Source organism: Bacillus sp. ISL-4 (genome assembly GCF_018613275.1).
GTDB classification, from domain to species: Bacteria; Bacillota; Bacilli; order Bacillales; family DSM-1321; genus Peribacillus; species Peribacillus simplex_E.
Map to the genome: position 1 here is coordinate 1 of NZ_JAGGQN010000042.1, position 57107 is coordinate 57107.

The 57107-nt window shown below is 41.1% G+C and carries 58 protein-coding genes and 2 tRNA genes; 3 read left to right on the forward strand and 57 right to left on the reverse strand.

All coding sequences use genetic code 11. From position 1 onward, the window contains the following. Nucleotides 1-456 precede the first annotated feature (456 nt). The 16 genes from lysS to spoIIE form a co-directional block, all read right to left on the reverse strand. Nucleotides 457-1956: a lysine--tRNA ligase gene (lysS, locus tag J7J00_RS22325; protein ID WP_214794772.1), complete on the reverse strand. Its 1500-nt coding sequence runs from the start codon at nucleotides 1954-1956 to the stop codon at nucleotides 457-459. 188 nt (nucleotides 1957-2144) lie between these two features. Next, a complete protein-coding gene (dusB, locus tag J7J00_RS22330; RefSeq protein WP_214794701.1) occupies nucleotides 2145-3143 on the reverse strand; it encodes a tRNA dihydrouridine synthase DusB in 999 nt (332 codons plus the stop codon). A 23-nt stretch (nucleotides 3144-3166) separates the two neighbouring features. Continuing rightward, the gene (locus J7J00_RS22335) at nucleotides 3167-3379 is read right to left on the reverse strand and encodes a helix-turn-helix domain-containing protein (protein ID WP_214794703.1); all 213 of its coding nucleotides are present in this window, start codon (nucleotides 3377-3379) and stop codon (nucleotides 3167-3169) included. Then, nucleotides 3331-3858, reverse strand: a complete 528-nt coding sequence (gene folK, locus J7J00_RS22340) for a 2-amino-4-hydroxy-6-hydroxymethyldihydropteridine diphosphokinase (protein ID WP_214794705.1) — start codon at nucleotides 3856-3858, stop codon at nucleotides 3331-3333. The genes J7J00_RS22335 and folK overlap by 49 nt, the downstream gene beginning before the upstream one ends. 2 nt (nucleotides 3859-3860) lie before the next feature. Beyond that, nucleotides 3861-4220 carry a dihydroneopterin aldolase gene (gene folB / locus J7J00_RS22345; RefSeq protein WP_214794707.1) on the reverse strand — a complete coding sequence of 120 codons (360 nt, stop codon included), beginning with the start codon at nucleotides 4218-4220 and terminating at the stop codon, nucleotides 3861-3863. 1 nt (nucleotide 4221) lies between these two features. After that, nucleotides 4222-5058 (reverse strand): dihydropteroate synthase, encoded by an 837-nt coding sequence (gene folP, locus J7J00_RS22350; protein ID WP_214794709.1) that lies wholly within the window; start codon nucleotides 5056-5058, stop codon nucleotides 4222-4224. A 163-nt stretch (nucleotides 5059-5221) separates the two neighbouring features. Further along, on the reverse strand, nucleotides 5222-6148 hold the full coding sequence (gene cysK / locus J7J00_RS22355) for a cysteine synthase A (protein WP_214794711.1): 927 nt from the start codon (nucleotides 6146-6148) through the stop codon (nucleotides 5222-5224). A 130-nt stretch (nucleotides 6149-6278) separates the two neighbouring features. Next, a complete protein-coding gene (locus J7J00_RS22360; RefSeq protein WP_214794713.1) occupies nucleotides 6279-7175 on the reverse strand; it encodes a peptidyl-prolyl cis-trans isomerase in 897 nt (298 codons plus the stop codon). A gap of 18 nt (nucleotides 7176-7193) precedes the next feature. Continuing rightward, entirely contained in the window at nucleotides 7194-8075 is an 882-nt protein-coding gene (hslO, locus tag J7J00_RS22365; RefSeq protein WP_214794715.1) for an Hsp33 family molecular chaperone HslO, read from the reverse strand. Between the two features lie 26 nt (nucleotides 8076-8101). Continuing rightward, entirely contained in the window at nucleotides 8102-8881 is a 780-nt protein-coding gene (locus J7J00_RS22370; protein ID WP_098372673.1) for a type III pantothenate kinase, read from the reverse strand. A 168-nt stretch (nucleotides 8882-9049) separates the two neighbouring features. Further along, nucleotides 9050-11110 (reverse strand): ATP-dependent zinc metalloprotease FtsH, encoded by a 2061-nt coding sequence (gene ftsH, locus J7J00_RS22375; RefSeq protein ID WP_214794717.1) that lies wholly within the window; start codon nucleotides 11108-11110, stop codon nucleotides 9050-9052. A gap of 117 nt (nucleotides 11111-11227) precedes the next feature. Continuing rightward, nucleotides 11228-11767: a hypoxanthine phosphoribosyltransferase gene (hpt, locus tag J7J00_RS22380; RefSeq protein WP_076373001.1), complete on the reverse strand. Its 540-nt coding sequence runs from the start codon at nucleotides 11765-11767 to the stop codon at nucleotides 11228-11230. Between the two features lie 32 nt (nucleotides 11768-11799). Then, nucleotides 11800-13194 carry a tRNA lysidine(34) synthetase TilS gene (tilS, locus tag J7J00_RS22385; protein WP_214794719.1) on the reverse strand — a complete coding sequence of 465 codons (1395 nt, stop codon included), beginning with the start codon at nucleotides 13192-13194 and terminating at the stop codon, nucleotides 11800-11802. Nucleotides 13195-13287: 93 nt separating this feature from the next. Next, entirely contained in the window at nucleotides 13288-14283 is a 996-nt protein-coding gene (locus tag J7J00_RS22390; protein ID WP_214794774.1) for a protein kinase domain-containing protein, read from the reverse strand. Beyond that, nucleotides 14252-14989 carry a VWA domain-containing protein gene (locus J7J00_RS22395; RefSeq protein WP_063235926.1) on the reverse strand — a complete coding sequence of 246 codons (738 nt, stop codon included), beginning with the start codon at nucleotides 14987-14989 and terminating at the stop codon, nucleotides 14252-14254. The genes J7J00_RS22390 and J7J00_RS22395 overlap by 32 nt, the downstream gene beginning before the upstream one ends. Before the next feature lie 191 nt (nucleotides 14990-15180). Continuing rightward, nucleotides 15181-17655, reverse strand: coding sequence for a stage II sporulation protein E (gene spoIIE, locus J7J00_RS22400; protein ID WP_214794721.1), 2475 nt, complete (start codon nucleotides 17653-17655; stop codon nucleotides 15181-15183). Between the two features lie 327 nt (nucleotides 17656-17982). Here spoIIE and J7J00_RS22405 point away from each other — a divergent pair. Next, nucleotides 17983-18056, forward strand: a tRNA-Met gene (locus J7J00_RS22405). 20 nt (nucleotides 18057-18076) lie between these two features. Next, nucleotides 18077-18148: transfer RNA gene (locus J7J00_RS22410), tRNA-Glu, on the forward strand. 166 nt (nucleotides 18149-18314) lie between these two features. Here the strand turns inward: J7J00_RS22410 and J7J00_RS22415 are convergent. The 30 genes from J7J00_RS22415 to metG form a co-directional block, all read right to left on the reverse strand. Beyond that, complete coding sequence (locus J7J00_RS22415) at nucleotides 18315-18770, reverse strand: S1 domain-containing RNA-binding protein (RefSeq protein WP_214794723.1); 456 nt, start codon at nucleotides 18768-18770, stop codon at nucleotides 18315-18317. An 81-nt stretch (nucleotides 18771-18851) separates the two neighbouring features. Further along, nucleotides 18852-19238 carry an FtsB family cell division protein gene (locus J7J00_RS22420; protein ID WP_214794725.1) on the reverse strand — a complete coding sequence of 129 codons (387 nt, stop codon included), beginning with the start codon at nucleotides 19236-19238 and terminating at the stop codon, nucleotides 18852-18854. A gap of 13 nt (nucleotides 19239-19251) precedes the next feature. Continuing rightward, nucleotides 19252-19884: a spore cortex biosynthesis protein YabQ gene (yabQ, locus tag J7J00_RS22425; RefSeq protein ID WP_214794728.1), complete on the reverse strand. Its 633-nt coding sequence runs from the start codon at nucleotides 19882-19884 to the stop codon at nucleotides 19252-19254. Next, nucleotides 19881-20189, reverse strand: a complete 309-nt coding sequence (gene yabP / locus J7J00_RS22430) for a sporulation protein YabP (RefSeq protein ID WP_034316308.1) — start codon at nucleotides 20187-20189, stop codon at nucleotides 19881-19883. The genes yabQ and yabP overlap by 4 nt, the downstream gene beginning before the upstream one ends. A 76-nt stretch (nucleotides 20190-20265) precedes the next feature. Next, nucleotides 20266-20529 (reverse strand): RNA-binding S4 domain-containing protein, encoded by a 264-nt coding sequence (locus J7J00_RS22435; protein WP_034316386.1) that lies wholly within the window; start codon nucleotides 20527-20529, stop codon nucleotides 20266-20268. A 23-nt stretch (nucleotides 20530-20552) separates the two neighbouring features. Continuing rightward, nucleotides 20553-22025 (reverse strand): bifunctional methyltransferase/pyrophosphohydrolase YabN, encoded by a 1473-nt coding sequence (gene yabN, locus J7J00_RS22440; protein ID WP_214794730.1) that lies wholly within the window; start codon nucleotides 22023-22025, stop codon nucleotides 20553-20555. Next, nucleotides 22018-23640 carry a putative polysaccharide biosynthesis protein gene (locus tag J7J00_RS22445; protein ID WP_214794732.1) on the reverse strand — a complete coding sequence of 541 codons (1623 nt, stop codon included), beginning with the start codon at nucleotides 23638-23640 and terminating at the stop codon, nucleotides 22018-22020. The genes yabN and J7J00_RS22445 overlap by 8 nt, the downstream gene beginning before the upstream one ends. 201 nt (nucleotides 23641-23841) lie before the next feature. Further along, nucleotides 23842-24378, reverse strand: a complete 537-nt coding sequence (gene spoVT, locus J7J00_RS22450; protein WP_063235918.1) for a stage V sporulation protein T — start codon at nucleotides 24376-24378, stop codon at nucleotides 23842-23844. A 188-nt stretch (nucleotides 24379-24566) separates the two neighbouring features. After that, on the reverse strand, nucleotides 24567-28103 hold the full coding sequence (mfd, locus tag J7J00_RS22455) for a transcription-repair coupling factor (RefSeq protein WP_214794734.1): 3537 nt from the start codon (nucleotides 28101-28103) through the stop codon (nucleotides 24567-24569). A gap of 164 nt (nucleotides 28104-28267) precedes the next feature. Beyond that, nucleotides 28268-28498, reverse strand: a complete 231-nt coding sequence (gene fin, locus J7J00_RS22460) for an anti-sigma-F factor Fin (RefSeq protein ID WP_034316319.1) — start codon at nucleotides 28496-28498, stop codon at nucleotides 28268-28270. 105 nt (nucleotides 28499-28603) lie between these two features. After that, the gene (gene pth, locus J7J00_RS22465) at nucleotides 28604-29164 is read right to left on the reverse strand and encodes an aminoacyl-tRNA hydrolase (RefSeq protein ID WP_098372664.1); all 561 of its coding nucleotides are present in this window, start codon (nucleotides 29162-29164) and stop codon (nucleotides 28604-28606) included. A gap of 261 nt (nucleotides 29165-29425) precedes the next feature. After that, nucleotides 29426-30064 carry a 50S ribosomal protein L25/general stress protein Ctc gene (locus J7J00_RS22470; protein ID WP_214794736.1) on the reverse strand — a complete coding sequence of 213 codons (639 nt, stop codon included), beginning with the start codon at nucleotides 30062-30064 and terminating at the stop codon, nucleotides 29426-29428. A gap of 161 nt (nucleotides 30065-30225) precedes the next feature. After that, entirely contained in the window at nucleotides 30226-30978 is a 753-nt protein-coding gene (locus J7J00_RS22475; RefSeq protein WP_214794738.1) for an ATP-binding cassette domain-containing protein, read from the reverse strand. Nucleotides 30979-30991: 13 nt separating this feature from the next. Further along, nucleotides 30992-31771, reverse strand: coding sequence for an aliphatic sulfonate ABC transporter permease SsuC (ssuC, locus tag J7J00_RS22480; protein WP_396020599.1), 780 nt, complete (start codon nucleotides 31769-31771; stop codon nucleotides 30992-30994). After that, nucleotides 31740-32912 carry an FMNH2-dependent alkanesulfonate monooxygenase gene (gene ssuD / locus J7J00_RS22485; RefSeq protein ID WP_214794742.1) on the reverse strand — a complete coding sequence of 391 codons (1173 nt, stop codon included), beginning with the start codon at nucleotides 32910-32912 and terminating at the stop codon, nucleotides 31740-31742. Before ssuD ends, ssuC begins: the two co-directional genes overlap by 32 nt. Further along, on the reverse strand, nucleotides 32909-33901 hold the full coding sequence (locus J7J00_RS22490; protein WP_214794744.1) for a sulfonate ABC transporter substrate-binding protein: 993 nt from the start codon (nucleotides 33899-33901) through the stop codon (nucleotides 32909-32911). The genes ssuD and J7J00_RS22490 overlap by 4 nt, the downstream gene beginning before the upstream one ends. A gap of 313 nt (nucleotides 33902-34214) precedes the next feature. Next, entirely contained in the window at nucleotides 34215-35168 is a 954-nt protein-coding gene (locus tag J7J00_RS22495) for a ribose-phosphate diphosphokinase (protein WP_057276495.1), read from the reverse strand. 15 nt (nucleotides 35169-35183) lie between these two features. Beyond that, nucleotides 35184-36557, reverse strand: a complete 1374-nt coding sequence (gene glmU / locus J7J00_RS22500) for a bifunctional UDP-N-acetylglucosamine diphosphorylase/glucosamine-1-phosphate N-acetyltransferase GlmU (protein WP_214794746.1) — start codon at nucleotides 36555-36557, stop codon at nucleotides 35184-35186. Between the two features lie 642 nt (nucleotides 36558-37199). Further along, complete coding sequence (gene spoVG, locus J7J00_RS22505; protein ID WP_034316332.1) at nucleotides 37200-37496, reverse strand: septation regulator SpoVG; 297 nt, start codon at nucleotides 37494-37496, stop codon at nucleotides 37200-37202. Between the two features lie 190 nt (nucleotides 37497-37686). Then, nucleotides 37687-38061, reverse strand: coding sequence for a RidA family protein (locus J7J00_RS22510; protein WP_053537019.1), 375 nt, complete (start codon nucleotides 38059-38061; stop codon nucleotides 37687-37689). 13 nt (nucleotides 38062-38074) lie between these two features. Then, nucleotides 38075-38899 (reverse strand): pur operon repressor, encoded by an 825-nt coding sequence (gene purR, locus J7J00_RS22515; protein ID WP_101225907.1) that lies wholly within the window; start codon nucleotides 38897-38899, stop codon nucleotides 38075-38077. Nucleotides 38900-38960: 61 nt separating this feature from the next. After that, nucleotides 38961-39830: a 4-(cytidine 5'-diphospho)-2-C-methyl-D-erythritol kinase gene (ispE, locus tag J7J00_RS22520; RefSeq protein WP_098372657.1), complete on the reverse strand. Its 870-nt coding sequence runs from the start codon at nucleotides 39828-39830 to the stop codon at nucleotides 38961-38963. A gap of 323 nt (nucleotides 39831-40153) precedes the next feature. Continuing rightward, a complete protein-coding gene (locus J7J00_RS22525) occupies nucleotides 40154-40330 on the reverse strand; it encodes a small, acid-soluble spore protein, alpha/beta type (protein ID WP_034316340.1) in 177 nt (58 codons plus the stop codon). A gap of 150 nt (nucleotides 40331-40480) precedes the next feature. After that, complete coding sequence (gene veg, locus J7J00_RS22530) at nucleotides 40481-40732, reverse strand: biofilm formation stimulator Veg (RefSeq protein WP_034316343.1); 252 nt, start codon at nucleotides 40730-40732, stop codon at nucleotides 40481-40483. Nucleotides 40733-41045: 313 nt separating this feature from the next. Beyond that, nucleotides 41046-41924, reverse strand: a complete 879-nt coding sequence (yabG, locus tag J7J00_RS22535; protein ID WP_214794748.1) for a sporulation peptidase YabG — start codon at nucleotides 41922-41924, stop codon at nucleotides 41046-41048. A gap of 202 nt (nucleotides 41925-42126) precedes the next feature. Then, a complete protein-coding gene (rsmA, locus tag J7J00_RS22540) occupies nucleotides 42127-43005 on the reverse strand; it encodes a 16S rRNA (adenine(1518)-N(6)/adenine(1519)-N(6))-dimethyltransferase RsmA (protein WP_214794750.1) in 879 nt (292 codons plus the stop codon). Then, nucleotides 42998-43561: a ribonuclease M5 gene (rnmV, locus tag J7J00_RS22545; protein WP_096340998.1), complete on the reverse strand. Its 564-nt coding sequence runs from the start codon at nucleotides 43559-43561 to the stop codon at nucleotides 42998-43000. The genes rsmA and rnmV overlap by 8 nt, the downstream gene beginning before the upstream one ends. Before the next feature lie 250 nt (nucleotides 43562-43811). Further along, nucleotides 43812-45005, reverse strand: coding sequence for a resuscitation-promoting factor (locus tag J7J00_RS22550; protein WP_214794752.1), 1194 nt, complete (start codon nucleotides 45003-45005; stop codon nucleotides 43812-43814). Between the two features lie 240 nt (nucleotides 45006-45245). Next, complete coding sequence (locus J7J00_RS22555; protein WP_144529786.1) at nucleotides 45246-46013, reverse strand: TatD family hydrolase; 768 nt, start codon at nucleotides 46011-46013, stop codon at nucleotides 45246-45248. A 202-nt stretch (nucleotides 46014-46215) separates the two neighbouring features. Beyond that, nucleotides 46216-48177 (reverse strand): methionine--tRNA ligase, encoded by a 1962-nt coding sequence (gene metG / locus J7J00_RS22560; RefSeq protein WP_214794754.1) that lies wholly within the window; start codon nucleotides 48175-48177, stop codon nucleotides 46216-46218. A 630-nt stretch (nucleotides 48178-48807) separates the two neighbouring features. Here metG and J7J00_RS22565 point away from each other — a divergent pair. Next, nucleotides 48808-49092: a transition state genes transcriptional regulator AbrB gene (locus J7J00_RS22565; protein ID WP_048689982.1), complete on the forward strand. Its 285-nt coding sequence runs from the start codon at nucleotides 48808-48810 to the stop codon at nucleotides 49090-49092. A gap of 47 nt (nucleotides 49093-49139) precedes the next feature. On the opposite strand, the gene rsmI is transcribed toward J7J00_RS22565, so the two are convergent. The 11 genes from rsmI to J7J00_RS22620 form a co-directional block, all read right to left on the reverse strand. Then, the gene (rsmI, locus tag J7J00_RS22570) at nucleotides 49140-50021 is read right to left on the reverse strand and encodes a 16S rRNA (cytidine(1402)-2'-O)-methyltransferase (RefSeq protein ID WP_214794756.1); all 882 of its coding nucleotides are present in this window, start codon (nucleotides 50019-50021) and stop codon (nucleotides 49140-49142) included. 1 nt (nucleotide 50022) lies between these two features. Beyond that, nucleotides 50023-50283 (reverse strand): GIY-YIG nuclease family protein, encoded by a 261-nt coding sequence (locus tag J7J00_RS22575; protein ID WP_214794758.1) that lies wholly within the window; start codon nucleotides 50281-50283, stop codon nucleotides 50023-50025. Beyond that, nucleotides 50270-51013 (reverse strand): tRNA1(Val) (adenine(37)-N6)-methyltransferase, encoded by a 744-nt coding sequence (locus J7J00_RS22580; protein WP_214794760.1) that lies wholly within the window; start codon nucleotides 51011-51013, stop codon nucleotides 50270-50272. The genes J7J00_RS22575 and J7J00_RS22580 overlap by 14 nt, the downstream gene beginning before the upstream one ends. A gap of 173 nt (nucleotides 51014-51186) precedes the next feature. Then, nucleotides 51187-51525 (reverse strand): DNA replication initiation control protein YabA, encoded by a 339-nt coding sequence (gene yabA, locus J7J00_RS22585; RefSeq protein WP_396020600.1) that lies wholly within the window; start codon nucleotides 51523-51525, stop codon nucleotides 51187-51189. Between the two features lie 50 nt (nucleotides 51526-51575). Then, nucleotides 51576-52406, reverse strand: coding sequence for a PSP1 domain-containing protein (locus J7J00_RS22590; protein WP_214794764.1), 831 nt, complete (start codon nucleotides 52404-52406; stop codon nucleotides 51576-51578). A 1-nt stretch (nucleotide 52407) separates the two neighbouring features. Beyond that, nucleotides 52408-53412 carry a DNA polymerase III subunit delta' gene (gene holB, locus J7J00_RS22595; protein WP_286201522.1) on the reverse strand — a complete coding sequence of 335 codons (1005 nt, stop codon included), beginning with the start codon at nucleotides 53410-53412 and terminating at the stop codon, nucleotides 52408-52410. An 8-nt stretch (nucleotides 53413-53420) separates the two neighbouring features. Continuing rightward, on the reverse strand, nucleotides 53421-53861 hold the full coding sequence (locus J7J00_RS22600; protein ID WP_214794766.1) for a YaaR family protein: 441 nt from the start codon (nucleotides 53859-53861) through the stop codon (nucleotides 53421-53423). A 24-nt stretch (nucleotides 53862-53885) separates the two neighbouring features. After that, the gene (locus tag J7J00_RS22605; protein WP_063235895.1) at nucleotides 53886-54215 is read right to left on the reverse strand and encodes a cyclic-di-AMP receptor; all 330 of its coding nucleotides are present in this window, start codon (nucleotides 54213-54215) and stop codon (nucleotides 53886-53888) included. Between the two features lie 101 nt (nucleotides 54216-54316). Further along, nucleotides 54317-54958 (reverse strand): dTMP kinase, encoded by a 642-nt coding sequence (gene tmk / locus J7J00_RS22610; protein ID WP_214794768.1) that lies wholly within the window; start codon nucleotides 54956-54958, stop codon nucleotides 54317-54319. Between the two features lie 39 nt (nucleotides 54959-54997). Next, on the reverse strand, nucleotides 54998-56446 hold the full coding sequence (locus J7J00_RS22615; RefSeq protein WP_214794770.1) for an aminotransferase class I/II-fold pyridoxal phosphate-dependent enzyme: 1449 nt from the start codon (nucleotides 56444-56446) through the stop codon (nucleotides 54998-55000). 241 nt (nucleotides 56447-56687) lie between these two features. Next, complete coding sequence (locus J7J00_RS22620) at nucleotides 56688-56906, reverse strand: sigma factor G inhibitor Gin (protein WP_141993387.1); 219 nt, start codon at nucleotides 56904-56906, stop codon at nucleotides 56688-56690. Nucleotides 56907-57107 lie beyond the last annotated feature (201 nt).

A 57107-nucleotide genomic window follows, 5' to 3' on the forward strand; every position in this document is an offset into this window, starting at 1 on the left:
GTTCGTCCTGAGCCAGGATCAAACTCTCCGAAGAAATGTTTGACTTGCTCATTTGCTTTTTTAATAGTGTGTGCTCACTAAAAATTTAACGTTGGCGCTTTGTTTTGTTCAGTTTTCAAAGAGCAATATCTTTCGGAACAGCTTATTTATAATAACATTTTCATCACTGCAAGTCAACAACTTTTTAAAACTTTTTAAAAGTTTGTAATATGTTTGCAACTCGTTCGTAACGACAGATATAAATATAACACCATTACGTTAACTGCGCAATACTTTTTAAAAAGTTTTTTTGGGATAATGTTGTTTTTATTTCAAGCCCTAGAATCCATTCTATTAAAAGACATGAAATTATAATAAAAAAACAAAAACCGAATGGGACATACCAGGATCATGAGCTACGCCCAATGATCCCAGCCATCCGAATTCGGCCTGCAATCAATATTCATTTTGCTTAAATTAGCGGTGTCTCATCAACGGGAATAACAGGACGTCACGTATAGACGGAGAATTGGTCAATAGCATAACCAAACGGTCAACACCAATTCCAAGTCCGCCAGTTGGCGGCATTCCATATTCTAACGCCTCCAAGAAATCTTCATCCATTTCATGGGCTTCATCATTACCTTGCTCTCGTTCTTTTAATTGAGCTTCAAAGCGTTGACGTTGATCAATTGGGTCATTTAGTTCCGTGAAGGCATTTGCATGCTCCCTACCTACAATGAATAACTCAAAACGATCTGTGAAACGGGAGTCTTCCGGATTTTTCTTTGCTAAAGGAGAGATTTCCACTGGATGGCCATAGATGAATGTAGGTTGAATCAACTTATCTTCTACCTTCTGTTCAAAGAATTCATTTACGATATGGCCGAACTCCATGGATTCCTTAACTTCAATCCCATTTTCTTTAGCGAGCTGCTGCGCTTCTTCTTTACTCATTTGAGTCCAAAAGTCCACACCAGTATATTCTTTTACAGCATCAACCATGTGAAGTCGTTTCCATTCCGGCTTTAGCTCTATCTCATACTCCCCATACTGGATGGTAGTCGTCCCCAGAACTTCTTGAGCGATATGGGCAATCAGGTTTTCCGTTAAACTCATGATATCTTGGTAATCCGCATATGCCTCGTATAATTCGATCAATGTGAATTCAGGATTGTGTCTTGTGGATACTCCTTCATTTCTGAAAACCCGGCCAATTTCATAAACTTTCTCCAATCCGCCGACGATTAAGCGTTTTAGATGAAGTTCGATGGCAATCCTTAAATTCAAAGGCATATCCAAGGCATTATGGTGAGTAAGGAAAGGGCGTGCCGCAGCTCCACCAGCAACAGAGTGCAGTAGAGGCGTTTCCACTTCAAGGTATCCATGATCGTCCAAATACCGTCTCATGGCTTGTACAATACGACTGCGCATGATCAATGTGTTTTTGCTTTCCTCATTTGTAATCAAATCGACATAACGCTTCCGGTAACGCTCTTCAACATCCTTTAGGCCATGAAATTTATCAGGCAACGGACGAAGCGCTTTAGCAAGGAACACATATTCTTTAGCTTTAATGGAAAGTTCCCCGACTTTCGTTTTGAAAATAACGCCAGTTACCCCTACGATATCGCCAAGATCCGTTTGGTTGAAAATTTGGTAAGAATCTTCTCCTATGTTATCTAAACGGACGTAGATTTGGATTTGACCGCTAATATCCTGGATATGGGCAAATCCCGCTTTCCCTTTTCCACGCTTCGTCATGACACGGCCAGCGATTGTAACTTCAATTTCTTTTTCTTCAAGATCTTCTTTTTCTAATTCACCATAAGCACTGACTATCTCCTGAGTGTTATGCGTGCGCTCGAATCTGCTCCCGAAAGGGTCTTGTCCATTATCCATCATGGCCTGCATTTTATCGCGCCTTACCTGCAGTTGGTCATTCAATTCTTCATGACTCACGAAAATCATCTCCATCTTTATTAATAAATGCATTATATAATTAATCAGAAATTCTTTTGCATACATATTTATTCTTACATAAAGTAAAGGAATTCAACAGCTTTTTATCTTAAAACATTGTTTATGTACATATAAAAACTGCCAGGATTACTGGCAGTTTAAGATAAGCGTATTATAGGAAAATAGGAAGGTAATGTCAAACATCAGACCATTTGGATATTTTGTTGCTTCGCTTCAATATCATCAACAAGTCCATATAGAAGGCTAACAACATCTTCCCTTGTTTCACAATAATTAATCCCTTTGCGAGCCTTAGCATTCCCTTTAACACCTTTTAAATACCAAGAAGCATGCTTACGCATTTCACGAACAGCGACATTTTCATTTTTCAATGCAATTAGACGATCCATATGAAGCACGCAAACCTCCATCTTTTCACGAACGGAAGGTTCATCCATCAGTTGACCGGTTTCTAGATATTTTACAGTACGGTAAATCATCCACGGGTTACCTAGAGCTGCACGGCCGATCATGACTCCATCAACACCCGTTTCCTTCAGCATTCTTTCCGCATCCTGTGGAGTTTCCACGTCACCGTTACCGATAAGGGGAATATTAATTGATTTCTTCACTTCACGGATGATGTCCCAGTTAGCTTTTCCTTCATACATTTGAACTCGTGTTCTGCCATGCATGGAAACAGCTTTACCGCCTGCGCGTTCAACAGCCTGGGCATTTTGAATCGCAAAAACGTGCTCATCATCCCAGCCTATGCGCATTTTCACCGTTACCGGCTTTTCAACAGCATCAACCACCGCTGAAACCATCTCATAAATTTTGTTTGGATCGAGGAGCCACTTTGCACCCGCATCACATTTAGTGATTTTAGGGACAGGGCAGCCCATGTTGATATCAATGATGTCAGCATTTGTGTTTTTATCTACAAATTGTGCTGCTTCGACCAAAGATTTCTTTTCTCCGCCAAAGATTTGCAAACTTAACGGCTTTTCTCTTTCATCTATATAAAGCATATTCATCGTTCTAGCATTTTGAAGAACGATTCCCTTGTCACTGACCATCTCCGCACAAACAAGGCCAGCACCAAATTCCTTGACAGTCAAGCGGAATGCCGAGTTACAGACTCCCGCCATCGGTGCTAGCACTACCGGATTCTTCATTTCTATATTGCCTATTTTTAACACGGTGTGCCTCCTATAACATTCTTTCATTTATCCTCAGGTGGCTGAAGCTCCTCAATGGAAACTTGAAGAATTTCTGCCACTTCCAGTAAAAATGCTTCTGAAGGGTTGCGGTTCCCTCGTTCAACTTCTCCCAACAAGGAAACGGAAACGCCTATTTCTTTCGCAAACCCTTCCTGGGTATAACCCTTTAACTTTCGAAAAGCGCGAATACGCCTTCCCCATTTTTCACCTTCCATAATCGAACTCCTTCTTTATCCGAAATCTGTTCAAGCAGGTCGCTCAAAGGTGCATGCATTTGCGGAGGTGATATATCAGGATCCACTTCCATTAATGGCACGATAACAAAAGCCCTCTCGTGCATACGAGGGTGCGGGACTGAAAGAATCTCTGTCTCAATATTTTCATGATTATATAACAAAATGTCAAGGTCTAAAGTACGAGGACCCCACCTAATTTCCCTTTTTCTCCCTAATTCTTGTTCGATTTTCATACAAGCGTGAAGTAATTTTTCGGGTTCCAAATCGGTTTTCACTTTAAGGACAGCATTTAAAAAACAGTCCTGATCTTCATATCCTATTGGGTCTGTTTCATATAATGAAGAGCAGGCCACCAACTTGATATGCGGATTTTCAGACAATAATAGGAAGGCCCTTTGGAATGTTTCAAGGCGATCCCCTAAGTTCGACCCTATTGAAAGGTAAGCAATATTTACCACAATCAGCGTCCCCTTACAATCTCTATAGCAACCGAATCATAATGACCTGCTATTGGAGGATCTGGTTTATAAACCTTCACGGTGCATGTCTCGATGGAAGAATATTTATTAAGTAGTTCAGAGGCAATTTTTTCAGCAACAGCTTCCACTAACTTAAAAGGCTTTCCCTCAACAACACTTTTACACACTTCATATAACTCACCATAGTTGATTGAGTCTTCAAGGTTGTCATTCTTCCCAGCCTTGGCTAAGTCAGTATGGACGATTAAATCCACTTTAAACCGCTGACCAAGCTTCGTTTCTTCCGGAAAAACTCCATGATAACCGTAAAACTCCATTTTATTCACATATATCTTATCCATTTCATTCACCTTTTCCTAATAGAGCATCCATCATCTTTGCAGTCCGTGCCATTTCCTTCACATCATGTACACGAACCATTTGACAGCCTTGTTGAATGCCATGGCAGATCGTGGCGGCTGTTCCTTCCATCCGCTCACTAGGCGGCAGGTCCAGAACATGTCCAATCATGGACTTTCTTGATGTGGCTAGCAGTACGGGATATCCTAATGATACAAGCTTATCAAGATTCCTCATCATTTCCAAATTTAACTTTAAATCTTTCGCAAAGCCAATTCCCGGATCGAGAATGATGTTTTCATCCTTGACTCCCGCATCCTTTACCAACATGATGCTTTCGAATAAATCTTGAAGTACATCACGAACAAAATGTCCATAACTCATATTATCCCTATTATGCATCAGGATAATCGGCACCTTATATTCCGCAGCAACCTTTGACATCAAGGAATCGGCCTTACCTCCCCAAATGTCATTTAATATATGTGCTCCTGCTTTTACCGCCGCTTCGGCTACTCTTGATTTATATGTATCGACCGATATCGGTACTTCAATATTTCGGGATATGGCTTCAATAATCGGGGCGACTCTCTCTATTTCCTCTTCATCCGTTATCCTCTCATAGTTAGGACGGGTGGACTCTCCGCCTACATCCAATATATCCGCTCCGTCGTTTACCATCCGTTCAGCATGCTTCAAAGCGGCATCTATCCGATTATATTTCCCGCCATCCGAAAAGGAGTCGGGCGTAACATTCAAAATCCCCATAATTAAGGTTCTATTGCTGTAATCCAAATCAAATGAACCGCATTTTATTTTTGACGCTCCAGCTAATGACATCCATCGTTCTCCTTCGCCTAAAGAAATCTATATATACGAGTTTACCCATTTACATAGGCATAGCGCAAGTTCCATGAAGATATGGCATGCTTCTGCAGACTTTACTACAAAAAGAAAAGCAAAGCCCCTAAGGAACTCCGCTTCTAATTTTTAATGTCTTGTCTTACTCAAAGTTATATAATGGCGTACTTAAGTAGCGTTCACCATTACTTGGTATGATAGCAAGTACCTTTTTGCCTTTTCCCAGTTTGTCAGCCACTTTAATGGCAGCCGCAATTGCGCCACCAGAAGAAATTCCACCAAGGATTCCTTCCTCTTTTGCTGCACGGCGGGCATAATCAAACGATTCCTCTGTATCGACTTGAATGATTTCGTCATAGAGATCTGTATTCAAAATACTCGGGACGAAGCCTGCACCGATTCCTTGGATTTTATGAGGTCCTGGAGTCCCACCCGATAATACCGGAGAGTCCGCAGGCTCAACAGCGTAAATCTTAATGTCAGGGTATTTTTCACGCAGCACTTCACCAGCACCTGTTATGGTTCCGCCAGTACCGATTCCGGCAACGAATGCGTCCAGACCTTCATCACCAAAGGCTTCAACGATTTCAGGTCCTGTAGTATTCCGATGAACTTCAGGGTTGGCTACATTCTCGAATTGCTGTGGAATGAAGTAACCTTTTTCTTTAGACAGCTCAGTCGCCTTTGCGATTGCACCCTTCATTCCTTCAGGTCCGGGAGTAAGAACTAATTCTGCGCCATAAGCACGAAGCAAGTTACGGCGTTCCAAACTCATCGTCTCCGGCATTACCAGAATTGATTTATAGCCCTTTGCCGCTGCTACCATCGCAAGTCCTATTCCAGTATTTCCGCTTGTAGGTTCAATGATCGTATCACCTGGCTTAAGGGTACCAGTTTTTTCTGCCGCTTCGATCATCGCAAGGGCGATACGGTCTTTTACACTACTGCCTGGGTTAAAATACTCAAGTTTCAGATAGATATCTGCACTGTTTTCATTTTGAAGCTTGTTTAACTTCACAATAGGCGTTTGTCCAATTAAATCGATTACAGAATTAGCTATACGTGCCATTTTCTCCACTCCTTATCATTTCAAATACCGAGTATGTTTATTGGTTTTATTTATTTAAAGTTACCAGTTTTTATAGTTCATTGTCAATGATTATATACTATATTCTAAATTTTCTCACACAACCATTGACCTACTTTTTTTCTTTCAATCCATAAAACCATTCTACATCAAATTCGTCCCAGAAAACTTTCCCTGAGACCGGTGCCTGAATCTGTTCAAGAGCTATTTGGCGGTGAATCTTGTCTTTAACTTCATCATATTCATACTGCTTGCCCTCTATTCTTTCATGCAGATAGATAATGGCCCAGCCATCTTCCGTTTGAATCGGATCACTCCACTTTTTTACCTTCAAATTCTCGGCAGCGGTAATGTATTCCTTGGAGACTTGCTCGCTATCCTGTGATATATAACCCATGTCGCCTCCTTGATTTGCAGTGAATTCATCAAGGGACTTTTCCATCGCTAAGACATCAAAGGAGACGCCTTTCTCCAGTTCACGTTCGATTTGGTCCGCTTGCTTTTTTGTAGACGAGGTAATATGGGAAATATGGAAAGCCGTAGGGATTCTGTAGATATCCTTATTATTATCATAATGATTCCGCATAGCCGTTTCGGAGACCGAAACGTCCTTGGTGAGGAGCTTCTCGAGGAGGAGACTCGACTGAATTTCCTGCCTCAGTTGATCGTTACTTTTATTAAGGTTCTGACCGGCAGTCCCATACATCGTTTTCATCATTTTAAGTTCCCGATCAAGCTCTTCATCCGAAATTTTCACTTTGTATTTTTCAGCTGCCTGTTTCACGACCTCTTTATCGACCATTTCCTCAAGTACATCTTCCCCATATCTGTTTTCGAGCTCATTAATCCATGCGTCCCGGGAAATATCCTTGGATCCAACCTTTGCGGCCGTTTCTTCCCCGATGACGGATTTTGACATGATTAGTGGTTTTATGACAAAGATAATGATAGTCAATAGGTTCAACAAGGCAAGGGCAGCAATAATCGCCCGAAGCTTTTGTTTTGGCAAACCCTTATCCCCCGTATATTATTTTTTGGTTTCCGCTTCTAGTTCCTCGAGTTCTTCCTTCGAGAATTGGTAGGTCTGATTACAAAAATGACAATGTGCTTCCGCTTGTCCATCTGTATCAATGATATCCCGAATCTCAGCTTGCCCTAGGCTAATCAATGCATTTGCAATTCTTTCCTTAGAACATTGACAGGAGAATTGGACATCCATTTTTTCTAGTATATTCACATTGCCCTCACCTAAAATCTCGGTTAGGATTTCTTCAGGAGTCATGCCGCTTTGAATCATCTTAGAAACAGGAGTTATCGTGCTTAGTCGATTTTCGATTTTTGAAATTGTATCTTCGGATGTACCCGGCATCAACTGGATGATGAATCCACCCGCTGCAAGGATTGAATTATCCGGATTAACCAGGACCCCAACCCCCACAGATGAAGGCACCTGTTCGGAAGTAACAAAGTAATATGTGAAATCTTCACCTAATTCTCCCGATACAAGCGGTACCTGACCTGAAAAGTAATCACGAAGACCGATATCTTTGACAACAGTCAACAATCCATCGGTACCCACCGCTTTCCTTACATCAAGCTTTCCTTGCTCATTCAAATCAAAGTGAGTTTGCGGGTGGGTGACATATCCGCGGACTTCTCCCTTTGCATTGCTGTCGACCAGGATGGAACCAATCGGTCCACCGCCCTCGATTTTAATCGTCAGCTTTTCTTCACCTTTTAACATTCCGCCCATCATAACGCCTGCCGTCATCGCCCGTCCAAGGGCAGCTGAAGCAGTAGGCCATGTATAATGGCGCCGCTGAGCTTCTCCTACCGTGTCTGTTGTTGAAACAGCATATGCCCGAACCTGTCCCTCATAACCTAACGCCTTTATTAGATAATCCTTCATTTATTTTGCTCCTTTCATGCTTTGTGTTACTTCTTCACTTGCTCACGATTACGTTTATAAATCAACTGCAGCCCCTTCAAGGTCAAAAATGGCTCCACTACGTCAATCACAGTAGACTCATTGGCAATTAAGGTAGCCAATCCACCTGTTGCTATTACCGTCGGTTCTAGATTACTTTGCTCCTTAATTCGATTAACGATTCCTTCTACCTGTCCAACATACCCATATAAAATACCAGCCTGCATGGCGGACACCGTATTTTTCCCAATTATCCCTTCTGGCCGGCTGATTTCTATTCTTGGAAGTTTGGCTGCTTTTGAATAAAGTGCTTCAGTGGAAATATTTATACCCGGAGCAATGGCTCCGCCCATGTATTGTTTATCCTCATTTATATAGCAATATGTAGTTGCCGTGCCAAAGTCCACGATAATGAGAGGACTTCCATATTCCTGGATGCCTGCGACGGCATTAACGATTCTGTCCGCACCCACCTCACGCGGATTTTCGTATTTAATATTCAAGCCAGTTTTTATTCCAGGTCCAACTATAAGCGGTTTAATACCAAAGTATTTTTTGCACATTCGTTCAAGCGCAAACATAATTGGCGGAACTACCGAAGAAATGATGATTCCATCAAATTGATCAAACGAAAGACCTTCATGTTGCAGCAAAGACTTTATGACCATTCCATACTCATCTTCTGTCTTGTGACGGTTAGTCTCAATTCGCCAATGATATTTTAAAATATCTTCATCGTATACGCCTAATACAGTATTCGTATTCCCAACATCCAATACAAAAATCATCGTTTCATCACTCCGGTAAATTATTCTCCAACATCATACCACACTGTTATTTCACCACGCTATTAGTCGCACTTTTCGAAAGGTATCCCAGAAACTTCATCATATTTAATTCAAGAGTGAAGAAAAGGGTATTTCCGAGGCGGAAATACCCTTTTGAATCCAGTCAATTTAAGACTTTTTATTGTCATCTTCGTTCGGGAAGGAAAGCGGCTGATCTTGAGGCGCACCTTCTTTGATTGGAGGAGTATTCAATCCTTCCTCCGTTATTTCAAGGTCCTCAGGTCCTCTCTTATCCAATGGATCTAATAGGGCCTCTTTTTCTTCCTTCTTCGTATTGATGTTCACCTTGACATTCTCATCAGTGGTTAAATTCCCATTAAGGGCTGTATAATCCCGTTCTGGCAATTTACCATTATGGAATAAACTTTTGATTTGTTCAGCATCAAGTGTTTCCACTTCAAGCAAGGTTTTTGCAACCAAATCAAGTTTTTCACGATTTTCAGTAAGAATCGTCTTACATCTTTCGTAAGCTTCCTTGATGATACGTTGAATTTCAAGATCAATTTCATATGCTATTGCATCTGAATAGTTTTGATCATTGTTGAAATCTCGGCCAAGGAAGACCTGACCTTGTGAATTACCGAATTGAAGTGGTCCGAGTTTACTCATGCCATATTCCATAACCATGCTCCGAGCTATGCCCGTTGCACGTTGGAAGTCGTTATGCGCACCGGTACTCGCTTCTCCGAATGTAACCTCTTCGGCTACACGGCCACCCAATAGACCTACGATTTTATCTTTAAGCTCAGGTTCCGTCATGAAGAAACGATCTTCTTTCGGCAGCATAACTGCATAACCGCCAGCTTGACCACGAGGGACAATCGTAACTTTATGAACGACTTCGGCATCATCCAGAACCAATCCAATAATGGTATGGCCTGCTTCATGCCACGCTACGATATTTCTTTCCTTTTTGGAAATGACACGGTTTTTCTTGGCAGGTCCAGCGATAACGCGATCCGAAGCTTCATCCAAATCGGACATGTCGATCTTCTTCTTATCTTGACGGGCAGCTACAAGCGCCGCTTCATTCAGTAAGTTTTCAAGATCTGCACCAGAAAATCCTGGAGTACGCTGAGCGATTGCTTTCAAATCGACTGTTTCTGCTAATGGTTTATTTCGTGCATGCACCTTCAGAACTTCTTCACGGCCCTTAACATCAGGGCGGCCTACCGTTATTTGACGGTCAAAACGTCCTGGACGCAATAAAGCTGGATCCAATACATCAGCACGGTTAGTCGCGGCGATGATTATGATTCCCTCATTACCACCGAAACCATCCATTTCCACCAGTAGTTGGTTCAATGTCTGTTCACGTTCATCGTGACCGCCACCAAGACCTGCACCACGTTGACGTCCGACTGCATCAATTTCATCGATAAAGATGATACATGGTGCATTCTTCTTAGCATTTTCAAACAAATCACGAACACGGGATGCACCGACGCCCACAAACATTTCAACAAAATCAGAACCACTGATTGAGAAGAAAGGAGTTCCGGCTTCACCAGCCACTGCTCGTGCAAGTAAAGTTTTACCTGTACCAGGAGGCCCAACTAAAAGTACCCCTTTAGGAATACGGGCTCCAAGCTCGGCATATTTGCGAGGATCTTTCAAGAATTCAACAACCTCGACAAGTTCCTGCTTTTCTTCGTCCGCTCCGGCAACATCATTGAAGCGTACTTTTTTCTTATCATCATTATACAATTTCGCCTTACTTTTCCCGAAGTTCATGACGCGGCCACCGCCGCCGCCCTGAGCTTGGTTAAGTAAAAAGAAGAAGAGGATAAAAATGATTACAAATGGAATGATGGAAGTGAAAAATGTCACCCAGCCACTTGTTTTTTCTGGAGGTTCAACAGTGATGATGTCCTTATCCAACTTGGTTACGGCATCATTGATTCTACTTTGAGAATATTCACTGAAAGGCACGTACGTCACAAAGAATTTGTTTTCCTCATAACCTTTGAGCTTTCCTGTGATTTCAAATACACTGCTTTCGGGCTGCATCGTCAGTGCAGTAACATCCCCATTCTCCAAATGCTTATAGAATTCATCTTGGGTCATTTTCTCCGTTGGTTCATTGTTATTATTAAAAATGCTTACAATCCCAATGATGACCAAAAAGATCAGTAAATAAAATATGGTATTACGGAAGATCCGATTCATCCCTTACCTCCTCCCACGGGTAAACAAACTATAGTAAATACTATCATACAAAATTAATGAATTACAATAATTTAACACCGCTGTTTTTATCTGGTCTTCTCTTTCAAACAGGTACGATTAATTCGAGTAAATTTCAGGCTTCAATATGCCAATATACGGGAGATTACGATACTTTTCCGCAAAATCAAGACCATATCCGACAACAAATGCATCCGGAACGATGAACCCGGCATAATCCGGAGTGATATCCGCTTTCCTGCCTGTTGGTTTATCCAATAAGGTAACGATTTTAATTGATTTAGCTTTTCGATAACGGAAAAGTTCCGCAAGATAGCTAAGAGTCAAACCGCTGTCGATAATATCTTCGATGATTAAAATATCCCGGCCTTCAACCGATGTATCAAGATCTTTTATGATTTTCACTTCACCGGAAGATACAGTGGAGTTACCATAGCTTGAAACATCCATAAAGTCCATTTCAAGATGTGTATCCACACGTTTCAGTAGATCTGACATAAATGGCATGGCGCCTTTCAGCACTCCGATGGCCAACGGGAACTTACCTTGGTAATCAGCTTCAAGCTGCGCACCCAATTCCCTGATTTTTTTTTGAAGTTCTTCCTCCGATATTAAAACCTTTTCAATGTCGTTTTGCATGGTCATTGTAATTAATTGCCCCCCAAGAAGAATTAAGCTTTTTTATATTCTAAGTAGATTAAAGATTTTTCATCAGAAATTATATCCGGCTCAATATTCGATTTCTTTAAACCAGGTAGCCAAATGGCCGTTCCCGTTTGATCGATGATGACCGGCCACAAATTTCTTTCTAGCCTCGGGATCTTTTCATTGATAAAAATATCCTTTAACTTTTTAGTTCCACCCAATCCCTTGACGGCCATCCGTTCGCCTTCATTCCTGGTTCGGACTGTAAGAGGAAACTGAACAGCTGATTCGGGAAGAATAAAAGAATGATTTCCACTAAGTACCGGAATTTCTTCTTTTATATAGTGCGCTTTAATCTTATATCCATTCGGAAGAAAAGTCTCACCGGGAATTTGTAAATTAAGGGAATATTTAAGGCTTTTTTGCCGAAAAAATCTAAAAGTGCAAGTTTGATATGATTTTTCCGCAATAAGGCCCTCCGGAAGATGCAATTCTGCAGATGGTTGAGGATTCAAAAACAAAACTAAAAGTTGGTCAATATGTAATGCCGAAAGCGATGAAGGTCTCTCCAAATAAAGATAGTTTAATATTAGTTGAATCGCCCTTCTTTGTAAAGGTTTAGGCATCACGAGAACCTTATCAATCTGAATAACCGCTTGATCTTTATCCTGTTGGATCCAAACCTCGGACATTTTGCTTGAAACCATTTTCAAAAAAAACTCTTCATCTTCATAAAGCTCTTCACTGAATCGTTGAAAATGCTCATGAACCTTTCTATTTTCTTTCTTTAAAAATGGAAGGACTTCATGTCTAAAACGATTTCTTGCATAGACACCCGTTTCATTGCTCGGATCAAACCTTGGTTCAATATTATGAAGGCCCGCATATTCGATTATTTGGCTTTTCGTGATCTCAAGAAAAGGCCTGATCAGATTCCCGGTATGGAACCGTCTCTTTATAGGAATACCTGCTCTTGCCTTACCTGTCGCCCCTCTTGTTAAACGCATGAGCATCGTTTCTATTTGGTCATCTCCATGATGCCCCAGGACAAGCGTGGAGGCTTGATGCTTATCCATCATTTCTTCATAGAAAGAAAAACGCAACTTTCTTGACGTTATTTGTGAACTTTCCCCCGTCTGCTCCATCCGGGCAGGAACATCGATCCTTTTCCCCTCGAATGTAATGCCCCACCGTTCACAAATATGCTCGACATATTTGTAATCCTCATAGGATTCTTCACCTCGAAACATATGGTCAACACTTGCAACGATCATCTCGTAACGAAAAAGAGGTTGAATTTCCTTAAGGATATGGAGAAGCACCAATGAGTCCGGTCCTCCGGAGACACCTATTAGCAACTTCGAGTGTTCCTTAATCAATTCGTTTCTATAAATGGTGCTCAGAACTTTTTCCTTTAACATACAATCTTCCTTCTTTATGAACAGGCATTAGTTTTATACGATTCAATCATGAAATGGTTTCAACTATTCCATGTCCTTCACCTAATAACTATATCATAACAACTGTTCATATATGTATAGAACATAGAGCATCGATATGATGGCAACCAGCAAAAAAGTTTCAAAAAATCCGCCACTTTTCTTTTTTGAATGGTTTTGGGACCTTCTTGCTTGTCTCGTTGCAGGTTGTATTGTTTGCGGCTGACCCGCCGCTGCCTGAGTCGGGCCCTTTTTCTTCGAATGATTTTGCTTACTTAGAACCATGACCAAATCCTCCCGCATTTGGAGGGCTGAATCATACTGCCCGTGGAGTGCTTTATCTAGCATCTTCCTATACGGGTTCAATTCTTTTTTCTGCTTAATCAGGTCGTTAAGCTGTCTATACCCCTCCCCTTTCTTGTGGAAACGTCCAGGATAGGCCGAATTGATTATAATCATCGCCACAGCGAACAAGTCATATTGCGGATCGGCCTTTCTTGATCCAAGTCCCCAGTAACCCCTGTCAAAGAACTCAGTGAATTCTTTAACAGATCGCCCGATTAAGGTGGTTCCGCCAACATCCACGCACCGTACCTTATAGGCTGGTGAAGTCACGATCAAATTCTCAGGTTTTAAATCCCCGAACACCCATCCATTGGTATGCAAGGCAGACAAGCTTGTTAAAAGCTGAAGCATTAAGACACCAATCCATGATGACCCTTTTTTATCGATGAAACGCAAAAAATCGTGTCCGTGGATATATTCCATGACATAAAAAGGGAGCTGCTTTCCTGTTTTCATGAAATCATCCGCTTCCAAAAAGGAAGGCCCAAGGGTAGACCCCTGGACCTTTGAAAAGGATTTTAGGATATTCATCTCCGAAATAATGGACGTCCCATTATCACTGAGCTTTAAAGCATAATGACGATTTCCGCTTTCAACCAAATAGACGATCCCGTTCGCTCCACACCCCAATTCCTTAATTATTTTGTACTGATTTTTATTCCATTTTCCAGTGACCAAACTGCCAGGCAGGAGTTTACATTGATTCCTCAAAGTATTGTTCATCATCATGTGATAACAATCCCCTCAATGAACGTTTTTTATTGAAATATGTCAAAGCTTCACGAATGGCCGGACCTGTCGGAGTGAGTCCCCCTGTACTAAGCTTAGGAAAAGTTGCCGTCAAGGCTTCAAGGTTCGGGGTCCAATCCAGCAACTTTTCAACATCATTTCTTTTCCCAGGAAATACGAATACGGAAAAACGGCTGTCACCCATTCTTGCATTCATACTAAGGGAAAGATCTAATAAGGAATCTTTTACTGTAGGCAGTTTATGTTTCATGCTTGCACTTGTATCAACAAGAATCAGTACTTCGAGCTTGCTTGTTTCCCCAAGCTCATCGACCACCTCCATCACTTCTCCTCGTTTATCAGGCGGAAGATCCTCCATCGTTTTTGAATCTCCAAGTATTTGTTGAAGTTCACGATTGATAACTCCCTGTATAGTTTGAGTCATTGCCTTTTGAGTCACCATTTGGACGGTTTGGGACAACTGCTGAGCATAGACTATTTGACTTACGCCACCTCCAGAACCAGCAATCTTCTCAATTTCTTTAAGCCCCTTTTCATCTATCACATCATTTTCCATGACACCTATGACATTGATGGTTATGCCTTGCTCCCTTGCTAATTCAGCCATGGCAGACGGTTCTTCACCATGATTTGAACATCCGTCGGTTATAAGCAAAATCTGTCTTAATGTTCCTGCTTTCATGTTTTGCTCTCCCTTCCTATCAATTTGTTACCATAATTGACTAAAAAAGGGGAAATTATACGCAGAAGACATCGCATCAAGTCACATCATGGAGTGAAGTGATTGAAAAGAGTTCAACCCTCTACCTTTCATCCGTCTTCCATTTCTCCACCTCATTTTGGTTTTATTTATTTAATGTATATAAACGGCCCCTACTGGGCCTTTTTACGTTTTGGAGAAACGGGAATGGATGCCCATTTCGGTGTGTTATGCTTAATTTTCGATGTAACCACTGTCATGTCATCATCTATGATCCCTTTTGTTCGGATGACCTCTTCCAATATTAAATCAGAGATTTCCTGTGGATCGTCTGTTTCCATTTCCTTGATTTTTCGTTTAAGCCAGAACTCGATATTTTCGACATGTGAGGGGCCATCGAACACACCATCGCTCATCATGATTAATATGTCCCCTGCCTTCAGCTCTTCTGATACAACATCAACATCGAAATCCTGGATGATTCCCATAGGAAGGTTACTTGATTCAATTTTTATTATCCTATCCCCCCTTTTAATGAAACTCGGTATCGAACAGATTTTTAAAAACTTAGCCCTTGCGTCCTGAAGATCAATCATTGCCAAATCAAGAGTCGAAAATATTTCATCGGTAGTGCGTAGAGATAATACGGAGTTTACGGATTTAATGGCTATTTTTTCTTCTATTCCCGATTGTAAAAATTTTTGTAGCAGCTTCAATGTCTCTGTACTTTCAAAATGGGCCCTTTCCCCATTTCCCATTCCATCACTGATGGCTATCGCAAATTTGCCGCAGCCAATTTCCATGGTCGTATAACTATCTCCTGATACAAGCCCTCCCCCCTTGGCAGCATGAGCCACACCCGTTTCGACCGTGAATTTTTTTGCTGACCTAAATATCACCTCACATTGCCCGTTTGGATATGTTGCACACTCTTCTGAATGAACGACTATCGTTTCACCTAAAATGTCAGAAAGCATGGGTGCAATCAACTTTTCGCATTCCCCTCTGCCCTGGCAGTATGGGACACTCATCTCTATATCAACATTTCCTTGTTCTAGACTGTATATTTCAACATGACCTATGTGCAGGCCAAAATCCTGGATGGCTTCCAAAATGGATTCTTCATGTACATGATGATTCTTCCTTTCCCTTTGAATTTCTTTCGCAAAATCATCCATTACTGCCGAAACGCCCCGCAGTTGATCCGCCACTAGTTTCCGACTTTCCTTCACCTGCCTTTTTAATTTTTGGTTAGCTTCAAAATAAGTAAGTTCCTGTGCTATCGCCCCAATGACCTGAGGCCCGCGGCTACAATATTTCCCCCATTCTTTCGAAGTTTTTTGGGGGAGCTGACCATTATTTTCACTTAATTGAAGCATAATTTCCTGCATGCCGTCATAGGTTGTATCAAAGTTCTTGGACCAGCATTGTTCCTTCTTAAAACAAAGCTGGCACGTCTTTTCCGTTACATTACTTAAGAAGTAGTCGAATTCTTTCTCATCTTCCTCCAATCTCCCCCTTTCATCCACTTGGGAAAAGCTATTTGAGAGCGCCTCAAATACATGTGAGAATCGCTCCACCCTTTGAGCGGTGACATCCCTCACTTTTCGGGCATACTGCTGCTGTTCATCAGAATTCTCGACTGTTCCCGGTATATGTTTCGCTATTTTGTTGATTATGGATGGCGGTGTCAATATAAATAGGGCTACAGCTATAAGTGATTCATAAAGGGTCACCATAATATTATTGGTGCCCTCACCATATAAACCTATCAGTAATGTAGCAATCAAGAGGCCTGCGGCAACCCCTATCTTCCTTCCCTCCTTCAACAAACCTCCCAGAAGCCCTGAAAATGCGAGAAGGCTCATTTGATAAAGACTTGCAATACTCGCCAAGCTGAATATCAATCCAGTAACTACACCTACAGTGGAGCCTATGGCGGCCCCTCCCGCCAGCCCGAAGAGGAGGACCAGGTATCGCGAGAATATATGGTCGAGTGATAAGTCGTATATCATCCAACCGATGGTTCCGGTCATCACCGAAGCCAGCAGGATGATGATACTGACGATTTCCTCCGTCTTTAATGATTGGGACTTTGTCCGAATGGTCAGCATCGGGATGGATTGTATGAAGATTAAGGTTAAAATCATTGCGAGTCCCGCCTCTACCCCTATCATCATCAAGTCGTACAGCTGAATCGTTCGAAATACCAGATATTGCTCGGCAAGGTTGACCAGGAATAGTGAAGCAAAGACGTACATCGACATTGTCTTGAATTGTCCTTCCACGGCGGGCTTCTTGATCTTATGAAATAACAGGAGCAGGAACGCCGATGCAAAGATGACTAAACTATTTGAATAGTGAACGGTCAGCCCACCTGCAATCAATCCGAATAAAGCCAGTGGAGCCCTATCACGCCTCATGAGGAAAACGGCTGCGAAAAACGGAAGTCCAAATGGTGCAAGCTGCGAAAGAATCAAAGCCCGTCCTAATAAAAAACCGATAATTGCTAAAGAGATACCTTTTTTTATGAATATGTCTTCCGACTTCATTTGCAGTTGTTGGATCCAATTGATGGCCCCTGCCTTCGCTTCTTTTAATTGAACATCTCCAAGAGGTTCCATCATAGGTCTTTCTACTTTTTCCATTTCAACACCCCATTCGTATTAGTGGTTTTTATTATATAGAGGGCTTGTCTATTTTTTTGTCAGAATTTTATAAGCGGATAAGAAAAACGTTCGACGAAATTCTTCTTGAACAATCATTTGTATACAGGTTTTTGTACCTTTTTTTCCAATACGAAAACGGGTGTTCCTTTTTTTTTGAAGAAAAGCAAAGTTTTTAGGTTATTTTTGCGGAAAATAACACGAATAAATAATCAGGAAATGGAAACCGACAAACTTTATTTTTTTTGTTGACATTTTTTCTTCACGACTGTAAGATATAACTTGTGCTTCAGTAGCACTTACCATTATGGCGGCGTAGCTCAGCTGGCTAGAGCGTACGGTTCATACCCGTGAGGTCGGGGGTTCGATCCCCTCTGCCGCTATCTTTTCTCATTAAAATCAAGGCCCGTTGGTCAAGCGGTTAAGACACCGCCCTTTCACGGCGGTAACACGGGTTCGAATCCCGTACGGGTCATCATATATCAAAAGCGCCTCTGCACACTTATATCGGTAAGTGTACAGAGGCGCTTTTTTTATGTCGTTGATAATTAAAAGAAGACAAGCCAGCAAGCTTGCCTTTATCTACACTATGAATAATTTCACAGGAAAAGTTGCTAAACTATTATTTTTCAGCAGCAGTTTTATCCGCGTCTTCCGCCTCGACCTCCCCGTTTCGTTTCGGTGCTACGTTTAAGGGTCGTTAAGCGGTCTTCGCTATCTTTTAAGAATTTAGCCATTTTTTGCTCAAAGTTTTCCTTAGGTTGGAAACCATTACCTTTCGAGCGGAAGTCTTTGGAACGGCTGTCATTCCCTCTTCCTTGGCGCGGACGTGGTGTGTATGCAGGTTTTTGCTCACCTTCAGGACGGTCTATCGCTTTTTTTATGGACAAGCCAATCTTGCCATCTTTAACGTTGATGACTTTCACCTCAACTGTATCGCCCACTTTTAAATGATCATTGATATCCTTGACATAGTTATCAGCCACTTCACTGATATGAACAAGACCGGTTGAACCTTGAGGTAGCTCTACAAATGCACCAAAATTAGTTATGCCTGTTACTTTACCTTGTAACTTGCTGCCTACTTCGATTGACATAAAAAAAATGTTCCTCCTTAGAAATGTTAAAAAAATCTCTTCACACTATATTATAACGAAAGTAAAAAAACAGTGTCAATATTAGTCACTATCTTCCTTCCCTTTTGGAAGGGTAAAAATGATTTCACCTTTTTCAGATAAGAAATAATCCCGTCTGGCTATTTTCGCTATATAATCGTCGTCATTAAGCTTTACGATTTCTTCTTTAAGAAGGGTCTCGTCTTTTTTCAATTCAGCTAACTTTCCCTTCATTTCTTCCTTTTGTTTAACTTTCTCATCCAGTGCAACATTTTGCGTTATGAGGGTGGAAACGGCAAAAATCAAAAAGACAGCGGCGAAAACTGAGTAAAGGGTTAATCTACGCATTAGACCACGCTTCTTTTTTTCTACGGTTTGTACTTTTTTCTCTTGTTGAGCGACGTAGGGATTTTCCATTTTTGCCACTTTCCTTTTACGCAGGCTACTCATTTTTTATCGCTCCTCATTTCTTTTTATTTCTCCATCCATTTAGCGTTCTAAATATAGAATTCTTTATTTTCAATAAAATCCCTTTTCCTTTATTATAAAACTTCCCGACGTTTTTCGTAACAAAAACCGGCAATAAATTCCATATATAAGTCAAAATCCATTTTAATGGTCTCCAGAATATAGTCAAAATAAAGAGAAGTATTTTTCCCGCCCATTTTAATAATGCCAAAACGAACTTACCTATTCCGATGATGATGGCCAATACAGATACTAATACCCATTTTATCGGTAGAAATATCAGCATGTGAACCGAATTCGCTATAAACCTCGCCAACTTTATCACAAGTATAATCAAAAACTCTAATAAACGTTGATAGAAACCTTTGAAAAGTGCTTGATAAGCTGAAAAACCGCATAATAAGGCCAAAAATAAATAGAGGCGAAACTCTCCCTCATTCACTAAAAACAAAACATAAAAAATAAGGAGACCCTGAATGATCCAGAAAAGGAAGTCATGGATGAATACAATCCACCTTTTCCTTTCTGAACGATTCAGGAACCGGCTATACGTATCCAGGGCAGCTCCAAAGCCACTGCCCATGCCTATCATCGCAAGCAACGTATAAAATTGGATCGTTAAGGTCATTTGAACAATTTGCCAAAGAAGCCTTTAGCTTTCTCCCCTGATTGCTCATCTAAATAAACAAGGTCGAAAATCTTTCCCTTAATGGAAACGATGCCTTTATCAACGTCTAAATTCTTCATTTGCAAGTTTTGGCCCCGGATAGATAAGAAACCCATTGACGTTTCGAGCAGAAATTCTTCATTATCGAAACTTTCAACTTGTTTGACACCGGTAATATCAAGTAAACGGCGGCCTTTCATCGTTACATCATGCTCTTGAGTCGTTCCTTTTGTGTAACCAGCATTCGGATCAATATATTGGCTCATTTTTTCATCCCTCACAGTACCACGGATTTTGTACAAGTGTATGTCCGTAAGAGTGGAATTAGAACCAAGCCTGTCCTTACTCCTCCGCTAGCTTTTCTTCCTTTACGATGGTATACATATCTGCAGCCGCTTCTTTTTTCGTCGTTTCTTGAATTTTATCGACACGGACCGTAACAAGCTTTTGACCGAACCTTACCGTCAACTCATCGCCATCTTTCACATTCGAACTTGCTTTGGCCTGTTGTCCGTTAATCGTGATTCTCCCTTTATCCGCAACCTCCTTCGCAAGTGTGCGGCGCTTGATCAACCTTGAAACTTTTAGGAATTTATCCAATCTCATCGACATTCAAATCTCTCCCTTAATTAAAGTCCTTTAGCTTTTGCTTCATCCCAATATGAATCCAGTTCTTCCAATGTATAATCCTCAAATTTTTTGTTTGCCCTTTGAATGCACTCTTCTATATATGTAAAACGCTGGTGGAATTTCTGGTTTGCTTTGTAGACGGCTTCTTCCGCTTGTATGTCATAATAACGTGAAATGTTGACAAGCGCAAAAAAGAGGTCGCCCAGCTCTGATTTTATTCTTTCGACATCCCTGTTCGGGCTTAATATTTCCTCTTCCAATTCCTGCACTTCTTCCCTTACCTTTTTCCAGGCCTCGGAAACCTCATCCCAATCAAATCCAACCTTGGCAGCCCTTTTTTGATACTCTTCGGCCCGAAGTAAGTTTGGCAGCGATTTCTCAATACCATCCAGTATGGATTGCGGAGCTTTTGTTTCGCTCCCTTTTTCATCTTCTTTGATTTTCTGCCAGTTCACTAATACATCTTCCTCGCCGTTCACTTCAACATCTCCGAATACATGAGGGTGGCGTCGAATCATTTTTGCCGTAATGCCTTCAATCACATCATCTATCGTGAACATTCCCTCATCTTCACCGATTTGTGAATGAAGCATCACCTGAAGCAGCACATCCCCAAGTTCACCAATCATGCCCTCATCGTCCTCTTCATCGATGGAATCAATCAGCTCATATGCCTCTTCTATTAGATATTTCTTCAAGCTTTCATGAGTTTGTTTCTTATCCCAAGGACATCCGTCAGGACCTCTAAGTTCTGCAATGACCTGCCGCAGCTTAGAAAACTCCCTATATCGTAAAGCTTCTTCGCTAACAGGCGGGACATAAACACTCGTCAAGTTACTTAACTCCATCTGACGGTCGAGTTCGAAGAGAGCACATTTTGTCACTTTTTCCTGACTGCTTCCTGCCGCTGTAACGATATATACCTCGTAGTCATCCGGTAGCTTTTCCATTAAGGTCAGCTTCACATTGGATGCACTGAATGCGTCATACACCTGTCCGATTATCATATGCTGGGCAATGTGCAAATCATCCGGTGAAAGATCTGTTCCATCCAATAGCTGAAACCCTTCAATCGGATCGATTCTAACAGCCTGAAACAAGGGATCAAGGAAACTCTGCCCGCCTTCCAGCTTAATGGCTATTCCAAGAGCCGGACCCTTTTCGAGCAAAAGCTGCACCGTTTTTTCCGCAACCATGGGATGCCCCGGAACTGCGTATAGAACAGAACGGTTCGAAGCCTCTTGTAATAATGTTCCGGCAATTTCTTCATATACAGCTTCAAATTGGTCGTGCTTTTCATATATCCCGTCAAACGCCGTGAAATTTATTCCTTCCCTTTTCAAATCCCCGATTACCGGATGATCAATCGTTCTGACGAAACATTGTTCTGTTTGTATCAATTTTTTATAAATCCCTAGAGGAAGCTGGTCTAAATCCCCTGCACCAAGGCCTATTATCGTAATCTCATTCATGATTTCGCATACTCCTATTCGTTATTATAAATCGTTTAAGCTTCGAACCTGCAGGTATAAGTGAAAGTTCTTCTTCTCCAAATAAGCCTGCACGAATGGCCGTCATCACAAAAACGGCTGCACCGATCCCTACACCGATCAAAGCTTGGATCGTAGCTAACAACCGGCTCTCGCCTGAAAACATCAATTCGAATAAACTATTGAATAAAACAACCGCCGTACCCATGTAAACCGTACTCTTCAAGATTATTAACACGTGTTTCTTTTCAATTAATGTCTTTTTAATATGTACTCTCAATACCACATAAAATAATACAGTCATGATCATAAACGCAAGCACTGTTGCCGAGGCTGCTCCCGCGATCTTGTAATGAGGCACTAGAACAAGGTTCAAAGCCCACTTGCTGCCCACCCCCACAAGCGTAATGATCACCGGTATGAACGAATAACCTAAACTTTGAATCACTGCTGCTTCTGCCATTATGAGGGATGTGAATAAAATTGATAAAGAGAAAATTGCTAAAGTAATTGTCCCTTTGGTATCCGTGAACAGCATATGATTGACAGGCTTCATCGTCACCACCAGCCCGATCGCAGCTGCGAGTCCTAGCGTCGCACTTACACGAAGCGCCAATTTGATCTTATTCAATAATTCATGTTCACTTTTCCTCTGAACGAATCCGGATATTATAGGTACAAGCGCCAACGCAAAAGAATTAGCCACGACTGTACCTAGCTGAAGCAAAGGCTGTCCTCGGTCATATACCCCTTTCCATTCCTTGGCTTCCCTTTCCCCCATCCCCGTTTCCCTCAGTAGGGAATACAGGTGCATTGAATCGACAAACTGAAACAAGATAAGGATCAAGCCAGTTATGCAAAAGGCTAACCCTTGAAAAACCAGGACTTTGGAAATTTTGATGAAATGTACCGGTTTGATTTTCATTCGTAAAAAAAGCTTCCATTCTTCTCTTAAACTAACGAAAGCAATAAGCAGGACCAGGCCAGTAATGCCGCCGGTTATCGAACCGAGGACTGCCCCCTCGCCGACCACATAAGGAGAGTAGCCCTGGTACACGAAAATTGTGGAAAGAACCAGTATCGTCAACACACGGATGCATTGTTCAGCGACCTGCGAACTTGCAGTCGGCAGCATGTCGTTCATTCCTTGAAAATAGCCTCTTAAAACAGATGAAATCGGCATTAATAAATAGGAATAGGCAACGAGTCTCAGCAGACCGGCTAAATGCGGATCCTTCATCCATCCTGCAATCCAATCAGCGCCAAGGAACAGTGCAGCAAACATCATGACTCCTATCGAACTTAAGACGACGAATGATGTCATTAAAATGTCCTTGACCGCAAAGTTATTTTTGGAAGACTCCCGTTCTGCAATAAGTTTGGATATGACTACCGGAAAGCCGAGTGTTGATAATGTAAAAGCAACACCGTAGAAGGGATAGACCTGTTGATAGATATAAAACCCGATGTCACCTGCAATGTTCTGATATGGTATGCGATAGGCCGCACTCAATACTTTTACGATAATCGCTGCTGCGCTCAAAATCAGCGCACCTCGAAAAAGTTCATTTGGTGTTTTATAAGGCTTTTCAGCCATTCTTTTTCCCCTTTTCACTCATATGTGGTAGTTATTATAGCATAATTCCAATGGTTATTTTTCTATTCCAGCCCATACTGTTAATTAGTTTCCATATTCACCTTGAGTCTGCCCCCATCCAGTTAGCCTTTTAGAAAGAGCAAAAAGGACAGCGCGATTGCTGCCCTTTCCACCTTAAAAAATATAATGGCATGTCCAAGGTTACTGTTCCATTTGTCTAGCTAGGAAACTTGCTGCTGTTTCAACCGATTTCTGTTCCACTTCACCAATGGTACTATCTTTAGAGAAAATCAATACGGCACCAATCGGGTCACCACTCGCAATGATTGGAGCTGCAGTATAAGATTGGACCTCTTCATCATTGGAATCAACGAATGAAATTTGTCCATTTGGAGACTCCAGGACAGGATTTCTTTCTTCCATGATTTTTTCCACTAGTTCACTAACGCTTTTATTTAAGTATTCTTTTTTGGAGCCGCCTGCCACTGCAATGTAAGTATCCCTGTCACAAATCATAACTGGGTTTCCAAGGCTATCATAAAGTGCTTCTGCATATTCCCTTGCAAAATCGCCTAATTCACTGATAGGTGAGTATTTCTTTAGGATGACTTCTCCATCTCTATCTACAAATATTTCCAGTGGATCTCCTTCACGAATACGGAGGGTCCTGCGGATTTCTTTCGGGATGACGACTCTTCCTAAATCATCAATTCGGCGAACGATACCAGTTGCTTTCATCTAATGTTGCCTCACTTTCATCTAATTGATTTGATAAATCCTCATTTTGTAGCAAAATCATCACCAGCTATTGTACTTAGTATTTTTCTAATGGTAAGTTCTATGCACTTTGAAAAAATTTTTCTTTTTGTTGCATTTTTTTACCATGGTACCTAAAAAAATTTCTTCAAGAGGATAATCATTCAATTTTAGTTTTTAGTGGCTTGCGTCTCTTTTTTTACATACTGTAAACCCTTGGCCATCTCAAATAAGATATTAAGCCATTTGCTTTGTTCTACACCTTTTATGTGCAGGACCAGCTTCATTCGGTTGCCGTCCATGCCGAAGCCAACCATACGGCCATACTTCGATCCCAGCTCGAACACCTTTTGTCCATCCACATCGCTGCTGACCTTTTCCCTAAGGAGAATGCTGATTTCCTGCTTTAATTGTTTAATGCTTTCAATTCCGGCCTTTTCAGCATATACCTTCATTTCGGCAATCATGAATAAATAGGAAACTTCTTCTGGATATTCTCCGAAACGATCGATCATTTCATCCTGTAATTCTTCCACTTCTTCAAGCGAAGCAATCCCTCTGAACCTTTTATACATTTCTATTTTCTGATGTCCATCCATTATGTAGGCATCAGGGATATAAGCATCCACTTCAACGTCAATTTCCAGGGTGTTCTTTTCTTCGGCTGGTTGGTCATTACGTTTCGCATCTACCGCTTCTTTCAACATTTGTGAATACAGATCAAAACCAACTGAATCGATGAAGCCATGTTGTTGAGCCCCTAGAATGTTTCCAGCTCCCCTGATGGATAAATCACGCATCGCGATTTTGAACCCTGAACCCAATTCTGTAAATTCCTTAATGGATTGAAGACGTTTTTCTGCCACTTCCGTCAGCACTTTATCTTTCCTATAAGTAAAGAATGCATATGCCACCCGGTTGGATCGCCCTACACGGCCACGCAGCTGATAGAGCTGTGAAAGTCCCATTCTATCCGCTTCATTCACTATGAGCGTATTGACATTCGGGATATCAACACCCGTCTCTATAATGGTTGTACTTACCAGAACATCATATTCACCTTCTAAGAAGCCGAACATGACGGCTTCCAGTTCTTGCTCTGTCATTTGCCCATGAGCATAGGTGACACGGGCATCGGGCACCAGCATGGAAATTTCTTCTGCTTTTCTTGCTATATCCTCTACCCGATTGTAAAGGAAGTAAACCTGACCACCCCTGGCCAATTCCCGTTCTATGGCTTCCGTTACCAACGAGCCATTATACTCCATGACATAAGTTTGGATCGGGAACCGGTTCTCAGGCGGTGTTTCGATCACGGACAGATCCCTCACGCCCAGCATGGACATATGAAGGGTCCTCGGAATCGGCGTCGCGGTCAAAGTCAGTACATCCACATTAGTTTTTAACCGTTTGATCTTTTCCTTGTGTGTAACGCCAAAGCGCTGTTCTTCATCAATGATAAGCAATCCCAAATCGCGGTACACGATATCTTTGGATAAAATCCTATGCGTGCCAACGACAATATCCACAGTGCCGGCCTTCAATCCTTTAATCGTCTCCGTTTGTTGTTTTTTAGTCCGGAAACGGCTCATATGACCGATCGAAATGGGATAATCCTGAAAACGCTCCCTTAATGTTTCATAATGCTGCTGGGCGAGGATTGTGGTCGGAACAAGAAATGCTACCTGCTTGCCATCCATTATGGCTTTAAAAGCGGCCCGGATCGCCACCTCAGTCTTCCCATATCCAACATCGCCGCATAATAAACGATCCATCGGCCGTTCACGTTCCATATCCTTTTTGATTTCGACTATGGAACGTAATTGATCTTCCGTTTCGTTATAAGCGAATGATGTTTCGAATTCTCTCTGCATATCACCATCAGGTGAAAAGGCATAGCCCTTTGCCGCTTCCCTTTCTGCGTATAACTTGATTAAATCATCGGCAATGTTCTCAACGGATGATTGAACCTTACTTTTGACTCGTTTCCATTCCGTTCCGCCTAGCTTATAAAGCTTCGGTTCTTTTCCTTCAGAACCGACATATTTTTGGACAAGATCAATTTGGTCGACAGGAACATACAATTTGTCATCCGCTTGATAACGAATATTCAGGTAATCTTTATGGACCCCATTTATCGTAAGGGTTTCAATGCCCAAGTATTTTCCGATACCGTGGTTAACATGAACGACATAATCACCAATCTTCAGTTCGGAATAACTCTTGATTCGCTCCGCATTCGATAGTTTCTGTCTCCGTATTGATTTCTTTGACTTCTTATTAAACAATTCCGTTTCCGTAATGATACTGAATTTTTGCATAGGTAATTCAAAGCCGCTATTAAGACTTCCGCGTAAAATCTGTACTTTACCTGGAAGAATGCTGTCCGCATTAAACAGTTCTGCGGCCTCTATATCATAATCGGCTAAAACCGAATGCAGCTTTTTTACCCGTTCTTCATCCTGTCCAAGTATGACGACTGTATATTTCCCTTTTTTCCAACGTTCCAGTTCAGCTTTGAACACATTCATCTGTCCATGGAAATTTTGCATTTGTTTACTGGAAAAATTCAGGATATTCTGAGGATTTGTATGCGGTACATGCCGTAAAAACAATGAAAGGTATACAAGCGGCCTGCTGGATTTCATTATTAATTCCTGCATGGGATGAGCTAATTTGATGTCATGGATAATTTGTCCCTGACTTAAAAGATCCGTGTACCACCCAGCCTCTTCTTTTTCCAAAGAATCATTGATTTCTTGGATTCTACTGATTTCATCCAAGAAAACCAAACCATTTACCGGTAAATAATCTATTAAACTAGCTGGATCTTCATACGCTAAACTTAAGTATTTAAAGATTTTGTCGGGTATATTCCCCATTTTCAGCTGTTCAAGTTCATAACTGATCGTTTGAACCAGCTGTTCCTTGGTTTTCTCGTCTTTAAGTTTCTTCAAGCTTTTACTTAATCCGCTCTCGAGCCTTGTTATGATTCTTTCGATATGCTCCGTCTCTAGCAAAGCCTCACTGACGGGACCAATCGTCACTTTCTTGAGTTTCTCGATGGATCGCTGATCTTCGCTTGAAAAGGTTCTTATTGAATCTATTTCGGTATCGAATAATTCAATTCGTATTGGATTAGGTTCGGTGATCGGATAAATATCGATTATACCGCCCCTGATACTGAATTCACCTGGAGAAGCGACCATTTCAGACCGGTTATAACCCATGGCAATGAATTTATTAAGCGTTGGTTCAAGCTCGATGTCTTCCCCTAAATTAAAGATAAGCTGATGCCTCTTCCAAATATCCTTTGGAGGAAGCACACGACGCACCCCGGGAATTGGCGCAATGACAATCCCTTTCTTTCCCTCCGCCCAAAAGTTCAATGCCTCTACTCGTTGGGCCCTTAATTCCGGGCTGGCAACACTCAAATCAGCCGCAATCAATTCATTGGCTGGATATATATATAATTCTTCCTCGGGAATGAAACTGGATAGGTCCTCATGGAATTTTTGTGCTTGCAATAAATTATGGGTAACTAATAAAATAGGCCTATTCGTCTTTTCATATACGGAAGCCAGCAATAGTGATCTCGAGGAACCTGTCAGACCAGAGACGATCTGCTCTTTAAGCCCTTCATCGATGCCGGCTATTAACGAATGAACATCATCTTGTTTGGAGAACAAGTTCTGCAATCCATTCATTTTCTTTCCCCCCCTCTCTTTAACGTGCGAAAAACCATTTGTAATCATTTTATTTGAACTTGGCCATTTCACCAAGCGTCCTCTTTATTAACGGCAATTTTATGTGCCCTGGTATTCCAGACAAACGGAAAAATGCTTTGGATTTTGTCCAAAGCCCTCTTCCGCTAATGAATAATATAATCGTTTTCATATAAATCAGGGTTTCTTTGCAGCGATTCATGGCAATCTTCACATATCGCCCTTACATGCATATCCCCTTCAGAATCATAAACGATCATCTCTTGTCGCTCTTCATCGGTAAGTTGATTAAAACCTAACTGCTCCGTACTCAGTGAGTGTGCCTCGATTGAGCCCAGCTTAGTTCCGCAATGTCGGCATCGATAATGGAGAGCCATTTGGTAACCCCCTATTTTAGTAATAGTGTTAGTATGTACAAAAGTAGAGGGGTTTTATTCAGCGAAACAGGAAGATATTATTCTTTACTTATATCTACTCTCTGCTTATTGGTTATATTCGTTCATGACCTGTATAAATGGCTTTTCCATCCAGGCTTCACAAGAGGCTGCACTTTTTTCGATCGTTGCCCCGACATGATCCCATTCTTCAGGCGAAAAACGCCCCAATACATAATCAGATACCGGAATGCGGCCAATCGGGCGGCCAATGCCTATTCTGATTCGATTGAATTCTTGCGTACCCAAATGGGCAATTGAAGATTTTATCCCATTATGACCGCCTGCACTACCTTTTTGACGAAGGCGAAGCTTCCCTGGAGGCAAATCAAGGTCATCATATATAATGACCACATCCGCGATGTCCACCTTAAAGAAATGCATGACAGCCGAAATGGATTCTCCTGACAAGTTCATGTAGGTTAATGGTTTAAGCAATAAAACTTTTTCTCCCTTTACCATTCCTGCACCATAGATTCCCTTATGTTTTGCTTGATCAAGGGGAATCGACCATCTTTTGGATAACTCATCTATTACTTCAAATCCGACGTTATGCCGGGTTTTTTCATACTGTTTACCTGGGTTCCCTAACCCTACAATAATTTTCATGATTCACACTCCGTCATTACGGTTATTTAGGGAGTTACGCTGGGACGAAGTTTTTCCAAGATCATTGACCTTAGAAAAATAGTACCCTAATTTCAAGCTGGCCTGCAAGCGACAGGAGAACTAATTAGGAAAAATCCTAATTAAAGGAATCCATTACGAAAAAAATGGTCCGGTTTTAATTGATGCATCCAGAGATTGAAAAGACGTAACTCGTTAAGAGCTACGCCTATTATATCACGATTCACTTGTTTAATCCCGGCATCATGACTCTGGTGATGCCTTGGTTTCCCTGCCTTCTTCATTTTCAGGGATACCGCCATCTTGCTGTTCACCTGTGCTTATCTCCTCTTCCTGACGAGGGGCCAAAACGGATGCAACAACTTCTTCACCATCATTGTCGATTGTAACTTGCTTATTCGTTTGGATATCGGATATGTAGATTGTATCCCCTACCTGAAGTTCGGTAACGTCAACATCGATGGAGTCAGGAATGTCATTAGGTTTAGCCGTAACCGTGACTTCATGAAGTGACTGCTGAAGGACCCCACCGTCTTTCACGCCTTTACAAACACCGACAAGGTTAATGCGAACTTGCGCTTGTAATTGAGCGGACATATCTACAATTAAAAAGTCTGCATGATAAATGGAGTTCTTTAATGGATCCTTTTGATAGTCAGAGAGCATGACTTTATAACTCGCACCTTCCAATTCCAAAGAAATGATTCCATTACGGCCTATTTCCTTGATTGTCTTTTGAAGCTCGATATTATTGACCGAAATGGACGTACTGTCATTTTTATTGCCATATACTATCGCAGGGATTTCGCCATTTTCCCTCAAATTCCTTAAATTAGAGTGTTTTGAATCCGTACGTTCTTTTGCAGCTAATATATTACTCATACATCCTCCGCCTTCCTGAATATGAATTACAAGTTTCTCTATATTTAACATTTCCCTAAATGGCGAATCATTAAACATGAAAGGTAAAATCCGAAGGAAGCAAGAAGGGGATAAACATATGGTAAACATAGGTATTCGCCGCAAAATCTTTTTTCTCTAATTCAAGCGTGAATCGCTTTTTTTTCCATTTCCCCCTCAACTTGCATCACTCGGTCAAGGATTTGTGCTGCTAGTGATGAGTATTGAATACTATCCTTTTTCCGTGGTCTCGGCAGATTGATTTCCTTATTCATGACGACTTTGCCTTCTTCGATTAATATGACACGGTCGGCTAGCATTACAGCTTCTTCAACATCATGTGTAACAAGCAAGGCAGTAAAGTCCCTTTTCCTCCATAGTTCTTCAATCAGCCTTTGCATGCCCATTCTCGTCAAAGCATCCAATGCCCCTAACGGCTCATCCAAGAGGAGAATGTCAGGTTGGTTCACCAATGCCCTCGCTAATGCAACCCTTTGCTTTTGCCCACCGGATAAAACGGACGGCCAATCACTTGCTCGATCTGCAAGGCCCACTTGCTCCAGTAATTCCATGGCATTTGGCTTCCAATCCCCTTTCAAGCCTATACCAATATTTTCAAGGATCTTTTTCCAAGGAAAAAGCCTTCCATCCTGAAACATCGTACGTGAAGATTTATTTAATCCTTTCAACGGCTTTCCATTCACCAGTATCTGCCCGCCCGTCGGCTTTTCCAGTCCTGCCACAAGACGAAGCAAGGTGCTCTTTCCACATCCACTCTTACCGACAATGGCTACGAATTCCCCTTTTTTAAATGTGAGGTCCATCCCCTTTAATACTTCAAACTCCCCAAAATCCTTTCTTACACCCTGCAACTCCAACGAATTTCCATTTTTCATATTAATGACCTCCTCATTGGTATGATGGATGCCACTTTAAGCATCTTTTTTCGATTATTTTGGCCGCAACGTCCGATATTTTTCCCAATGAGGCATATAAGAGAATACTAAGAACAACAATATCCATCCTCATGAATTCCCGGGCATTCATAGCCATATATCCAATTCCGGAATTAGCGGATATTGTTTCTGCGACAATTAATGTGACCCACATGATTCCAAGAGAGAAGCGGATACCCACCAAAATGGATGGAAAGGCGGCAGGGAGAATAACATTCCAGAATAAAGAAAAACCACTTAACCCATAAACCCTCGCTGCTTCGATCAATCCCTTATCCACTGATTTCACTCCATGAAATGTATTTAGATAGATAGGAAAAAGAACCCCTAAAGCGACAAGGAAGATTTTCGCTTCTTCTTCTATACCAAACCATAAAATCACCAGCGGTATTAAAGCTAAATGCGGAATGTTACGCAACATCTGAAGCGAAGTATCGAATAGGCTTTCAGCAATGGATGATAATCCATTTAATAAACCTAGTACAAAACCAATGATCCCGCCTATTAAAAAGCCGATGAAGGCACGCTGAGCACTGATGCCGATATAATCTATAAGTTCACCTGTCCCCAATAAAGCGACACCTGCTTTAAACACTTCAGTCGGGGCAGGCAATATCCGATCCGACAAAATCCCCCACAAAGACAGCAGCTGCCAAGTTACCAAAAGGAAAATGGGCACAAGCCAAGATATGAGTTGGAACCTATTGAACTTTTTGTTTAATTTTTTCTGCATCTTCATTTTCACTTCCTTTTGTAGGGTAGTGGTCATTGGCCAGTATTTCCCCAAATGGGCTCGTAGCTTTTGAAACGGGACTTTCCAGCTGTTCAACAGGGAGTAAAGGGAATAATAATTCCGCAACTCTGTATGCTTCTTCTAGATGAGGGTATCCAGATAAAACAAAGGATTCTATTCCGATTTCTTCATATTCCTTCATTCTGGCGGCAACATTTTCTGCACTCCCTACCAGTGCCGTACCTGCGCCCCCGCGCACTAGACCTACACCTGCCCAAAGGTTAGGGCTGATTTCAAGCGAATCCCTGTTTCCGTTATGGAGTTGCGACATCCGCTTTTGGCCCACTGAATCAAACCTTTCGAAGATCTTTTGTGAATTTTCAATCATTTCGTCATCCACATATTTAATAAGTTCGTCCGCTGCCTGCCAAGCTTCTTCTTCCGTTTCCCTTACAATGACATGCATCCGTATGCCAAACCTGACCTCACGTCCATACTCTGCTGCCTTTTTACGTACCTTTTCAATTTTTTCAGCCACTTGCATCGGCGGCTCACCCCAAGTCAAGTACACATCAATATGCTTTCCAGATATATCGATGGCCGGATCGGATGAACCTCCGAAATAGAGTGGTGGGTACGGTTTTTGTATAGGTGGCAACAGGATATCCCCGCCTTCAATCTTTAGGTGCTCCCCTTCAAAGTCCACTTTGTCCCCGGACATCTCCTTTCTCCAGATATCAAGAAATTCATCTGTTTGCCCATAGCGTTCCTTATGATTCAGAAATACGCCATCACCTGCCAGTTCGACCGGGTCCCCTCCAGTTACTACATTGATCAAGAGACGTCCATTCGACAGCCGGTCGAAGCTCGAAGCCATCCTGGCAGCCAAGGTTGGCGACATTAAACCTGGTCGTACCGCAACTAGAAATTTCATTCTTTCCGTTGCGGAAATCAATGAAGAACCAACTACCCATGCATCCTCACAAGACCGTCCCGTCGGAAGCAACGCTCCTTCAAATCCCAAATGATCGACCGCCTGTGCTATTTGTTTTAAATAAGGAAGCGTGATTGCCCTCCCTCCCTTTGTCGATCCTAAATAGCGACTTTCCCCATGTGATGGCAAAAACCAAAATACTTTCATTTTATTTCCCCCTTAATTTTTTTAACATCTGCAGATGCATCCAGAACATTAATCTTGCTTGGGATTAATTTAAGATTGTAAAACGTATCGGCAATCTTTTGTTGATCATCCAAAACGCCATTGGAAATTTCCTCAAGTCCATATTCTTTTCTATTTAATGTTTTTTCCAATGCCTCAACACTCATTCCAATTTCCGGTGATAGAAACTCAGCAACATCCCTTGGGTTCTCTTCAATCCATTTATCAACTTTTATCAGTTCTTCTTTGATAATCTTCAAAGCCTCTTCGTTCTCGGCAAATGAATCAGTTGCCAAAAAGAATTCACGATTCGCCACCAGTCCTTCTCCATCCTGAATCGTTTTCGTTTTAAGTTCCAATTCCGCCGCTGATAAAAATGGATCCCATATTACCCAGGCATCGATTTGGTTTCCTTCAAAAGCAGCCCTCGCATCAGCCGGTGGCAAGTAGACGGGCTGAATGTCATCAAGAGTAAGACCTGCTTCCTCTAACGCTTTGACCAATAGGTAATGAACATTGGAACCTTTATTCAAGCCAACCTTCTTACCTTTTAAATCTTTCACATTTTTAATGGGTGAATCCTTTTGTACGACTATGGCCTCTCCTGATGGGTTTGCCGGCTGATTGGCAATATAGACAAGCGGAGCATTGGCTGCTTGTGCAAATATCGGCGGTGCCTCCCCTGTGTGCCCAAAATCAATGCTGCCGACATTCAAGGCTTCAAGCAGTTGAGGTCCTGCAGGGAATTCAGTCCAATCGACTGTATAACCCACTTCCTTTAAATGTGTTTCCAGCTCTCCCTTTGATTTTAAAACATTTAATGTCCCGAATTTTTGATAACCGATTCGGATGGTCTTATCCGATTCTTTTGCATCAGCACTTGTGGAACTGTTCTTTTCCTGCCCGCATGCACTCACTATCAGCATGAAGATGCTGAAGATGGACAGCAGCCATATCTTTCGTTTTTTCATATTCTGCACACCCTTCTTAAACTATTTATATAAAAATAAAAGGCTCCTTTTCTTCACCAATAGGACAATAGGGCAAAAAGATGCCTAATGTTCAATGGTAAGTGAAAAGGAGCCTTCGGTAGTCCGATCGGCGTTAACCAATATGCACTTGCGTTAGTACAGGTTTTCATTCCATGAATATGAATTGAATTTGTATAGCCATTTTATTATTAGTATTCATATCTGTCAACTATGAATTTAATATTTTTTTTGAAAATTCCAAACAAAAATACGGCGAGCCCGAAGGCCCGCCGTGTTTTGATTAATTTTGTTATCAATCGAATAATGTGCTGACTGATTGTTCCTCATGCACACGAATAATTGCCTCTGCAATCAAAGGTGCTACAGAAAGTCCAGTAATTTTATCGATTTTCTTATCTTCAGATAGGGCAATCGAGTTAGTCACGACCAATTCCTTGATCGTTGAATTTTGAATCCTTTCGATGGCAGGACCTGAAAGGACTGGGTGTGTACAACAAGCATACACTGCTTTAGCACCATTCTCCACAAGTGCATTGGCCGCTAGAGTAATAGTGCCTGCAGTATCGATGATGTCATCAATCAGTATTGCTGTCTTTCCTTCAATATTACCAATGATGTTCATAACTTCAGCCACGTTCGGTCTTGGACGGCGCTTATCGATAATGGCAATCGGTGCTTTTAGGCGATCAGCCATTTTACGGGCACGCGTTACACCACCATGGTCTGGGGAAACGATGACGATATCACTTAAATCTTTTTCCTTGAAGAAGTCAGCTAAAATCGGAACAGCAACAAGGTGATCGATCAGAATATCGAAGAAACCTTGAATTTGTGGTGCGTGAAGATCTAAAGTGATAACACGGTGGGCACCAGCCGTTTCTAAAAGATTTGCGACAAGTTTAGCTGTAATTGGTTCACGCGCACGCGCTTTACGATCTTGTCGGGCATAACCGTAATATGGCATTACTATATTGATCGTTTTAGCTGAAGCACGTTTAAGAGCATCGATCATAATTAAAAGTTCCATTAAATTTTCATTGACTGGTTGGCTTGTTGATTGGATTACGTAAACGTCACAGCCACGAATACTTTCTTCAATATTAATCTGAACTTCACCGTCACTGAAACTTGTTACGCTACATTTTCCAAGTTCAACACCGATTGCAGCAGCAATTTCCTGAGCTAAATCGAAGTTTGAATTTAAAGAGAATACTTTTAAATTAGGATCTAAATACTGATTTGACATGATGACCTCCGTCGGTTATTTATTAAATTTCAAATTCTTGACATAATCTTCTTTGTTAACTTGACGAGCCCGGGCAACGGATAGGGCTTCCTTCGGTACATCTTGCGTGATGGTTGACCCAGCAGCTACATATGCCCCTTCTCCTACCGTCACGGGTGCAACCAGATTAGAATTGCAGCCTATGAAGACATTGTCTTCAATCTTCGTCAAATGTTTATTTTTCCCGTCGTAATTCACGGTAATAGATCCGCAGCCTATATTAACATTCTCCCCAACCTCTGCATCTCCAATATAACTCAGGTGAGAGGCCTTGCTTCCTTCGCCAAAAACGGTCTTTTTAATTTCGACAAAATTACCGATCTTAACGGAATCCTTAATATCTGATTGAGGTCTGACATGGGCGAATGGACCGATTTTAACAAAACTTCCAATACTGCTTTCGTGTACAACCGATTGGAGGACTTCCGTTCCATCACCAATTTCACAATTACTGATTTCCGTATTCGAGCCAATCAAGCAATCCTGCCCGATAATACTTTTTCCTTTAATGAATGACCCAGGGTTAATGACTGTATCCTGTCCGATTTGCACATCCGCTTCAATGAACGTAGTAAGCGGATCGATGATCGTTACACCATTCCTCATATGCGTTTCATTGATGCGTTTACGTAAAATCTGCTCCGCCTGCGATAAAGCCACTCGGTCATTTACACCCAATGTCTCCTCGAAATCACTGGATTGGAAGGCCGTCACCACTTCGCCTTCCTCTTTTAAGATTTCAAAAACATCCGGTAAGTAATATTCTCCCTGGACATTTTCATTTGAAACTTTTTTCAGCGCGCTAAATAATGCTTGGTTATCGAAGCAATACGTACCGGTATTTATTTCCTTAACATATCTTTCTTCATCAGTGGCATCCTTATGCTCGACGATTTTTTCTACAAGACCGCCTTCACCGCGAAGGACCCTTCCATAACCTGCAGGGTTATCTGCATATGCTGTTAAGATTGTTGCTTTCGCCTGACTTTGCTCATGCAATGCTATAAGCTCTTTCATCGTTTCCGCTTTAATCAGAGGCGTATCACCGCAAATAACAAGGGTCGTTCCACTTTTTACGGATAAAACGCTTTCCGCTTGCATTACAGCATGTGCCGTACCTAATTGCTGATCTTGTAAGGCATACTTGCATGAATCACCAAGTTGTTCTTGTACTTTTTCAGCTCCATGGCCGATAACTGTAACAATATCTTCTATTTGAAGTTGATTGACTTGATCGATAACATGTTGTACCATTGGTTTCCCGCAAACAGGGTGCAAAACCTTATAAAGCTTAGATTTCATCCTAGTACCTTGCCCAGCGGCCAATATTATTGCATAGCGATTACTCATAACAGGCCTCCATTTTCACCTTTTTATCCACTAAAAATATTATCTCAAATAGTGATTCTTTTCAAGGTAACAATTAAAAGTACATATAATTGTCAACCAATTATGTAAAAAAAGTTCGATTTCCGACAGCCTTACTAAAGTTATTAATGGACCTTTTAGCATTAATTTAAATCATGGACGATGTCATTTTCATTAATGGCATAATACAGAAACCATGCCTCCTCCCCTTTATAACACCAGCAAGCCCAATTATCCCAAAGCGTTGCCATGATCGCGCTAGACCTATGTATAAGCCATCTGGATGTACTGCACCCTCTGTTAACTTTCATTCCGAAATCAGATTACCGATTCAATTCAACTTCAGTTCTTTAGATGGATGGAGTAAGTGGTATCCTCAAATCCCGCTTACAGGAATTTCAATATCTGGATGGACAAAAAGGTTTAAAAAATAAAAGGGTTGGGTACTTAAACTCTAAAGATATCACCTTAATTTTACAATTTAGATAATTAAAGCGAATTTCTGTATGATGAGCGAATAGGTTCTAAACTTGTCCGTTTTTGAATAAATAAAAAAGAGCACTACTTATGAAGTAGGCTCTAGATGCACGAATTATAAATTTAAAGTTTAAAAGTAAGGTTATTTTAAGAAGCACCTGCTCCAGCTTCCTCTAATTCAGTTTCAAGTTCTCCCAATCGATGATATTCTGTCAAGACAGCTTCTTGAATTTTCCCGCGTGTCGAGGAATTGATTGGATGAGCGATATCCCGGAATTCTCCATCTGGAGTTCGTTTACTTGGCATTGCTACAAATAAACCATTGTTTCCGTCGATCACACGAATATCATGAACCACAAATTCATTATCCAGTGTAATTGATGCGATAGCTCTCATACGACCATCCGTATTCACACGGCGTAATCTTACGTCAGTTACTTCCATTTAAGCTCACCATCCCTTTTTGTTGTTGTTAAAACTTAAAGTACATATTCAACAAAAAAACGTGAACTCCTTCTATTATCTGTAATTTTTTTAGAAAATTCAGCCTAGTTTTCAAAAACACTAAGAATCTTCCTTATATTGCAGGAAAATACCCATTACGAATTTCCTAAAAAATAAAAAAAACGCCCGTTTATTTAACGAGCGCTACCACTTCTATTTCCACTAGTGCATCTTTAGGAAGGCGAGCAACCTCTACACAAGAGCGAGCAGGTTTGTGAGCAGAAAAATATTCTCCGTATATTTCATTAATCGAACCGAAATCATCCATACTTTTAATGAATACTGTAGCCTTAATGACAGTTTCCAATGAAGCCCCAGCTTCTTTCAATACGGCTTGAAGATTCTTAAAGACCTGGTGTGTTTGTTCCTTTACATCCCCAGTCACCATCTCACCAGAAGCAGTAAGTGGGATCTGTCCTGAACTGAAAAATAACTTATCCACGATCACGCCTTGTGAATATGGTCCGATCGCTGCCGGTGCTTCATCAGTATGTATCGTTTTCATTAAATGATTCCCCCTATTCCTTTTTCGTAAAATAATTCCCACGGCTTACATTGATTTTCTTGTCTCTTTCGACTACCTGCGTCAACTTGATTAATGAAACATAGTCCTCGACAAGGCACTCCTCCGTATGTTCGGATTCGACCAGCACCGCTATTCCGGCAACTGTTGCCTTAAATTCATCCAATAGACTGACCATACCGTTAATGGTACCCCCAGCCTTCATGAAATCGTCTACAATCAATACATTCGAACCCTCAACCAAGCTTCTCTTAGAGAGTACCATAGTCTGAATCCTCTTTGAAGAGCCTGAAACATAATTGATGCTCACTGTAGAACCTTCCGTTACTTTATTATTCCTTCTTACAATGACAACTGGAACATTCAAATAATTTGCCACGGCGTATGCTAATGATATCCCTTTGGTTGCCATTGTCATGATGACTGAGACATTTTTCTTGGCATACATTGAAGCGATTATCCTTCCAACCTTATTGACGGTTTGCGGATGTCCTAATATATCTGTCATATATAGATAACCGCCAGGAAGTAACCTTTCGGGACTAGCGATCGTATCGCATAATCCGTCAATGAAGGCATTGGCTTCTTCTTCCTTGATGGAAACAATATATTTCACCCCACCGGCCGCACCTGGAACTGTTGTTAAAGATCCTATCCCGCGTTGTTCAAAGGTATCTTTGATGATTGTCAAATCTTCACTGATCGAGGACTTTGCCGAACTATATCTTTCAGCAAAATAAGTCAGCGAAACAAGTTCCCCTGGATGTTCTAATAAATAATTGGTCATATCGACTAGCCTCTCGCTGCGACGAAATTTCATTGAGACACCCCCTTTGTGAATTCCGAATATTATATAGCAACTATACCACTAATGTACGTTTCTATTCAAGATTGTTTCGATCACCCAGTAAACGGACCGCATAGACTTGATCACAAAATCCGCGAAGTCCATTATAAATTCTTTGCATGCGCGAATCATGTTCCACCAAACCAAAAACGGTCGGACCACTTCCGCTCATCAAGACCGAATCCGCTCCAAATGTCTTCATTTGATCTTTAATGTTCGCAACCTCTGGGTATAACTGCAATGTCACTTGTTCCAGAACATTACCCAACCCTTCACATACATCGTGATAATTGTTTTCCATAATAGCCGAAATCATTCCAGGTACATCCGGATGCTCCATTTTTGAAGTTTGGAGCCTTTTGTATATATCCGCCGTCGATACGCCGATCGTCGGTTTGGCCAAGATGACCCAGCATTTTGGCGGTGCGGGAAGATGCGTGATTTTTTCTCCGCGCCCCCTGGCCAATGCCGTTCCTCCATATACACAAAATGAAACATCAGAGCCAATTTCAGCTCCTATTTCCGCAAGTTCATCCATGGAAAGACCAAGTTTCCACAGTCTATTTAAGCCTCTCAAGGTAGCTGCGGCATCACTGCTTCCACCAGCAAGTCCTGCGGCTACAGGTATATTTTTCTCTATAGTTATGGAAACACCTTTTTTGATCCCAAAACGTTCCTTTAGAATAAATGCAGCTTGATAAGCTAAATTCCGATGGTCATCCGGAACAAATCGATTATGGGATAGAATTTGAATATGATTTCCCTTTATTTCCTTTAGTTCAATTCTATCGGCAAGGTCGACTGTCGTCATGATCATTTCCACCTCATGATACCCATCAGGCCGTTTGAAAAGCACATCCAAAGCCAAATTAATTTTAGCCGGGGCTTTTTCCATAAGCTTCAATATGTCCACCTACTTTAACGTTCTTAAAAGTTCTTGTCCTATTCTATCATATTTGTTTATATTCTAAAGGTTTTTTCATCGTAATTTCAATGTAATGAAGCTAAGATCGGCCCTTAGAGGAGAATAGACACATGTAGGCACATTGGAGAGCAGCTGCTTCCCGCAACCCAAAAGACTTGCTACATATCCATAGAGCATTCACCGATACATAAAAAAACCAGACTCCTTAACTACAATGTAAGCAAAAATGAATGGAGCTATACATTGTATAAAGAGTCCGGCTTCTTTCAACATGACAGCATGATGCAATTAAGTGTTTGATCTTACTCTTTGTTCACCAATTGACGTTGTGCTTTTTCGATAGCAAGTTTTACCATGTTACCTGCGTCCCTGGCCCGGATTCCTCCCCAGCCTTCTTTCTGGACAACATCGTAAAATCCAAGTTCTTTAGCCAATTCCTCTTTAAGATCATTTGACATAATCCCTTTTTTCCTGCTCAAGCGAAGCAACCCCTTTCACATGCTGTCACATGCCTAGTGTTTGCATCATACGCTATTTCATTACATCCTTTTTAAGCCTTTATTGGAGCTCACAGGTATTCTATACAAAACAAAAAGCAGCAAACAAAGTTGTTCGCTGCCTCGTTTAAGTTACATCTCTTGTTGTTTGTTTAAAAATGTTAGTTCTACGGTTTCCGTTAAAACATCCGCATAGCTGTAAGATACTCTTTCAAACGCATTTTCATCTTGGTCGAGCTCAATTACAAAAACAGCCGGATAAGTTTCCGCCAAAGTTCCGAATCGTTCTACAGTCTTTCTTCTTCCACCGTTTGCTTTTAAGAGCAATCTTTTACCTAGGTTTGAATCAAGTGCAGTTTTAATATCAGCTAGAGTTTTTGGCATTTTCGGTCCACCTCACTAAGTTAAGTATATCACAATTTACAAATATACGCAAACAAAATAATAAATTATATCAGCACTTAAAAATGTAGTCAATATATTTTTATCTAAAATTCGGCAAAATCGCGAACAATTTTATTATATCCTTGGAAATGAAAAATTATGTAAACGAACTATTTCATTATCTATTAAGCCGAATTTTCGTAATTAAAACATTACCTACTAACATCACTCAACAAAAAACCAGTTTTTCCGTGACGATATCCGAATTCTTACCCACTAAAAGCAAGCTGCATTCTTTCAAAATGCAGCTCGTTCATTCTTCCTGAAATGGCTTGAAAGGCAACCCGGTCCGTAACACCCCTTTTGTCTCAATTCCCCCCAACCCTTTCTCTCCAGTTAATGTATTCCGAAGGACATCCCATACATGAATATGTTCGGAAAAAGGCGTAAAGCTTATCTTTCCGACGATATATACCGGATCAAGAGCATGTATATTAACACGGGAAGGAGAACTTGCAAAATTTGCACCCGCTTGGATCAGCGATTCAAAATGCGACTGACAAGCCCCGGCAAATATAATCAGTTGGTCTAAATGAGAAACCCTCCTTCGCGCTTCTCTAACCGTCTGTACAAAATCCTTTGAGTGACGGTAGGCATTAATATCGGATATCGGTCCTTTTGATTTTGAATAGGCATCATGACCGGTGACAACAAGAATGTCCGGCCGATAATGGTCCAACAGCCCCCCGATTCTTTGGGGCATTTCCTTTTCACTGCAATAGATGCCATTGACTGGAATACTGAATTTCTGATATAGATCCATGCATTTCCTTAAGTAAGATGCATCCCCATCAACATGGAGGACTCTCCCTGGTATCTGAAAGTATTCACCGCTGTACCGATAACCATTACTGGATTGATAGCCATTCTTTTGTTGTTGCAGCTCCAGATCTTGTGTTAATAAGCGGTAAGATTGTTCTTGAAGTACCTCATTCGACCTTTGTCGATCATTTCTTTCATTATCATTAATGATCATTAAATCTTGAAAAGGTGCATCTGCAATCAGTCGGATATCTTCCCCATAAAGAACAGCTTGACGCTTTCCGTCAATATCACGGATATCGATTACCCGGAACAACACGTCGCATTTATAAGAAACCCGACCAACAATATTGTTTATTTGAATATTCATGGCCCCACCCCATGAGAAGACTTATTTTCAGCCCGCCCTAGTTTATTTTCATTCTTAAGTTATGCGAACCATTCTTGAATGGTGAAAGGTAGGGATTGATTACATTTTTCGGATACGTTCCCTCATGGTAGGCCAAATTCAAAATAAAAAAGCCGGAAGCTGGGATTGACCCCATTCCGACTTGAATCCTTCACATTTCCCTTTATTTGAAATTCGGCAATAATGCATCACTTAAGCGGCCAAATTCTTTGATGCTCAGCGTTTCGCCCCGTCTGGACGGATCCACTTCCGCGGCTTCGAGAGCAGCAAGTATAAGTTCTTTTTTCGATTTACCATCTGGCAGCTGACTGGTTAAGTTATTTAAAATCGTTTTCCGACGCTGTGCAAAGCTCGCCCGGGTCACAGTGAATAAGAAATCCTCATCCATTACCTCGACGATCGGCTTCACGCGCCTAGTAAGGCGGATTACAGCCGAATCAACATTAGGCTGAGGCATGAATACCGTTTTGGGTACTATCATCACTGTTTCGGCTTCGGTATAATATTGAATCGCAATGGATAAAGAACCGTATTCCTTTGTCCCAGGTTTTGCGGCAATTCGATCAGCCACTTCCTTTTGCAGCATGCACACGATGCCTCTAATCGGCAGGTCCTCGGACAATAGCTTTAAAATGATGGGAGTCGTGACATAGTATGGCAGATTTGCAACAACCATCAGGTCCGAAAAGCCAGCAAATTCCTCCTCAATGACCTTCTTGACATCAGCCTTGAGAACATCCCCGTGAATGATGTTTACATTGCTATAGGGCGAGAGTGTATCCGATAAGATGGGCAGCAGACGCTGATCAATCTCAAAGGCCGCAACCTTTTTGCTGCTTTTCGCTAGTTGTTCCGTCAATGCCCCGATTCCCGGCCCAATTTCGATGGCGCCGCTTTCCTCTGTCAAATTGGCATGTTCGACAATACGTTTCAATATATTCGTATCGATTAAAAAGTTCTGGCCTAAGCTCTTTTTAAAGGAGAATCCATATTTCTTTAATATTTCTTTCGTTCTGACAGGGGTTGCAATATCCTTATTCATTTTTTTCCTCCTGAATTATCTGTACCATCGCTTTCTCAAAAGCCTCAGTTGATATTTGGAACATTTTTAGTCTCTTATATAACTGTTTACCATTGGTAAACCCGATTTTTAAAATAGATCCAAGTTTTTCCCTTCGTTCCTTGGCACCGGATCCCCCGATTAAACCTGCATCTATTAAATCCTGCTGTGAAATCTCTTCTGAAGCCTCTTCATCCATTAATTGGGCGTCCTTTAAAGCATTACGAATTGCCTCAGGAGAAGCATGTTCCACACCAATTCCTCTACCTGACTTAGGAAGGGCTTCCTTCTTCGTTAAAAAGGCGTGTTTACAGCCTTTTACTTGTTCAGAAATTATATTCCTGATTTTTTGACCAGGAAAATCAGGGTCTGTGAAAATGATGGCTCCACGTGTCTTTTGGGCAAGCCTCACCTGCTCAATACAAGACTCATTCACCGCGGAACCGTTGGTTTCTATTGTATCAGCATTAACAGCCCTTTTTATCGCTACCGTATCGTCTTTTCCTTCTACAACAATAATTTCTTTAATCTTTTTCATGGTTTCCTCCATACAGAAAAGCGCAAGCGCTTTGATTAGCTCTTGGATAAACGTAACAGGTCCCCCGTAAAATTTTCTGGATAGAGAATCCAGTCAAGATCATTTATGAAGTTCACACGCATATATTGAAATCTTATGGAATAGTGAGACGTCTATCTTATTAAAACAGTTTTACATAGGGTTTTTCAACAAACAGAAAATAAAACGCAAAAAACAGGAGACGAATCCATCTCCTGCGAGAGAAACCTTATTAGTCCAATACACGAATCTTTACCCTCTTTACACCCCAGCGATAGGCATCATTTTTTGAGGAAAAGAAGACGTCAATCCTATTTCCCTTTATTGCTCCGCCTTTGTCAGCAGCCATTGCATAGCCATAGCCATCCACATATACTTTCGAGCCCAAAGGAATTACATTTGGATCGACAGCGATGATTTTCGCACCCGGATTACTCTTTAGATCCACGCCTGTGGACGTGACACCGGAACAGCCCTTACAACTGGCAGTATAAGCTGTTGATGATACGTATATTTCTTTTCCACTTGAAGAACTAACGTTAGTTACTCCGCGCGATGCCTGGGCAACCGTCGTTCGAGTTCCGACCGTTACAACTTTATCCTGCTTTTTATTAACTACTTTTTCTGAAAGTAATTCTCTTTTAACCTCTTTGCCATTTTCTTTAATAACTTCATATTCCTTGGAAATGAGTCCGTCTTTTCCTTCTTTGACAATTTTCTCTTTCCCTTTTGATAAAGAGTCATCTTTTTTAGTTATGACAGCAAAGTCAACTGGTTCTTCCACTACATCGGTGACTTTTTCAATTCGAACTACGTTTACCGTATTCTCAGCTTCAACTTTTTCGGTTAATTCTGGCTCAACTCGATCCAAATCATTGAGTTTTACTCCTTGTTGCTTTAAAAAGTCAGCGACAGTAGTCGAAGTTGACCATACCTGCTTTTCGTCTCCACCTACCACTAATTTCAGTGAAAAGGCTTTGTCTATGGCAACTTCCATATTCGCTTTCAGCTTCGTACTTTTCGAAGGGGTGATCTTATCCTGTTCCTTCACACTAAGATTTTGGTCTTTTAAAAGTTCATCTACCGTATCGGCGGTGGACCAAACATCCTTCGTCTTACCATCCTGTACCATGACGATTTTTTGTGCAGGCTTCCAAACCACCTCTAAATCATCATCAACCTTGGTGGCTCTAGATGGGTGGACATAGTCTGCAGCTTTAACGGTAATCTCTAAATCTTCCAACATATCATTTACAGTAGCAGCGTGTGTACGCACTACCTCTTTTTTTCCGTCTATCATAATTGTTACTGTATCCTTTGTTCCTTGATATATCAGTATTCCCAATGCTGTAGAAACAAGAATAGCACTGCAAATGGCAATTGCCATTCTCTTCTTCCCAAAAGGTTTGGGAATAAGGTTTTTCATAGTTTTTAATAGAATGAAAAACTCCTCCTTCCTCCCGGTGATTATATAGACTTAGTTATCAAGCTGTCAACCCATTCACTTCTCATTCAGGAAATTACTACCTATTATGCATATTTCATGTTGAAAAGGAAAGGGCGACTTCTCGACATAATAAGCCTATAGTTGGAGTGAAATTTGTAGAAACCTTAAAAAAATTCAATTTTAGCTAGTGAACCCCGGGGGATATTGTAAAAAAAAATGTCAGTTAATGCCGAATAATTTCTTGGCATTTTCCGTTGTTGCCTGGGAAACTTCTTCTAATGTGAGTTGTTTGATTTCTGCAATTTGTTCAGCAACAAGCTTCACATACGAAGGTTCATTACGCTTTCCTCTATAAGGATGGGGAGCCAAGTATGGACAATCGGTCTCTATCAGTAAACGGTCTAAAGGTACGGCGGCTGCCACTTCCTTTGGTTTTTTTGCATTCTTGAAGGTCACAGGGCCACCCAATGAAATATAAAAGTTCATATTGATGCATTCCAAAGCCGTTTCTGCACTTCCGCTAAAGCAATGCATGATGCCTCCAACCCTTGATGCCTCTTCTTCCTTGAGTATGTTCACGATATCCGCGGTCGCTTCCCGATTATGAATGATAATGGGCAGCCCCACCTTTTTTGCCAATCGGATTTGCTTCCTGAACACCTCCATTTGAACATCTTTCGGTGATTTATCCCAATGATAATCCAGGCCCATCTCACCAATGGCCACAACCTTTGGATGATTGGATAATTCCTCGATCCATTGTAAATCCTCTTCTGTCATATCTATAGCATCCACAGGATGCCACCCCACCGCGGCATACATGAAATCATAAGCTTCTATTAATTCCATTGCCCTTATAATAGTAGGCCGGTCAAAACCAACGACTACCATATTATTGACTCCTGCTTCCTTAGCTCTGTCTATTACGTCTTCGAGATCCTCGTTGAATTGTTCCGCATTAACATGTACGTGTGTGTCAAATAACATTATTTTTCTTCCTTTCTAGCACTATTTTATTAAAAAATGAAAGTTTTATGTTTCACATTTAGGTAACAAAAAGATTACAAAGGAGCCTATATGCTCAACAAATAAACCAAAATCTGAACCTGTATTAAATTACTTTTTCCAAAAGCATAAAGAAAAAAACATAAAAATGTTTCATATGAAACACCTTTATGTTTTTTTCGGTTTATTTCACCTTTGAACCATTTGGAATCGATGAATCTATTGTAGCGACTGAGAGCACTCCATCCTGGCTTCCCGCCAAAATCATTCCTTGAGAGAGCTCGCCACGAAGTTTAACAGGTTTCAAATTTGTTACGCATATCACTTTTTTTCCTACTAAATCTTCAGGTTTATAATGCTGTGCAATGCCTGATACGACTTGTCGTTTCTCATAACCCAAATCAAGCTGAAGTTTAAGAAGCTTATCAGCCTTCTTTACAGGCTCAACTTCCAAGACCTGTGCAACACGAAGCTCCACTTTTGTAAAGTCATCAATAGTGATTTCATCAACTTCGGGAATCGTCTCTTCCACTTTTTCCTCGGCCTTGGGGGCGCCGCCCTGCATTTGATTTTTAATATATAAAACTTCCTCTTCCATATCCAAACGAGGGAAGATCGGGTCCCCCTTCAAGACTTTTGTTTCAGCAGGAATTTGACCGAACTCCGCTAAACTGTCCCAGGATTTTAACTCATCATCTTTGATGCTAAGCTGAGCAAAGATTTTTTCCGGTGTTTGCGTCAAGAACGGTTTCAAAAGGATTGCCGTCCTGCGTAATGATTCCGCCAAATGAACCATGACACTAGCAAGGTCTTCTTTCCTCGATTCATCTTTAGCAAGAGTCCATGGCTGGGTCTCATCAATGAATTTATTAGTTCTGCTCACGAGTTGCCAAATGGATGTTAGTGCAACTGAAAATTCCATGTTTTCCATTGCTTCCTCATACTTGCCTACCGTATCTTGGTTCATTTCAAGCAAAGCCTTTTCGAACTCGCCATTGGATCCTTCGTAATTTGGAATCACACCATCAAAATACTTATTGACCATTGCAACTGTTCGATTTAATAAATTCCCTAAATCATTTGCCAGGTCAAAATTGATCCGTTCCACAAACCCTTCCGGTGTAAATACTCCATCTGAACCAAATGGTACTTCACGCAATAAGTAGTAGCGTAAAGAATCCAAACCGTAACGATCAATCAATGTAACGGGATCCACTACATTCCCTTTTGATTTGGACATTTTACCATCTTTCATGAGAAGCCATCCGTGGGCAAAGACTTTCTTTGGAAGCGGCACGTCAAGAGCCATTAACATGATCGGCCAATAGATCGTATGGAAACGAACGATTTCCTTTCCGACCAGATGTACATCGGCAGGCCAATAATTCAAGTATTTAGAATCATTATCTGTTCCATACCCTAATGCCGTTATATAATTGGTCAATGCATCAATCCATACATAAATAACATGCTTTGGATCTCCCGGCACCTTGATGCCCCAATCGAAAGTAGTACGGGAAACGGCCAGATCTTCCAATCCAGGCTTGATGAAGTTATTGATCATTTCGTTTTTGCGCGATTCCGGTTGAATGAAATCCGGGTTCTCCTCATAAAACTTCAGTAACCGATCCGCATATTTACTCATCTTAAAGAAATAAGATTCCTCTTTCACCTTTTCAACAGGCCTGCCGCAATCAGGACAATTTCCATTGCTTTCTTCCACCTGACGTTCCGTGAAGAAAGATTCGCAAGGTGTACAATATAATCCTTCATATTGGTCCAAATATATATCACCCTGATCCAATAGCCTTTTGAAAATCTTGGCTACGACCTCTTTATGGCGATCTTCCGTCGTCCTGATGAAATCATCATATGAAATATCAAGCTTTTCCCAGAGCTCTTTAATCCCTGAGACGATATTATCTACATATTGCTGAGGAGTGACTCCTTCCTCAGCCGCTTTACGCTGGATTTTTTGACCATGTTCATCAGTTCCTGTTAAATACATGACATCGAAGCCACGCATCCTTTTATAACGAGCCATGGCATCCCCTGCCACTGTCGTATACGCGTGCCCTATATGTAAATTACCACTCGGATAATATATGGGTGTCGTGATATAGAATGTTTTTAATTTATCTTGCACTTCGTTCCCTCCTCATCATTTGAAAAACCGGCTATAGGACTGGCCCAAGCCATAAGAATATATTTTAAGCTATTATCTCTATTTTAACGCTATATACAATTCTGCGCGACAATAATCACTAATCTAATCATCATGTTAATAGAATAAAAAAATATAAGTAAATCTATTTTAACAATAAGGGTACTGGAAGTGATCTTCCCTTATGACAGCATTACCTCTTACCTCAACAAAATATACCTAAATTTCTTTTTTTGTGCAACAACTCACATATTCGTAAACTTTTTCAGAAAGTTATCCTTAATTCAGAACTTTTGTTTTGAAACTAAATTATATTTAATCATATAATAGTGAAGTGTGTTTTTTATATGCATACTTTGTCGAAATGTGGTGAAGTGAGTAGTTCTTTGTATCCTGCTATTTCTTCACTTTTAAAGATATAACTGATTTTCCCTCTTAAAAGCCTTTTTGTTACACGAAAAGAGCCATGCTATTTCTTACAAAAAAATGAAAATAAATCATTGACGAATTTGGGAATGGCTGGTATTATAAATTTATAAAAAAATTTGTCGAATAATGGCGAAAAAAATAGAAATAGGGTACTAGATTGTAACTGAGAGGAGAATTTTTTAAATGAAATCTACAGGTATTGTTCGTAAAGTTGATGAGTTAGGCCGGGTGGTTATTCCAATCGAACTTCGTCGTACATTGGGTATCGCTGAGAAAGACGCTCTTGAAATCTATGTTGATGATGAGCGCATCATCTTGAAAAAATACAAACCAAACATGACTTGCCAAGTTACAGGTGAAGTTTCCGATAACAACCTTACACTTGCTAATGGTAAATTGATCCTTAGTCGTGAAGGTGCAGAATTACTTATTCAAGAAATTCAACAAAACTTCACTGCTTCTAAATAAATGATAAAAAAACTTCCGGTCTTCGGAAGTTTTTTTTATGTTTATTATTATTGTATATCAATGTGATACGCTTGATATACATCACGCTTTTGCATATTGCGATCTTTTGCGACCTGCTTAATTGCATCCTTTGAAGTGAACTGCTTGGTTTCTATATAATGATTAACATGACCGACGATGTCAAAGGCCATCCACCAAGCTTCTTCAGGTTCCTCTTCCGACCATTGCCCACCTTCAATTATTAAACAGAACTCACCGCGAATTTCAGATTCCATCGCCCACGTCAATGCTTCACTTACAGTCCCTCGAATGAACTCTTCAAATTTCTTGGTTAATTCGCGGCATAATACTATACGGCGGTCACCTAAAATTTCATGCATATGTTTCAATGTTTCTTTCAATCGATGTGGCGATTCATAAACGATCCAAGTCGATTCCATTTTTTTTAATTTTTCCAGCTCCTGCTTTTTTTCTTTTGCTCCCCGTTGTAGAAAGCCATAAAAGTAAAAAGGCTGCGGAATCAGTCCAGAAGCGATCAATGCAGTTAATGCAGCATTGGCCCCCGGCAACGGGATGACTTTAAACTGTTCAGCAATGGCATCTTTGACCAGTTCATAACCCGGGTCGGATATCGTTGGCAAGCCCGCATCACTCACCAATGCGATGACCTCTCCAGATCGAAGCCTCTCTAGCATTTGCTTCCCGCTATATTCCTTATTATGCTCATGGTAACTGACGATAGGTGTCGAAATTTCAAAGTAATTGCATAATTTCTTCGTATTTCGCGTGTCCTCAGCAGCAATGACATCCGCTTCCTTTAAGATTCTTAAAGCCCGGAAACTCATATCCTCAAGGTTTCCTATCGGTGTAGGAACCAGATATAGAGCCGGCTCCAATCCTTCTTTTTCAAAACTCTTTTGCTGCCACATATCATGTATCCTCCTTTGCCATCCACTTTTGCTTTTGTTTTCTTGTTAATTGCTTAAATTTATATTCAGCCTGCATGGCCAATGTCTGTGTTTCGAATATTTCATGATAAATCAGTTCAACCGGGGTCCGGCCTCGTGTATACTTTGCACCCCTGCCATTATTATGAGCATCAATCCTACGGTGCAAATTATTTGTATACCCGGCATAATAGCTGCCATCCCTGCATTTCAAAACATAAAAACAATGCTTATTCCTCTCCATATAGAATCCTTCTGATTTCCGGATTATACTCATTTTGATCATTATATACAACAAGTGGAGGGAGAATCTTCAAATCAGGGTTGCCGTCCTTTATCCCTTCTATAAGAATCGTATTCGCTTCTTTTGAACTCTTAGGATAAACGAATTGCAGCCGCTTCGGTTCAATTCTGTACATCCTCATGAAATGCAGGATATCCATCAGACGGCCCGGTCTATGAACGAATGCAGCCTTCCCACCTTGACGCAGCAACTGGCTTGAAACACGCATGACGTCCTCAAGATTACACATTATTTCATGTCGGGCAATTGCAAAGTGCTCATTCTTGTTAATTTCCTCGATAGATGGCGTCGGGAAATAGGGTGGATTGCAAGTAACGACATCATATTTGCTATACCCCAACTGTTTTGGAATTTCCTTTATATCCCCATGAATCATCTCGATTTGGGAGGATACGCCATTATAGTCCATGCTCCTCTGGGCCATATCATATAACCGCTCTTGAATTTCAACACCGGTAATTGTCCCTTTTGTTCTTGTACTCAGCAGCAAAGGTACGACCCCATTACCTGAGCAAAGATCTACAATTTTCCCTTTTTGGATCGGTACATTTACGAACCTTGATAATAAAACGGCATCTAATGAAAAAGAGAACACCGATGGGCTCTGGATGATCCTTAAATTCTCAGCCAATAGATAATCCAGGCGCTCATCGCCTTTAAGTTCTACCATTGCTGTTACCCTCCTAATCATGTATCGAAAAAGCATGTTTAGGGACCATGCTTCTACATTACTATCGTACAAAAAGGGGTCTGACTCATAGTATGCGTCAGACCCCGAATCACTATATATTGTAAACGGTCTATCTATCACGTAAAAGAAACATCTTTTATATTATTCCTTTATCACTTCTTGTTTAAAAAAGATAAACAGAACAGGCAATCCCCTTCTTTTCGTAAACTGCCAAAATGCAGATTGCAAATATGAAAGCCTTCTTGATAGATACGGGCTAAATTATCATAGCCTTCCCCGATATCCATAACCTTGTCCGTACTTGCGGTACGGTTTTTCGCTTTTTGTTTGACCTTTACTGCAGCAGGCGCACTTTCGACTTCCACAAGGCCCAACCGATGGCGCAAATGCTCTTTCTCCAGCTTGAGCGACTGATTTTCCTCAAGGATTTCAGCTAAGTTCTGCTTCAATTCTCCAAGCTGCTTATATAATTGGCCTATCTGGGTTTCCATATTGGTCACCGACTCAAAAATATCTTTCTTATCCACGCTCTCCCACCACCTTAATAATCTGTGGCTTGAATAGAAACGGCTCCCTCTTTTAGAATCTCATCTAGAGTATACTCTAATACTCTTTCTTGCTCGATTAGTTCAATCTGAAGTACGCGTTCTAGAATATTAAGCCCCACTACCTTGCCTTTGCCACCAGGCGTATTAATCATTTCACCTAAATCAGGAAGCATTTCCTTCGCACTTTCATACTCATCATTTTCATATTTCAGACAGCACATCAATCGACCGCATAAACCTGAGATTTTTGTAGGGTTTAATGATAAATTCTGATCCTTCGCCATTTTGATGGAAACCGGTTCAAAATCTCCAAGAAATGTGGAGCAGCAAAGCATTCTGCCACAAGGCCCGATGCCACCAAGCATCTTTGCCTCATCCCTTACCCCAATTTGGCGCAGTTCTATGCGAGTTCTGAATATGGCAGCTAAATCTTTGACTAAATCACGGAAATCCACGCGACCATCCGCTGTAAAATAAAACACGACTTTATTTCTGTCGAAAGTATATGACACATCAACAAGCTTCATATCCAGCTTATGCTCCACAACCTTTTGACAACATATAGAGTAAGCCTCTTCTGCAGCCGCCTTGTTCTCGTCTACAATCAGCTTATCTTTTGCATCAGCGACCCGAAGTACTTTTTTCAATGGCAGGACAACATCGTTTTCCTCTACTTGTTTTCGGGCTGTAACGACTCTACCGAATTCAACACCGCGGACAGTCTCCACTATTACAAAATCGTCCTTAGGAATAGCGAATTCACCCGGATCGAAGTAGTATATTTTGCCCGCCTTTTTAAAACGGACACCTACAACATCATACAAATCATGATCCCTCCTGCAAATTCAGCACAAGCTGTTCCATCAACAGCTGTGGATTCGTGTTGGACATCAGCTTCCTTTTTGCTTCCAAAATGCAACCCATATGTTCAGCAAGGCGTCTTGGGGAAAGATGAAGAGCGTGAGTTTCAAATTCCTTCAGTTTATTTTGGAACACAACGAAGTCCTTTTTATCCAACTGAATGTATAATAAATCCTTATATATAAGAAGTAACAAATCAAGACCTCTGTCAACCTGTTCTCTTTCTTTAAAGTGTGTGAACCAATCCGTCTGAAGGTACAGCAATGCCTTCAAGGAATTAAGTTTTAACACTTCATATAATTTTACCACTATTTTTTGAGCTTGTACAAACCATTCATCATGACTAAGCCCGATTCCAGCTTCCACATTCTGTGTTATGTGTACAATAACCGAAGCCAGCTGTGGTTCTACATCCTGTTCCATCAGCTTCCGTTTCACATTCTCAGGAGATAATGGCTTGAACGAAATCACTTGGCACCTTGATAATATAGTCGGCAGAATCCTCAGAAGCTGTTCGGTCATCAATATTGCTACAGTATCAGCCGAAGGTTCTTCTAAAAATTTCAATAGACTGTTGGCTGCCCCCACCGACATTTTGTCAGCATCGGCAATCATATAAACCTTCCGATCCGCCTCTACGCTTTTTTTCGAAAATTCTTCCTGAAGACCCTTAATTTGTTCTTTCTTTATTGAGAGACCGTCTCTTTCTATCAAATGGACATCAGGATGATTCCCACTTGAAATCCGTTTGCAATTCCGACAAAGTTCGCATGGCTCATAACCTGCTGTCGGGGCTTCACATAGTAAACTTTTGGAAAAGGCATTGCTTATCTCTTGCTTACCTGTCCCTTTTTCCCCTTCAAATAAATACGCATGAGCCACCCTTTTCTTCGTTATGCTATTTTGCAGCATCGTCATTACCTGCGGCTGAATTTGACTCATTTCCTGCCATGTTTTATCCAAAACCATCAACTCACTTAAGTATATAAATTAATCAGAAGACCTTTAATCTCGCCTATCATTTCCAATATTTCAAGCGAGCTTTTCTCTTTATTAAGAATTTCCTCACTTAACTCAACTAATCTTACATCTATCGTTTCCACAGTTTTCAACGGCCTGCTCTGTCCATATTCATTCCAGCTCGTGGATTGCTTCAGTTCAAGTCCATATTCAACCACTTCTTTAACAAACCGTTTCACCAATGCTTTATATTTTGCCAAATCCCTAAAAGTGCGTGACCTTACTAAACGCTGACCCGCCCCTTCAATATCGCCTATCAAACGGTTTAATGTTTGGATTTGCATCTTTTGATCCTGTGTCTGGACCATTTGCTGAAAACTTCCATTTCCAGTTTGAAACTGCTTGGCATCCTGACGCGATTTATCCAGCTTAATAGGGATATCATGGTTGATTTTCATAATGAACCTCCCTAAAACTAACCGTTAAAATTGTAAAAAGTTTTCAACTGGCAGAACAAAAATGGTCGCACCGCCTACTTGAATCTCCACTGGGTAAGGTACATAGGACTCGGCATTCCCGCCCATCGGTGAAACCGGTGATACTAATTGGGATCGCGACTGACAATTCTGTTTGATGATCTGGATGGCTTTGTCAACACGTTCATCCTCTGTGCCAATCATAAAAGTCGTATTGCCTGATTTTAAAAAACCGCCAGTGCTGGCTAGCTTGGTCGTTCCGAAATTATTTTCCACTAATTCATTCAGCAGGCGATGACTATCCTTGTCTTGAACGACAGCAATGATCATTTTCATTCTCATCATCCTCCGGTTACTCTGAATTTTTACTAACTCCATTATATCAACTAGTCCTTGTCTGGAATAGTATTGGTTGAATAATATGGAAACTTCTATATTTAGTTTCCTGCTTTCGCTAAAAATTTCAGCAAGCTGGCTTTCGTTTCCTCAAGGACTTCATCTATTGTCCGGCCTGCATCCACGATAATGAAACGGTCTTTCCACCTATTTATAATGAACTGATACCCCTCACGAACTTTTTTATGGAAGTCGAGGGCTTCAAGATCCAGCCGGTTCACTTCCCGTTCCCCATTGGACTGGATACGTCTCAATCCCTCTTCTGGGTCGATATCAAAAAAGAGCGTGGCATCTGGCATCATATCTCCAATTGCGAATTTATTGATATTATAAACTTCTTCTATATCCAAACCCCTTGCATGACCCTGATAGGCTAACGAGCTATCTATGAATCGGTCACAGAGGACAATTCCCCCTCGTTCCAACTCAGGCATGACCACTTCCACTAAATGCTGACGCCTTGCTGCTGCGTATAATAAAGCCTCTGTTCTCGAGTCCATGGCTGTATTATCTTTATTAAGGATCACTTCCCTAATTTGCTCCGAAATGGGCACTCCCCCCGGTTCACGCGTTAATAGGACTTGATAGCCTTCTTGTTGCAGGGCCTTGCCAAGCATTTGGGTAATTGTTGTTTTCCCAGCACCCTCAGGCCCTTCCATTGTTATAAAAATACCACGTTTCATCGATGTACCTCCAAGGTTCTTTGTTTGTAGTATATCATTTTAATGCCCGCTTTCATAAACGATCAATTCTCCGTTTGAGAGCGAGGAACCGCCATGAAACCTTGATCCCAGTTCTAGCAGTCTCTTCAGATTGAATATATGCTCAGGAGTAATCATTTCCCCGGACATAATTAAAGGGATGCCCGGCGGATAAGGAATGACCATCTCGGCAGATACCTCACCCACTGCTTTCCGTAATGTGACAGATTTTGATTTACTATGCTTCATGACAGAGTATGTCATTTCAAGTCCTGTCATTGACCTTCCATCAGGCCATAGGACCCCAAGATTTAATTCCTTGTTTCCAGTTCTGTCTTCAGTGGCACTTTTTATAGTTTGAACGATTTCATGAAAAGGAAATTCGGTACCCATTTTTAATAAGGGTAAAATCATTAATAAATTATCAGGATCAGCCAATTCCGTAAAAATGCCTTCGGCTTCACATAGCTGCTGTAACTCAAACCCGCTTAAACCATTTGTTGATTGAATGACCACTTTCAACGGGTCTGCCAAGGTGCCTAGTGGGGCCTCCAGCACCCTTACTGTTTGCAGGGCACCTAATTCCCCCCTGAAGTCTGATATCTTTTCAATAAGGGATATTTTATCTTCTGATGTAAAAGCGGCTAAGTAGGCCCTGGCTAAGTCCAGCGATCCCATAATTGGGTAAGATGGACTGCTCGACTGAAGCATTTGTAAATAGAATGATACTTGATCGACATCAACTAAGGATGAATTCACATGAAGAAATGACCCCATCGTCATAGCCGGCAGTGTTTTATGCGCTGAATGGACAACGGCATCTGCCCCTGCCAAGATTGCCGGCTTAGGAAACGGACTCCCTAACTGAAAATGAGCGCCATGTGCCTCATCCACCAGCACAGGAATCCCCTTTTGATGTGCAAGTCTTACCATATCTGTCAAGTCTTCACCAAGACCATAATAATTAGGATAGGTAACAATGATGGCTTTTACATCTGAATGTACACTCAAGGCTTCTTCAATTAATTCCGATCCCACACCTCCAGCAATGCCCCATTTCTCATAATAAGCTGGTTGTAAAAAGATCGGTTGTACATTCGCTAACATCAATCCATGTAAAATTGATTTATGGCAGTTTCTTTGTACAAGGACCTTATCACCTTCCCGGCAGGTAGCAAGAATCATGGCAATGTTGCCTACGGTGGACCCATTAACCAAAAAATAACTCCGCTTTACCCCATATAGGTCAGAGAGTAGTTGCTCGGACTGTAAAATGGCGCCCTCTGGAGCATGCAGGTCATCTAAACCGCTTATCTCCGTGGCATCAATACCAAGAAGGGGATTGTATAAGGCTTGGCCCTTTTTATTAAACACCCATCCATTTTTATGCCCTGGGACATGCAGAGATATTGGGCTTTTTTTATAAAAAGCACTCAGTGCATCGAATAACGGTGTCTGTGATTGATTCATTTTTCTCTTCCCTCATATCATAGTATTTTTTCATTTTATCAAATTAGTTCAATTTTATCTCATATTGCGTCGGCTGAAAGGCAATTATGCGTCTCCGAACAGTCTGTTTGGAGGGAACATAACAGAAACATGGGAGCATGTTGCCAAGCATTCTTCTAAAGTACAAAAAAAAGAATCAGAGATTAAAGAAACACATCATTTCTTTTTTCTCTGACTCTTTAACTCTCCACATACTATTTTTTCATGATAATATTTCAGGATTAGTGATTTTTCTTAATTGCTTTAAGTAATATTGGTACTTGGGATCGTTCGTATCCGTCCTGATCATATCCCTTTCACATTCCTCACAAATAAAAGTCGTATATAAATGTATACCCATCCCTTTTATTTGTTCACAAACCGCGCACGTTTCCCCTGCCGTCGTTTTGGTTGTTGTTGTCCCCAACATCTCCACCTCCATACCTGCATTCTCCCCAAAAACCATTGTTCGCATACATTAATTTAAATAGTTTAAGAGAACCGGGGATGCTTTTAACAATGTATGATGAAGAATTTCAATACGTGTATGTCTTTAAAAAAGTTTCCATAATCGATAATCCCTTTATATCCAATGATTTTTCTTTGCATTATGCAAAAAAAAACCAGCCGGATGGCTGATCTT

Bases quoted from the DNA above. Each gene is read 5' to 3' on its own strand.
- lysS (WP_214794772.1), bottom strand. From the start codon at position 1,956: ATGGAGATGATTTTCGTGAGTCATGAAGAATTGAATGACCAACTGCAG.
- J7J00_RS22335 (WP_214794703.1), bottom strand. From the start codon at position 3,379: ATGGAAGGTGAAAAATGGGGAAGGCGTATTCGCGCTTTTCGAAAGTTA.
- folB (WP_214794707.1), bottom strand. From the start codon at position 4,220: ATGGATAAGATATATGTGAATAAAATGGAGTTTTACGGTTATCATGGA.
- folP (WP_214794709.1), bottom strand. From the start codon at position 5,058: ATGTCATTAGCTGGAGCGTCAAAAATAAAATGCGGTTCATTTGATTTG.
- cysK (WP_214794711.1), bottom strand. From the start codon at position 6,148: ATGGCACGTATAGCTAATTCTGTAATCGATTTAATTGGACAAACGCCT.
- hslO (WP_214794715.1), bottom strand. From the start codon at position 8,075: ATGAAGGATTATCTAATAAAGGCGTTAGGTTATGAGGGACAGGTTCGG.
- J7J00_RS22370 (WP_098372673.1), bottom strand. From the start codon at position 8,881: ATGATTTTTGTATTGGATGTTGGGAATACGAATACTGTATTAGGCGTA.
- ftsH (WP_214794717.1), bottom strand. From the start codon at position 11,110: ATGAATCGGATCTTCCGTAATACCATATTTTATTTACTGATCTTTTTG.
- hpt (WP_076373001.1), bottom strand. From the start codon at position 11,767: ATGCAAAACGACATTGAAAAGGTTTTAATATCGGAGGAAGAACTTCAA.
- tilS (WP_214794719.1), bottom strand. From the start codon at position 13,194: ATGTTAAAGGAAAAAGTTCTGAGCACCATTTATAGAAACGAATTGATT.
- J7J00_RS22390 (WP_214794774.1), bottom strand. From the start codon at position 14,283: ATGATGAACAATACTTTGAGGAATCAATGTAAACTCCTGCCTGGCAGT.
- J7J00_RS22395 (WP_063235926.1), bottom strand. From the start codon at position 14,989: ATGAAAGCAGGAACATTAAGACAGATTTTGCTTATAACCGACGGATGT.
- spoIIE (WP_214794721.1), bottom strand. From the start codon at position 17,655: ATGGAAAAAGTAGAAAGACCTATGATGGAACCTCTTGGAGATGTTCAA.
- J7J00_RS22415 (WP_214794723.1), bottom strand. From the start codon at position 18,770: ATGTCAATCGAAGTAGGCAGCAAGTTACAAGGTAAAGTAACAGGCATA.
- J7J00_RS22420 (WP_214794725.1), bottom strand. From the start codon at position 19,238: ATGAGTAGCCTGCGTAAAAGGAAAGTGGCAAAAATGGAAAATCCCTAC.
- yabQ (WP_214794728.1), bottom strand. From the start codon at position 19,884: ATGACCTTAACGATCCAATTTTATACGTTGCTTGCGATGATAGGCATG.
- yabP (WP_034316308.1), bottom strand. From the start codon at position 20,189: ATGAGCCAATATATTGATCCGAATGCTGGTTACACAAAAGGAACGACT.
- J7J00_RS22435 (WP_034316386.1), bottom strand. From the start codon at position 20,529: ATGAGATTGGATAAATTCCTAAAAGTTTCAAGGTTGATCAAGCGCCGC.
- yabN (WP_214794730.1), bottom strand. From the start codon at position 22,025: ATGAATGAGATTACGATAATAGGCCTTGGTGCAGGGGATTTAGACCAG.
- J7J00_RS22445 (WP_214794732.1), bottom strand. From the start codon at position 23,640: ATGGCTGAAAAGCCTTATAAAACACCAAATGAACTTTTTCGAGGTGCG.
- spoVT (WP_063235918.1), bottom strand. From the start codon at position 24,378: ATGAAAGCAACTGGTATCGTTCGCCGAATTGATGATTTAGGAAGAGTC.
- mfd (WP_214794734.1), bottom strand. From the start codon at position 28,103: ATGAATGGATTGCAGAACTTGTTCTCCAAACAAGATGATGTTCATTCG.
- fin (WP_034316319.1), bottom strand. From the start codon at position 28,498: ATGGCTCTCCATTATCGATGCCGACATTGCGGAACTAAGCTGGGCTCA.
- pth (WP_098372664.1), bottom strand. From the start codon at position 29,164: ATGAAAATTATTGTAGGGTTAGGGAACCCAGGTAAACAGTATGAAAAA.
- J7J00_RS22470 (WP_214794736.1), bottom strand. From the start codon at position 30,064: ATGAGTAATATATTAGCTGCAAAAGAACGTACGGATTCAAAACACTCT.
- J7J00_RS22475 (WP_214794738.1), bottom strand. From the start codon at position 30,978: ATGAAAAATGGAAATTCGTTGGAGTTGCAGGGTGTAAGAAAGGATTTT.
- ssuC (WP_396020599.1), bottom strand. From the start codon at position 31,771: ATGCAGAAAAAATTAAACAAAAAGTTCAATAGGTTCCAACTCATATCT.
- ssuD (WP_214794742.1), bottom strand. From the start codon at position 32,912: ATGAAAGTATTTTGGTTTTTGCCATCACATGGGGAAAGTCGCTATTTA.
- J7J00_RS22490 (WP_214794744.1), bottom strand. From the start codon at position 33,901: ATGAAAAAACGAAAGATATGGCTGCTGTCCATCTTCAGCATCTTCATG.
- J7J00_RS22495 (WP_057276495.1), bottom strand. From the start codon at position 35,168: ATGTCAAATCAGTATTTAGATCCTAATTTAAAAGTATTCTCTTTAAAT.
- glmU (WP_214794746.1), bottom strand. From the start codon at position 36,557: ATGAGTAATCGCTATGCAATAATATTGGCCGCTGGGCAAGGTACTAGG.
- spoVG (WP_034316332.1), bottom strand. From the start codon at position 37,496: ATGGAAGTAACTGACGTAAGATTACGCCGTGTGAATACGGATGGTCGT.
- J7J00_RS22510 (WP_053537019.1), bottom strand. From the start codon at position 38,061: ATGAAAACGATACATACTGATGAAGCACCGGCAGCGATCGGACCATAT.
- purR (WP_101225907.1), bottom strand. From the start codon at position 38,899: ATGAAATTTCGTCGCAGCGAGAGGCTAGTCGATATGACCAATTATTTA.
- veg (WP_034316343.1), bottom strand. From the start codon at position 40,732: ATGCCAAAAACTCTAGCTGATATTAAAACTGCACTTGATTCAAACCTA.
- yabG (WP_214794748.1), bottom strand. From the start codon at position 41,924: ATGAATATTCAAATAAACAATATTGTTGGTCGGGTTTCTTATAAATGC.
- rsmA (WP_214794750.1), bottom strand. From the start codon at position 43,005: ATGAATAAGGATATTGCAACCCCTGTCAGAACGAAAGAAATATTAAAG.
- rnmV (WP_096340998.1), bottom strand. From the start codon at position 43,561: ATGAAAAAGATTAAAGAAATTATTGTTGTAGAAGGAAAAGACGATACG.
- J7J00_RS22550 (WP_214794752.1), bottom strand. From the start codon at position 45,005: ATGAAAAACCTTATTCCCAAACCTTTTGGGAAGAAGAGAATGGCAATT.
- J7J00_RS22555 (WP_144529786.1), bottom strand. From the start codon at position 46,013: ATGTTATTTGACACACACGTACATGTTAATGCGGAACAATTCAACGAG.
- J7J00_RS22565 (WP_048689982.1), top strand. From the start codon at position 48,808: ATGAAATCTACAGGTATTGTTCGTAAAGTTGATGAGTTAGGCCGGGTG.
- rsmI (WP_214794756.1), bottom strand. From the start codon at position 50,021: ATGTGGCAGCAAAAGAGTTTTGAAAAAGAAGGATTGGAGCCGGCTCTA.
- J7J00_RS22575 (WP_214794758.1), bottom strand. From the start codon at position 50,283: ATGGAGAGGAATAAGCATTGTTTTTATGTTTTGAAATGCAGGGATGGC.
- J7J00_RS22580 (WP_214794760.1), bottom strand. From the start codon at position 51,013: ATGGTAGAACTTAAAGGCGATGAGCGCCTGGATTATCTATTGGCTGAG.
- yabA (WP_396020600.1), bottom strand. From the start codon at position 51,525: ATGGAAACCCAGATAGGCCAATTATATAAGCAGCTTGGAGAATTGAAG.
- holB (WP_286201522.1), bottom strand. From the start codon at position 53,412: ATGGTTTTGGATAAAACATGGCAGGAAATGAGTCAAATTCAGCCGCAG.
- J7J00_RS22600 (WP_214794766.1), bottom strand. From the start codon at position 53,861: ATGAAAATCAACCATGATATCCCTATTAAGCTGGATAAATCGCGTCAG.
- J7J00_RS22605 (WP_063235895.1), bottom strand. From the start codon at position 54,215: ATGAAAATGATCATTGCTGTCGTTCAAGACAAGGATAGTCATCGCCTG.
- tmk (WP_214794768.1), bottom strand. From the start codon at position 54,958: ATGAAACGTGGTATTTTTATAACAATGGAAGGGCCTGAGGGTGCTGGG.
- J7J00_RS22615 (WP_214794770.1), bottom strand. From the start codon at position 56,446: ATGAATCAATCACAGACACCGTTATTCGATGCACTGAGTGCTTTTTAT.
- J7J00_RS22620 (WP_141993387.1), bottom strand. From the start codon at position 56,906: ATGGAGGTGGAGATGTTGGGGACAACAACAACCAAAACGACGGCAGGG.